We start from the raw sequence: 55,432 nt of genomic DNA, 5'->3' as shown, positions 1-55,432 counted from the left end.
TACTCACCGGGGCAGCCCCCGCCGGCGCCCCGTTCCCCAGAGGGTGGACGACGGGTACACGGAGGGCTTGAGGAGGCGCAGCGACCCGCTCATGCCGTGCAACATGCGTGCAACTAGCCACGGCCAACCGGGGCCAAAGACGGGCAACAGCGGTCAACCGCCGGACCCGGGAAACAAAAATCCCCGACCGCGTTTCCGCAGGTCGGGGACTTGTAAGCCCGGCGAAGAGCTTGTGGGCAGGGGCGGGGTCGAACCGCCGACCTTCCGCTTTTCAGGCGGACGCTCGTACCGACTGAGCTACCTGCCCAAGATGGGCCTTGCGGTCCTGACGGGACTTGAACCCGCGACCTCCGCCTTGACAGGGCGGCGAGCACTCCAACTGCTCCACAGGACCTGGTTTCGGGAAACCCGGTCGTGCCCCCAACGGGATTCGAACCCGTGCTACCGCCTTGAAAGGGCGGCGTCCTGGGCCGCTAGACGATGAGGGCGGCCCCGCAATCATCGCATACGTTGCGATGTCCGCGGTGTTGCTCCCATCCGGCCCCGCCGGAGGCATTCAGAGCATACGTGACCCCCACCGCATGCGCCAAATGGGTATCCCCCGCGGGCGGGGCGGCGCGTAATCGCAGTTCACAGGGGGAGGGCTTCGAGGGTGAACTTGGCCTTCAGCTCTGGGAGCAGGGTCTTGTAGGCCGCGATCGTGGCCGAACGGTCGCCCCCGCCATCGTGGGAAAGGATGATCGCGCCCGGCTTCGTGTTGTTCCTCACGGTCGCGATGATGTGGTTGGTCATCTGCTGGCCCTTCCACTTCTGGAGGTTCCAGTCGAACGGGTCGACCGTCCAGCCGACCGAGACCATCCCCAGTTCGGACGCCACCCTGACGGCCGTGGGGGTGAAGTTGCCGCCCGGGTGGCGGAAGTACTTGATCGGGACGTCCGGGACGGCCTTGTGGATCTCGTCGTTGGTGCGCTGGAGGTCGGCGCGGATGGTGTCGGCGGACTTCTTGCCGAGCGAGGTGTCGTGCTTCCAGGTGTGGTTGCACAGCGTGTGGCCGTCGCGGACGATGTCCTGCACGTACTGCGGGTACTCCTGCACGTTGACCCCGATCACGCAGAACGTGGCCTTGATGCCCTGCTCCCGCAGCATCGCGAGCAGGCGGGGCGTCTCCGGGCCGGGGCCGTCGTCGAAGGTCAGCGCGACCGCGGCCGTGCCGGTCTGGCGCATGATGCCGTCGGCGGGCGGCGGCGGCGATGACGAGGCCGACGCGGAGGCCGACGCCGATGACGAGGGCGACGCGGACGCCGAGGCGGACGGCTTGGGCGACGAGGCCGACGACGGGTTCTCGCCGATCGGGTGCGCGACCGGCGCCCCGCCGCCCTGGCCGGACGCGGCCGCCGAGGCGACCCCGCCGTCGGCGGCGTGCCACTGCGCCGACGGGGCGCTGCTGGCGCAGCCGGCGAGAGCCAGCGCAGCGGCGGTGATCAGCGCTCCTAGAACTCGACGCATGGCGAGGCTCCGATATCGACGGGACGGCGAGTGACGATGGCACACGCTAACGAGTCCGGAGCCCAAGGGACCTCCCGCGTTCGAGCCGTGGCACGAACCCGGGAGTACCGAGTGACGGGACTTTTACGCAGAGGAAGGGTTCGATATGGAGGTGAGTATCACCAACGCGTCTGTCAAGCTACCCGGTCGTAGGACACCTTCCGGCAGTGTGGACTCATCCCATCCGGTGCCGCCGGCGGCCAGGACGACGGGCCGTACGCGCTCGGCCAGTATGGCGGACAGTTGGGCGGGATCGGCGGTCGACGGCTGGTGCGACCACACGAGCACGGCGGCCGGCCCGGTGCGGCGCACGGCGGCGATGAGGGCGGCCGGCGGCACCCGGGCACCCAGCACCCGGGCGGGAACCCCGCGGGACGCGAGCGCCGCCGCCAGCGCCTCGATCGGCAGGCTGTGCTGCTCCTCGTCGGCGCAGGTCAGCAGCGTCTGCACCGGGACGTCGGCCGCGGGGCGGGGCACCGTGCCGAGGGCGGCCGAGACGCAGCCCGACAGCAGGTGCTCGACCTCGACGTAGGCGCCGGTGGCCGAGTACCGCTCGCCGATCGCCGTCAGCACCGGCACCAGCACGGCGTCCCACGCGGTCACGACGCCGAGGTCCTGCACCGCGCGCGTGACCCGCTGGCGCACGGCCGGCGCGTCGAGCCGCATGGCGGCCCGGATCAGGCCGCGGACCAGCAAACCGGCGTCAACCCGCGCAAATCCGGCCGAATCAGGGGAAGTCGACGACAGCGGGAGCCGGTTGGCCCAGCGCGCGGCCTCGCTCGGGGCGACGCCCTCGAAGATCAGCCGCTGCATGACCTGGAGCCGCTCGACGTCCTGCTCGGTGTACCGCCGATGATGCCCCGGCTCGTGCAGCGACGGCCCCATCCCGTACCGCTGATGCCAGGTCCGCAGTGTGGTCACCGCGACGCCGAGCCGCCGGGCCACCGCCCCGGCCGAGTAGGCGGCGGCTGTGCTCATCGCTCCGACGACCGCCAGGCGTCGACGACGCCGGCCAGCCAAGGCGCATAGAACTCCGGGGACCGCGCCATCCGCGCGACCAGCTCGTCGGGCGCGACCCAATCGACCGCGGCCACCTCGGCGGGGTCGACGGCCTCCGGGGTGCCCGCGAACGAGCCGACGAGCACGTGGTCGTACTCGAACTCGACGCGGCCGGAGTCCGGGTCGTCGGCCTGGTAGAGGTACACGCCGACCTCGCGCAACGGCACGGTCGCGACGCCGAGCTCCTCCACGAGCCGGCGGCCGGCCGCGTCGGTGACCGCCTCGCCGGGGCCGGGGTGGCCGCAGCAGGCGTTGGCCCAGCGGAGCGCGAACCGGGTCTTGACCGCGGCCCGCTGCTGCAGCAGCAGCCGCCCGTCGGGGTCGACGAGCAGCACCGAGAAGGCCCGGTGCAGCCGGCCCGGCGCGCGGTGCGCCTCGTCGACGGTGGTCTCCCCGATCGCCGTGCCGTCGGTGCCGACCAGCTCGACCAGGTGTTGCTCCCGAGTGTTCACGACGCTCCCGTAATGCGCTGTGCGGCGAGGCGGCCGGAGATGAGGACCATCGGCACGCCGACCCCGGGCTGGGTGCCCGAGCCGGCGAAGACCACGTTGGACAGTGTGGGGTGGACGTTGCCCGGCCGGAAGGGGCCCGTCTGCCGGAGGGTGTGCGCCGCCGCGAACGGGGTGCCCGCGGCCATGCCCTGGTCGGCCCAGTCCGCCGGGGTCACGAACCGGGAGGCCTCGATGGCGTCGCCGAACCCGCGGTACCCCCGCTGCTCAAGGGTGGCGATGAGCTCGCTCCGATAGGTGCCGGCCAGCGAGCCGCGCCAGTCGAGCAGCGGTGCGGTCAGGTTGGGCGTCGGCGCGAGCACGTAGTAGGTGTGCCGGCCCTCCGGCGCGAGCGACGGATCGCTGCGGGTCGGGTTGGTGACCAGCAGCGACGGGTCACTCATCAGCCGGCCCCGGTCGATCACCTCGTCGAACGTCTCCCGCCACGACCGGCCGAAGTGGATGTTGTGATGGGCGATCCCACCGTACCCCTGGCGCGACCCGACGTGCAGCACGACGCAGGACGGCGAGTATCGCAGCCGGCGCCGCAGCGGCCCGGTCGGCAGCAGGTCGTAGGCGACGGGCAGGTCCGGGTTGAGCACGACGGCGTCGGCCGGAAAGCGCCGGCCGTCGGTGGTGACGACGCCGGACGCGCGGCCGTGGGTGACCTCGACCCGCTCGGCGGCGGCGCCGTAGTGGATCGAGACGCCGTGCTTCGTGGCGACGTCGGCCAGGGCCCGCGAGACGGCGTGGATGCCGCCACGGGGGAAGTAGACGCCGGCGACCGAGTCGAGGTACGCGATCACCGCGTAGAGGGCGAGGGCCTGGTGCGGCGCGACCCCGGCGTACATGGCCTGGAACGAGAAGATCCGGCGGGTCCGGGGGTCGCGGAAGAACGAGTCGACCTTGGCCTGCAGCCGGCCGAACCCGCCGAGCCGGAGCAGCCGCCAGAGGTTGGCCGTCACCAGGTCGCGCGGCGAGTCGAGGTTGCGGTCGATGAAGTCGGCCCGCTCCAGGGCCCACAGCTCCCGCGCGTACTCGACGAACCGCAGGTAGCCGTCGGCCTCGCGGGACCCGCAGACGCGCGCCACCTCGCCGGCCATGCGCGCCGTGTCGGCGATGACGTCGAGGGTCGAGCCGTCGGGGAAGTGCGCGCGGTAGGCCGGGTCGAGGCGGCTCAGCGTCACCCAGGCGCCCAGGTCCTCGCCGACCGTGCCGAGCAGCTCCTCCAACAGCGACGGCATGGTCAGCACGGTCGGCCCGGTGTCGAACTCGTAGCCGTCCACGGAGAGTTTTCCGGCTCGCCCGCCGGGGTAGTCGAGGCGCTCCAGCAGCGTGACCTCGCGGCCGGCGGCCGCCAGCCGGATTGCCGCGGCCAGGCCGCCCAGCCCGGCGCCGACCACGACGACGCGATCCGTCGGTCCGGGCACGGTTCGCATGGCGGCCTCCTGGGTGTTTCGCCTCGCTCAGATCGGAAGCGTAGCGTAGGCTCGAAGTTGCGTCGATTAGTGCGTCGATTCTGGAGGCCCCGATGGAGCCAGCGTCACTGACCGCCTCATACGAGCGGTGCCGCGCGCTCCACCGATACCACGGTCGCACGTACTACCTGGCCACCAAGCTCCTGCCCACCTGGAAGCGGCGGCACGTGCACGCCCTCTACGGTTTCACGCGCTACGCGGACGAGATCGTCGACCGCACCGCCGCACTGACCCCGCAGCAGCGCGCGGCCGAGCTCACCGCCTGGTCGGCCGCGTTCGTCGCCGGCCTGCGCGGCAAGCCCACCGGCGACCCGCTGCTGCCCGCGGTGCTGCACACCATCCAGGTCTTCGACATCGACCTGGAGGACTTCCGCAAGTTCCTCGACAGCATGGCGATGGACCTGACCGTCACCTCGTACGCGACCTATGACGACCTGCTCGGCTACATGGAGGGCTCGGCCGCGGTCATCGGCACGATGATGCTGCCGATCCTGGAGTCCGCCGACCGCGCGGCCGCCCGGGAGCCCGCCCGCCAGCTGGGCCTCGCCTTCCAGCTGACGAACTTCATCCGCGACGTCGCCGAGGACCTTGAGCGCGGCCGGGTCTACCTGCCCCAGGAGGACCTCGACCGGTTCGGGGTCACGCACGCGGACCTGCGTGCGGCGCTGACGGCGCGGCGGAGCTCCTCCGCGATCAGGGAGCTCATCCGGTACCAGACGATCCGCGCACGGCAGCACTACGCGGCGGCGGCGCCGGGGATCCCGATGCTCGCGCCGTCGTCGCAGTCCTGCATGTGGGCGGCCTTCCGGCTGTACGGCGGGATTCTCGACGAGGTCGAGGCGCAGGACTGCGACGTGTTCGCCAAGCGGGCCACGGTGCCGCGCCTTCGCCGGCTGACCGTCGCGCTGTCCTGCCTGCTGGCCCGCCCGGCCGCGCCGGCGCCCGCCGTGGAGATCCCCCACCCGCGGGAGGGCGTGCTGGACCTGCGGAGCACGGCGGTATGAGGGTCGCCGTCGTCCTGTTCACCCGGGACCTGCGGATCCACGACAACCCGGCGCTGGCGGCCGCGGCCCGGGCTGCTGAGCGGGTCGTGCCGCTCTTCGTCCACGACCCGGCCCTGCCCGCGCCCCGGTTCCTGGCGTCCGCGCTCGCCGACCTGCAGTCCTCCCTGCGCCGCCTGGGCGCCGACCTGGTCGAGCGGCGCGGCGACCCGGCCTCGGAGGCGGTCAAGGTCGCCCGCGCGGTCGGCGCCGAGGGCCTCGGACTGGCCGAGGACGTGAGCCGGTACGCAAAACACCGGCTGGCCCGGCTGACCGACGCCTGCGCCGCCGAGCGGATCGCCCTGAGGACCTTCCCGGGCGTGACGATCGTGCCGCCCGGCTCGCTGCGCCCGGCCGGCGGCGACCACTACAAGGTTTTCACGCCCTACTGGCGCGCCTGGCAGGCGGTCAAGCTCCGCGACGTCGAGCGCGCACCGCGGAGCCTGCGCCTGCCCGACGACCTGCCGGCGTCGTGGACCCGCGACCGCGCGCTGTCCGGCCCGGCCGGCGAGACGGCGGCCCGCCGGCAGCTGACCTCCTGGCTCCGCCACGCCTCGGACTACGAGGAGATCCACGACAACCTGGCCGCCGACCGCACCTCCCGGCTGAGCCCCTACCTGCACTACGGCTGCCTGTCGCCCCGCGAGCTGGTGTCGCGCACCGAGTCGGTCGAGCCCTTCGTGCGGCAGCTCTGCTGGCGCGACTTCTACCACCAGGTGCTGGACGCGTTCCCGGACCTGCGCCGCAAGCCGTACCGCCCGGGCGCCACCGACGCGTGGAAGGACGACCGCACCGCCTTCGAGGCCTGGAAGGCGGGCCAGACGGGCATCCCGATCGTGGACGCGGGCATGCGACAGTTGCTCGCGGAGGGCTGGATGCACAACCGGGCCCGGCTCATCACGGCATCGTTCCTGACCAAGCACCTGGGCGTGGACTGGCGGCTGGGCGCCGACCACTTCTACGACCTGCTGCTGGACGGCGACGTGGCGAACAACTACGGGAACTGGCAGTGGGTGGCGGGCACGGGCAACGACACGAAGCCCTACCGGCGCTTCAACCCGATCCGCCAGGCGGAGCGCTTCGACCCCACGGGCGACTATGTCCGCCGCTACATGCCCGAGCTGGCCGACCTGCCGGGCAAGGCGATCCACCAGCCCTGGCTCGTGCCGGGCAGCCGCGGGTACCCGGCTCCGCTCACCCTTCCCGAAGACGTCGGTCGATCTACCCAGGGGTGATCGACCAACGTCTCCGCGTTGGCACCCCGGACCGAGCCGCTCCAGGCGCCGCGGACCGCCGCCGCGCAGAAACCGCAGCAGGTCGGCAAGGAGCGGCGAGTGAGGCGCGGACCTGGCGCCTCCGCCTCCGCCCGGAGACCGAGCCGCTCCAGGCGCCTCCGCCCGGAGACCGAGCGGCTCCAGGCGCCGCGGGTCGCTGCCGCGCGGGGACCACTGCAGCCGAGATGCGACAGGAAGAGCCGGCCTGGCGCCCGGACCGAGCCGCTCCATGATCATGGGAAACATCTGGTCGCTCCGACAGCCAGAAGTTTCCCTCGATCATGAGCCGGCAACCGCAAAATCATGAGCTGGCAACCGCCGATCATGGGCCGGCGACCGCAGCCGGCGAGCGGCGCGGGCGGAAAGCCGGGCCCGGCGCCCGCGTTTCGGAGACGTTGGTCGATCCTTCCCGGGTAGATCGACCAACGTCTCAGCGGGACCCGGCGCGTCGGCGCGCACAAGAGTGCGGGCCCGCCGGAACGAAGCCGGCGGGCCCGCGGAAGTTCGGCGCGAGGGTTACTTGGGCGTGACGACCTGGCCGCGGAGGGAGATCGCCTGCAGGAAGATGTCGCCGATCTTGGCCGGGTCCGGGGCCACGAAGGTGCCACCGCCGATCGCGTCCGTGATCTGGCGCATCTGGGCCTCGCCCACCTTGTCGCCGATGCCGATCAGGATCACCTGCACCGGCCGGGCCGGGTCGGCGGTCTTCTTCAGCTCGGCGATCAGCTGCTCCAGGGACAGGCCGCCGGCCGGGTCGTCGTTCTCGCCGTCGGTCATGACGATCAAGGAGTTGATGCGGCCACTGTCCCAGCCCTGCTGGACGGCCTTGTAGCCGGCCAGGATCGTGTCATACAGGGCCGTGTCGCCGTTCTTCTTCGGGGTGATCGACTGGAGGGCCTGGAGGCAGGCGGCGCGCTGGCTGACCAGCGGGCCGATCGGGACCAGCTGCTTGTAGTCCTTCGCGCCGTCGAGCTGGGTCGAGAAGGTCCAGACGCCCAGGGCCCAGGAGTCGTCGAAGAGGTTCATGCCCTTGCGGGCCGCCTCCAGCGTGACCTGCATGCGGGTCGCGTTGCCGGCCGTGGGGACGGTCTCCAGCATCGAGCCGGACACGTCGATGACCGCGAGCATGCGGGCGGGCAGGGTGATCGCCTGCCACTTCTGCTGCAGGCTCTCCACCGCCGCGGCGTCCGGGAGCTGGGCGGCGGCCAGGGTGCCGGGGGCGTTGGTCGGGGTCTGGAAGCCCTTGCCGGGGGCGCCGTCGGCGCCGCGCAGGCCGATCGCCCCGAGCTTGTCGCGGAACGACTGGGACTCCAGGGACTTCAGCAGCTCGTTGGCGACCGAGGCGCGGTCGTTGTTGAGCACCACATACGGGTAGTCGAGCGCACCCGCGGAGGGCTCGGCGTAGACGGCGGCCAGGCGGACCGGGGGCTGCACGGCGTTGTACTGGATGATGGCCTGCTCGGACAGCGGCGCGACCGACAGGCCGCTGCTCAGCGCCGTGGGGTCGCTGCCGCGCGGGAACTTCTGCAGCAGGTCGGCCTTGAGCGAGGAGCGGCCGGCGGCGAGGCCGCGCAGCGCGGCGGTCGCGATCTGGGTGGCCTGGGTGGCGTTGCCGCCGCCGGCGGCCTGCGCGGCCGCGGCCATCGTGAGCAGGGCCGCGAGGCCGGTCGAGTCGCGGCTCGGGTCGACGATGCCGACCTTGACCTTCTGGTCGGTGGAGACCTTCTTGATCAGGTCGACGTAGCTGAGCTTCCCCTGCGGCCAGCCGAACGTGGTCGCGATCGGCTCGGGCATGGCGAGCACGACCGGGCTGCTGGCGATCGACTTCGCGGTGTCCGCGCCCACGGCCTGCGGGTTGGCGGTCTTGAGCCGCAGCAGCCACAGCGACGAGTCGGGCACCCAGACGTCCGGGATGCGGGTCTTGCCGTTGGCCTGGCCGACGCCCGTGAGCGTCTTCTGCGACTTCGCGGCGATGGCGGCCGCGATGTCCGCCGGGTCGGCCTCGAAGACGTCGACGTCGACGCAGTTCTCGTCGAGCTTGGCCTGGGCCGACCAGTCGGCCGCCTGCGCCTTCAGGGCCGGCACGATGTCGGCCGGCGCGCCAATGCTGAGCTTGGCGGTGTTGCCGCAGGACGGCTCCGAGTACTTCTGGAATGCGTACCAACTGCCGGCGAGGACGACGAGCACGGCTACGGCGGCGGCGCCCATCTTGAGCGCTCCGCCCGACGACCCCGCTGAGCGGTGGCGACCTTTCACGGCTCTAATCCTCCGGACCGGCGGCCCCAGGGGCCTTGTACCTTCGGTTGAAAATCACTGACGGTACGCATCCCAACAAACGAACGCCCAATCTACAAGGCGCCGAAGAATCGTAGTTAACTGAACACGCCTCGCAATCGGGGCCGGACAATCCGCCGCAAGCAGGCATTCCAGTCGGACTTAAATCTGCCCTAATCGATCTTCAGGGTACCGGAGTGATCACCCATCGTGACGACCAGCGGCCGGTGGTCGGAGACGGGCACGTGCGGGCTGACGACGCCGACCACCCGCGGCAGGCGCTCAAACCCGCGGCGGTCGGCCAGAACGTGGTCGAACTGCACGCGTGGAGCCGGTGCCGGGTAGGTCGGCACCCGGGCCAGCCGGCGCCAGCCGGAGAACAGCCGAGGCAGGCCGCCGGGGAGGTTCAGGTCGGCGAGCAGCACCCGCGGCGCCGGCATCCGGCGCAGCGCCCGGCGCACCAGCCACAGCTGCCACACGTTCCAGCCGGGCACGAACGAGAGGTGCGTAGTGGCGATTGTCACGCGCCCGACCGGCGTCTCGACCACGGCGGCGAGGAGGACCCGCGGCTCGTCGTCGAGCAGCATCATGCGCGCCTTCGGCCCCGGGATCAGGATCGGCGCGCGCAGCGGCGACGCGGGCAGCCGGGTGATCCGCCACTCGGCCACCGGGAAGCGGCTCACCAGCGCGACGCCGTAGTGCGGCTCGCCGCCGTGCTGGTCGTCGTCGGTCGCGACCCGGAAGCCCTCGCCGGGCGTGCCGACCACGGCCGGCACGAAGAGCACCTCGGCGGCATCCATCGCTTCGGCGGCGATCCGGGCCAGGTCGGCGTTGCCGCTGCGCTGCTGCCCGCGGTCGACCTCCTGCAGGCCGAGCACGTCGGCGTCGAGCTCCTCGATCGCCGCGCGCACCCGGCCGGTGTCGACCAGGCCGTCGGTGAGGGAGCGTCCGTTCATGAGGTTGAACGTGCCGAGCCGCATACCTCATTGTCGGCGCCGCAGCTTGCCCACCGCCGACCTGGCGATCGCCTCGGTCTCGGCCCGGTCGACCCCGGGCTGGCCGAAGTGCACGAGCGTGCAGGTCGTGGCGCCCTGGCGGGCCACCACCAGATAGCCGCTCAGGGCATAGGAGTCGTCGCCGGTACCGCCACCGGCCGAGACCCGGAAGGCGGCCGACTCGTCGCCGAGGGCGGGGAAGTCCGCGACGGGGGCGACGGTGACCGTCGTCGTCGCGCCGTCGGCGTCCGTCTCCGTGAAGCTTCCACAGCGCCGGGCCAGATCGCGCTGCCCGTCGAGCGCCGCGGCGCCGGTCGAGAGCCGCTCGGCGAGGAACGGCCCGGTGCTGCCGCCCTCGAAGCGCGCCGTCGGGCCGGCGTCGCCGAAGCCGGCGCGGAAGGCGTCGAGGAGCGGTTCGCAGCCGGCGACGCTCACGCTGCTCGCGGCGCTCACCTCGGCGCTCGGCTGGGGCGGGCTGGTCTGGTAGCCGCCGGGGAGGTCGGCCACCTCCAGCAGCGGGCCGCCCTCCGGCGACGCGGACGGCGCAACGGCCGGGTCGCCGGAGCAGCCGGCCAGGGCCAGCGCGCATCCGGCGACGATCGGCAGCAGCCTCATCCGGTTACCGAAGGACCGTCGGCTGCGAGCCGCGGACCAGCGGGGTCCGCTTGCCGGTGGCCAGGTCGACCTTGGTGACCCAGGAGTGGCCCTGGTGCGCGGCGGTCAGCAGGCCGGTGCGGGCGCCGGCGTAGACCATCTCGCGATCGTCGGCCGCGCCGACCCGGTGCCGGTTGGCGCCGGTGGCGTCGGCCTCGGTCACGCCGACGGCCGTGCCGTCGGTGGTGTACGTGGTCCAGGCGACCTTCTTGCCGTCGGCGCGCCACGCCGGCACGACGCCGAAGCCGCTGGTGCCGTTGCCGCCGCCGCCGTAGACGTCGATCGCGCGCTCGCGGCCGGTCGCCACGGTGCCGATGCTCAGGCAGTTGTCCGCGATGCTCTCGCACTCGCCGCCCCGGAACGCGATCTGCGTGCCGTCGGGCGACCAGGCCACGGCGTCGTCGGTGCGCAGCCGGTCGGCCAGGGTCGGCGCCGGGTCCTCGACCGCTGTATCCGTGATGTAGGCGACCTCGGGCAGGGCCTGGTCGCGGCAGGAGGCGGGGAAGAGGACCGCGGACTCGCCGCCCTCGGCGCTCACGCGGTACACGCCCGGGCCGCCGGTGCAGGAGAGCGCCGCGTAGGCGATCCACCGGCCGTCGGGCGACCAGGAGGGACCACCGGCGGTCCGGTCGCTGACCTGCCGCTTGCCGGAGCCGTCGGCGTGCATGACCCAGACGGTGTCGTTGTGGAGGTACGCCAGGCGCCTGCCGTCCGGCGAGAACCGCGGGCGGGCGTTGACCTCGTCCTCGGTGAGCCGCACCTCGCGGGTGCCGTCGTGGCTGTAGATGACGCCGTCGCGGACGTAGGCGACGGTCGGCGCTTCCGAAACGGCGGCGGCCGCGGCCGACGCGCCGATCAGGCCGCCGAAGCCCGCCAGCGCCACCGTCAGTGCCTTGGTGATCGTCGTGCCGTTCATCCGTGCCCCCCGCTGGTGCCGTCTCGTCCGTGTGACGCCGAGACCATCGGCGCAACCTTGTCGCACCTGAACGGTTCCCGGCCGGGAACTTCGAGATCTCACCGGAACAACAATTTGCACTCGTAGTGCCTTTTTCTGGGCGTGTGCTCTTTCCGGGACCCCGTCTCACGAGCGAGTATCGGAGCCATGACGAACACAGGGATGAGCCGGGTCGCGATCGTCACCGGCGCCGCCCGCGGCATCGGTGCCGGCACCGCCGTCCGACTCGCCGCCGACGGTCACGCCGTCGCCGTGCTGGACCTCGACGAGAACGCCTGCAAGGACACGGTCGAGCGGATCACCGCCGCCGGCGGGCGGGCGCTCGCCGTCGGCGCCGACGTGTCGGACGCCGACCAGGTCGCGCGGGCGGTCGACCGCGTCGCCGACGAGCTCGGCCCGCCGCTCGTGCTGGTCAACAACGCCGGGGTCATCCGCGACAACCTGCTGTTCAAGATGACCGACGCCGACTGGGACACGGTCATCGGCGTGCACCTGCGCGGGGCGTTCCTGATGAGCCGGGCCGCCCAGGCCCACATGACGGCGGCGAAGTTCGGCCGCATCGTCAACCTCTCGTCGTCCTCGGCGCTCGGCAACCGCGGCCAGGCGAACTACTCCGCCGCCAAGGCCGGCCTGCAGGGCTTCACCAAGACCCTCGCGATCGAGCTGGGGCCGTTCGGCGTCACCGCCAACGCCGTCGCGCCCGGCTTCATCGCCACCGACATGACCGCCGCGACCGCCGCCCGTATGAAGGTCGACTTCGAGACGTTCCAGAAGGGCGCCGCCGAGCACATCCCGGTCCGCCGCGTCGGCACCCCGGAGGACATCGCCCACACGATCTCCTTCCTCGTCAGCGAGGGCGCCGGGTTCGTGTCCGGCCAGGTGATCTACGTGGCCGGCGGGCCACTCGACTGAATCGGGGAGACGTTGCATCCAACAGCACTCGCGCGGGACTTCCTCCGCTCGCACGATCCCGCCACGACCGACCACCTCGAGTTCCTGCGGGCCCGCTTCGACGCCGGCCTGGCCTGGGTGCAGTTCCCGCCCGGCCTCGGCGGCCTGGGCCTGCCCCGCGAGCGGCAGACCGAGGTCGACGCGGTCCTCGCCGAGGCCGGCGCGCCGGACAACAACCCGCGGCGGATCGGCATCGGGCTCGGCATGGCCGCGCCGACCATCCTGCGCCACGGCACCGACGAGCAGCACCGGCGGTGGCTGCGGCCGCTGTGGACCGGCGAGGAGGTGTGGTGCCAGCTGTTCAGCGAGCCGGGCGCCGGCTCCGACCTGGCCGGGCTGGCCACCCGCGCCGTCCGCGACGGTGACGACTGGGTGGTGACCGGCCAGAAGGTCTGGACCTCGATGGCGCACGAGGCCCGCTGGGCCATCCTCATCGCCCGCACGGATCCGGCGGTACCGAAGCATCAGGGCATCACCTACTTCGTCCTCGACATGACCGCGCCCGGCGTCGAGGTGCGGCCGCTGCGGCAGATCACCGGCGAGGCCGAGTTCAACGAGGTGTTCCTCACCGACGTGCGGATCCCCGACGCCGACCGGCTCGGCGCCGTCGGCGAGGGCTGGCTGATCGCGCAGACCACGCTCATGAACGAGCGGGTCGCGATCGGCGGCGCGGCCACGCCCCGCGAGGGCGGCGTCATCGGGGTCGTCGCCGACCTGTGGCGGCAGCGCCCCGACCTGCGCTCGCCCGGCCTGCACGACCAGCTCATGCGGCTGTGGGTCGACGCCGAGGCGGCCCGGCTCACCGGCACCCGGCTGCGCCAGCAGCTCGCCGCCGGCCAGCCCGGACCGGAGGGCTCGGCCGCGAAGCTGCTGTTCGCCCGGCTCAACCAGGAGATCTCGCTGCTCGAGATGGAGATGCTGGGCGAGGAGGGCCTGCGCCACGACGAGTGGACGATGCGCCGGCCGACCGTCGTGGACTTCGCCGGGCGGACCGCGGGGTACCGGTACCTGCGCGCCAAGGGCAACTCGATCGAGGGCGGCACCTCGGAGATCCTGCGCAACATCGTCGCCGAGCGGGTGCTCGGCCTGCCGGCCGAGCCGCGGGCCGACAAGGACGTGGCCTGGAAGGACGTGCCGAAGTGACCGACCTGCTCTACACCGACGTCGAGGACGAGCTGCGCTCCTCGGTCCGTTCCCTGCTCGCCGACCGCGTCTCCCAGCCTGACGTCGTCGACCTGAAGCTGTGGCGGACCCTCGCGGTCGACCTCGGCTTCGCCGGGCTGCCGGTGCCGGAGTCGGCCGGCGGCGCCGGGGCGAGCTGGCGGGAGACCGCGGTCGTCCTGGAGGAGCTCGGGCGGACGGTCGCCCCGGTGCCGTTCCTGGGCAGCGCGGTGCTGGCCACCGCGGCCCTGCTCGGCACCGGCGACCCGCTCCTGGACGCGCTGGCCGCCGGCAGCCGCACCGCGACGCTCGCCGTGCCGGTGTCCGCGTCCGGCCTGTTGCCTTCCGTGGCTCTCGTCGACGGCGCCCTGACCGGCACCGTCACCAGCGTGGTCGACGCGGCCGCCGCCGACGTGCTGCTCGTGCCCACGGCCGACGGGCTGTACGCGGTCGAGGCCGCCGACGTGACCCGGACGCCGGTCGTATCGTTCGACCTGACCCGCCCGCTGTCCGACATCGTCCTCGACGGGGCGCCGGGCCGGCGGGTCGGCGACGCCTCGCTGGTCGCCGACGCGCTGACCGCCGCGGCCGCCCTGCTGGCGTCGGAGCAGCTCGGCGTGGCCGAATGGTGCCTGACCACCACCGTCGAGTACGTGAAGACGCGCCGGCAGTTCGCCCGCTCGATCGGCTCGTACCAGGCGGTCAAGCACCGGCTCGCCGACCTCTGGGTGCAGGTGACGCAGGCGCGCGCGGTGGCCCGCTACGCGGCGGACTGCCTGGCGACCGGCAACCCGGACCTTCCGGTGGCGGCGTCGCTGGCCCAGGCGTTCTGCTCGCCGGTCGCGGTCAAGGCGGCGGAGGAGTGCGTCCAGCTGCACGGCGGCATCGGGTTCACGTGGGAGCATCCGGCGCATTGGTACCTCAAGCGCGCCCGCGCCAACGCCTCGTCCTTCGGCACGGCCACGCAGCACCGCGCCCGCTTGGCGACGTTGGTCGCCCTCCCCACCCCGTAACCGCGTCGATCTTGCAGTTGTGGTGCCGCGACACTCCGACGATGTCCGGGTTTGTCAGGCACCACAACTGCAAGATCGACGCTAGAGGAGGAGGCGGACCAGGGACTCCGCTACGCAGACCGGCTTGTCTGCGCCCTCGCGCTCGATCGTCACGCGGTTCTTCAGCTGGAGCCAGCCCTCGCCCAGGTCGTCGGCGACCAGGATCTCGACGCCGGCCCGGATGCGCGAACCGACCGGGACCGGGGCCGGGAACCGTACCTTGTCCAGGCCGTAGTTGATGCCCATTCGCACGCCCTCGACCTTGTATACCTCGCTGACCAGGCCGGGTAGCAGCGACAGGGTCAGGTAGCCGTGGGCGATCGTCGTGCCGAACGGGCCGGCGGCGGCGCGCTCGGGGTCGACGTGGATCCACTGGTGGTCGTCGGTGGCGTCGGCGAAGAGGTTGACCCGCTCCTGGGCGACCTCGCGCCAGTCGCTGTAGCCGAGGTGTTCACCGACCGCGGCCAGCAGTTCGCCGGCGCTCGCAAACGTCCGCATGACGTCGATCCTGCACACCGGGTGCAATATCCGTCAACGGATTCCAGCTGTTTGCGGGTGTGGAGAAGGCAACGGCCGGCTCCCCGCGTGGGGAGCCGGCCGCCGTGCTCCTATGAGCGGTTGAACCAGCTGTTGACCTTCACGTCCGACTTCACGATGGTCGTTCCGGGAACGGCCGGTGTGACGACCGAGGTCGTCACCGTGCCGGTGCCGGGCAGGAGGCCCTTCACCGTCACCGTGTAGGAGGTCGTGGCGCCGGGCACCGGGTCGGTGCTGACGATGCGCAGGTCCTCGGTGGGCAGCGTGTTGAGGGGCAGGCCCTGACCGCCGGTGCCGCTGACGTTCTCGGCGCCGACGACCATGTCCTGGCCAGCCGGAAGGTTGTTGAGGGCGGACGTGTCGTAGGCGAACACGATGTCCTGGACGCCGTTGACGCCGATCCAGACCTGGAACGCCCGCTGGCGGGTCGTGCCGAAGTCGTTGACCCGCCACTCGACGACGATCCAGTCGCTCACGCCGTCCGTGAGCACACCCACGAACAGGCCGGGCGCGCCCGTGCCGTCGAGGTCGGTCCAGAACGGTGCGAGGACGTTGTTCGGCTTCGCCGGGTCCGGGATCGCGGTGATGTTGCAGCAGTTGTTGTTCTCGTTGCTGTCGTCATCGCCCGGGATGATGTACCCGTTGGAGTCGATCGTCAGAGCGCCGTAGTCGATGCCGTTGTACTTGTAGCTCGGCACGTTGAAGGTGACGAGCTGCTCGTCGCCGACGGCCGTCGGCGCGATGCCGAAGATGTCCAGCGGAATGTAGCCGGCGATCGTGCCCGGCTGCAGCGACGGCGTGCCCGGGACGGCGCCGGCGAGCGACGCGCCCTTCTTCTCGGCCTTCAACGGGTTGACGACCGTGGCGCCGTTGGCACCGACGATCGGCAGGTTCAGCGTCGACGTGGTGGTGAAGTCGGCGGTGGTGTCGTTGAAGGTCTCGTTGGTCGCCGTGACGGTGCACACGCTGTTGTGCAGCAGGTTCACCGACGCGGGCGTGCAGGACTGCGTCACCTTGATGTCGCCCTGCTTAGGCACGAAGGCCACCGGCAGGTGCAGCGTGGGCAGACCGTTGCCGGTCGGCTTGAGGCGGACCTCACCGAAGTACTGGCCCTCGGTCGCGCTGGACTTGATGGTGATCGAGATCTGCTGGGTCTTGCCGGGCGCGATGGAGAAGACGCTCGGCGAGGCCGTGATGCTGGAGCCGGCGGGCGACGTCGTCTCGACGCGGTACACCTGCGTCTTGTTGGTGACGTTCTTCGCCGTGCGCACGGCGGTGAGCTTGCCCGGCATGACCGGGGCGTTCACCGACGGCAGGTTGATCTGCACCGCGTTGACCGGGTCGTTGCCCAGCGTGAACATCCGGTCGGCCGACTCGTCGAAGGTCAGACCGGGGTTCGCGGCGAGGTTGACCTGGACGCGACCGGCGCCCATGTCGAACGGGTCGGCCGGGGTCGAGCCGTTCTGCTTGACGACCTTGGTGGTCGCGGTCGTCATCAGCGCCGACTTGATCTGACCCGGGGTGAAGCTCGGGTGCAGCGCCTTCTCCAGGATCGCGGAGCCGGCGATGTGCGGCGAGGACATCGACGTGCCGGCGATGGCCATGAAGTACTCGCCGGCGGGCCCGAGGCTCGGGTCGTCCGGCGTCGGCGTGTTGCCGGCCAGGATCTGCGCGCCGGGCGCGGTGATGTCCGGCTTGATGAAGTTGCCGCCGGGGCCGCGCGACGAGAACGTCGTGATCGCGTCACCGGTGCCGATGACCTTCTCGCCCTGCGTGAACTTCGCCTTGATGCCCGGGTGGGCCGCGACGTAGTTCAGGAACGCGGTGCCGTCGGCGAGGTGCACCGTCGGCAGCCAGTGGTTGTCGCTCAGCGCGTCAGCCGCCGGGTTGTTGTACAGGATCATGCCGGCCGCGCCGCCCTGCTTGACGTTGAAGCCCTTCAGGATGCGGCCCGGGCTGCGCTGGCAGGCCACGATCTTGCCGACGAACAGGCCGGGCGGAGCCGGGGCCTCGCAGGTGGGGTTGCTGTACGGCGCCGCCGACGCCAGCACGACCGGAAGCGGGCTGCTGATGCCGGTGGTGATCGAGACGCCCGTGAGGTTCACCTGCGTGCCGTCGCTGGAGCTGACGGTCAGGGTCGACTGGAACGAGCGCTTCTGGGTGGAGGCGGCCACGGTGGTGACCCACGGCGAGAGGTGGTCTGCCGTGGAGGCACCGGGGCCCGCGTTGCCGGCCGAGGCCGCGACGAAGACGCCGGCCTTGTAGGCGTCGAAGAACGCCAGCTCGACGACGTCGGTGTACGGGCTCGCGCCACCCGAGATCGAGAAGTTGATGACGTTGACGCCGTCCTTGATCGCCTGGGCGACCGCGGCGGCCGAGTCGGTGCTGTAGCAGCCGGTGGCGCCACAGACCTTGTACACCGAGACCCACGCGCCGGGGGCGACACCGTTGATCGGGCCGCGCTCGACGTTGAAGACCTTCGCCGAGGCGACCGGGTTGCCGGCGGCCGTCGACGCGGTGTGGGTGCCGTGGCCGTCGGAGTCGCGGGCGGTGTACCCGTAGACCTCCATCGGCTGCTGGGCGTTGTAGGTGTTGAGGAAGCCCTTGCCGCCGATCAGCTTGTTGTTGCAGACGAACGGGTCGCTGGCCGGGGTCAGGGGGTTGTCGCCGAAGTCGCAGGCACGCGGCGTGCCGTCGGCCTTGGCGGGCGGGGCACCGAGGTTGCCGTTGTCGGCGAACGACGGGTGCTCCGGCCAGACGCCGCTGTCGAGCGAACCGAAGATGACGCCCTTGCCGGCGTTCGGCTTGCCGCCGAGCTGGGGGTACGTCTGGTCCGCGCCGATGAAGGCGGTGCTGGAGTCGGTCTGCGGCGCGCGCGCCACGTCGGACTGGACCGCGACGACGTTGTCGATCGTCAGGATCGCGCCGATCTTGTTGGCCGGCACCGACATCGCGATGCCGCCGTAGACGGTGCGCAGCCGCTGGCCGACCTTGGCGTCCGGAACCTGCTTGCGCAGGTCGGCGAGGAATTTGTCCTCGATTCCGGCGATCCGGCTTTCGTACCGCTGCTCCGCCACGCTTCCGGAAAGGGCCTTTCCGGTGACGGACGGGCTGGTCGCCTCATATCCGGCGATTTCGCCGGAGTATGTGGCGGTCGAGTCGTAGTCGAGCTTTACCGCAATGGCCACCTGGGTGGTGTCGGTGCGGTTCAGCAGGGCGGGGTCGGTTTTGGCCATTCGACTGGTCGGCGACTTGGACGCCGTCGTCTGCTTGGCCGCCTTGAGGCTCTGGACCAGTGACAGGCTGCTCGCCGGGATCGGTGCTGCCTGGCTCGGACTGGTCGAGACGATCACGAGTAGTGGCGGAACGAGTGCGGACGCCACAGCGGCGCGCACCCATCTCCGTCGACTCATCCATGCCCCCTCTCGTGGACGGGATGTTGGGCGGCATATCTCAGACCCTCAATGCGCCCGGGAACAAGGCATCAACATGCCAGCTTTTTGACCCTTCGGAAAGGGGGCATCACTCTCCGAAAACGGGTCCGCAGCGCGGTGTAGGGGAATGTCGAGGGTAACGGCACGCAACTATCTGTGACATCAACAAATAGTGATGTCCAAGTCGTCCGGTGTTCCATGAAAAACACCCCTGCGCGGTACGCAGGGGTGTTTTGGGAGGGTCAATCTACTTGTCGTCGCGCGGTGGCGGGTTGATGACGACGGTCTGGTCGGCGTCGGCCGGCGGCTCGGAGACGGGGCGCTGGGTCGGGAGCTGGAGCCGGGCGTCGCGCTCGGTCTCCGCGGGCGACGTCGAGGCCGTCGAGCCCGCCGGGCCAGTCGGGGCCGCCGGGCCAGTCGGGGCCGCCGGCGGCGAGGAGATCGTGGGGACGACCATCGTCGGGGCGTCGGTGACGCCCGGGATCGGGCCGGGGGTCGGCGGCGTCGCCGGCATCTCGGCCGCGCGACGGGCGGCCTCCTGGCGGGCGGCCTCCGCCCGGGCCTGGCGGGCCGCCTCCGCCTCTTCCGCGCGGCGAGCGGCCTCCGCCTCGGCGGCGCGGCGGGCCTCCGCCTCCGCGCGGCGGGTGTCGGCGGCCGCGCGGACGTGCTCGGAGACGGCCGGGGCCTCCTGCTCCATGCGGCCGAGCCAGCCCTCCCAGCGCTGCTGCATCGGCCGGACCAGGCCGCCGCCCACGCCGACGATCAGGATCCCGGCGACGGTGGCCAGGACCGCGATCAGGACCGGGGTCGTGACGGTGGTGGCGATGCCGATCTGGTTGAGGGCGGCGATCACGCCGAGGCCCAGGATGAACCAGTAGGCCAGGTTCGCGAGCAGGCGGCCGTACGGGAGGCCGCCGAGCGTGGACAGGGTCAGTTCGCGCACGGCCGCCGCGATGGCCGCGGCCACGACGACGATCACGATGGCGACGACGGCGAGCGGGAGCCAGGCGACGATGCGCTCGATCAGGCTCGAGACCGGGTTCGGTCCCCAGACCCCGAACGCGATCTGGAGCGTGAAGAGCAGGATCGCGTAGTACACCAGCTTGGCCAGCAGGTCGCTGGCGTCGAGCGGCGTGCGGGCGAGCGCCCGGCCCACGCCGCCGCGCTCGACCAGCCGGTCGAAGCCGACGCGGGCCAGCAGCTTGTGCACCGCGGTGCGGACGGCGACGGCCACCAGCCAGCCGACCACCAGGATGACGACGAACAGCAGGAACGACGGCACGAACCGCACGATGTCGCCCAGCGCGTCGCGGACAGCACCCATCGAGGGCCTCCTCCCGAGGTTGGTACTCGGGAACTTGCCCTTATCGACGACGCGCTAATCGGGGTGATCGAAACCCGTCATTCGTCCATGCCGGCCAGGCCGCGTGGGCTCTCCGGCTCGCGGGCGTGCTCGGGTCCGCCGGCCAGCTGCTCGGCCAGGGTGACGCTGCGGTGCTCCTCGGCGAAGTCGCCGAGGTCGTCGACGTCGAAGCCCGGGAACGGGTCGGCCATGCGGAGGTCGGGCTCGGTCATGCATCCGGTGATACCCCTTCAGCCCTGGGTATCACCCCAAACATGACCAAACCAGTGAGTGGTGTGCTGTTCGACGTCGACGGGACGCTCGTCGACAGCGTGTACCTGCACGTGGTGTCCTGGTGGCAGGCGTTTCGGCAGTACGGCCACGACGTCGAGGCCGCGCGCATCCATCGGGCCATCGGCATGGGGTCGGACAAGATCCTCGGGCACCTGCTGGGGGACGGGCGCTCAACAGAGGACGACGCCGGGCTCCGGGCGGCGCACGGCAGTCTCTACGCGGCGTACTGGGCGCGGTTGCGGCCGCTGCCGGGGGCGCGGCGGGTGCTGGAGGGCTGCCGCTCGCGCGGGCTGCGAAACGTGCTGTGCACCTCGGCCTCCAGGCCCGAGCTGGAGGCGCTGCTCGCGTGCCTGGGCGCGGACTCCCTGATCGACACCGTGACCAGCGCGGACGACGCCGGGGAGAGCAAGCCGTCGCCGGACATCGTCGAGGTCGCGCTGCGCCGGTCCGGGCTGCCGGCCGATGCGGTGGTGTTCGTCGGGGACTCGGTGTGGGACGTGCAGGCGGCCGGGCACGTGGGGATTCCGTGCATCGGGTTGGCCAGCGGCGGGGTCAGCGCCGCGGAGCTGCTCGACCACGGGGCGGCGGCGGTCTACGAGCACCCGCTCGACCTCTGCGAGCACCTCGACGAGGCGCTCACCACGGCCTTCCGGGTCGCGCTCAGCCACCCCTGAACATGAGTGCGTCGATCTTGGAGTTGTGGTGGTCGCAAAAGCCCACGAAGGCGGGCGGATCGGGCACCACAACTCCAAGATCGACGCACTGAGGGCGCGGCGGCGCCGCCCGTGAGCGGCGCCGCGCTTGGCGCGGCCGGAGGCCGCGGGTTCTTGGCACGACGGCGATGGCAGGGAGGGCCGTCACGGCCCGACCGGTGTCTGGCGGGAGCGACGGTCGCGCCTTGCACGGACCCGAGCCATGAAAATTCCCGAGAATCAGCCGCCGAGCACGTTGCCGAGGAGGCCGCCGCCGCTGCTCGCCTGCTGGGGGGCCGGGTGACCCTCGCTGGGCTGGACGATCACGAAGCCCTGGCCGGACAGCGCGAGCTGGAAGAGCTCGCCCGAGCCGCCGCGGAGCATCGACTTGAGGCTCTGGTTCTTCTGGATCGTCGTCTGCAGGCTGCTCGACCAGCCCACGACGGCGTCCGTGTCGACGAGGACCGGCAGCTGCGGGGTCACCGGGATGACGATCGGGGCGCCCTCGGAGACGATCGCGAGACGGCCCTGGCCGGTGAAGACGCAGTTGAAGAGGCCGCCGCCGAACATGCCGGCCCCGCGGACCATCTGGATGTCGTAGCGGAGGCTCGGGTCGAAGCAGAGCACGTTGCGCCCGTTGATCGAGAGGGCGTCGTTGGGCTCGATGTCGAGGATGAAGCAGTCGGAGGCGCCCGAGGCGAACCACACCTCGCCCTGCCCGCGGACGGCCATGAGGGACACGCCCTCGCCGGTCACCGCGCGCTTGAGGAAGTTGCCGACGCCCTGGCTCTTCACCTCGAACTGCAGGTTGCCCCGGAACGCGATCATCGCGCCCTGGCGGGCGTGCACCTCGCCGTTGACGGCGTACTTGACGCACTTCGAGTGCTGCAGGCTCATGCCTGCCTGGGTCGGGGGCTGGGCCATATTCTCGGCCTTGAAAATGTCACCACGCACGATCCGCAGCGTAGCGAACGGCGAAGGGCCGCCCACGCCCGCGCGGACGGCCCTGTTACCAAACTATGATCAGCTGCCGAGCAGACCGCCCAGGACGCCGCCCTGCTGCTGCTGACCGCCGCTGGCGGCCCCCGGCGCGGGCTCCTCGGAGGGCTGCACGACGACGAAGCCCTGGCCGGCGAAGCTCATCGTGAACGCCTCACCGGTGCTGCGGCCGAGGAGCGTGCCGAGGCCGAGCTGGTCGGCGCGGTGATAGCCGGTCTGCAGGTTGGCCGACCAGCAGATCGCGGCCTGCGGGTCGACGTAGGTCGGCTGGTCGACGTTGAGGACCACCGGGGAGCCCTTGGTGGTGATCGCGAGGCGGCCGTGGCCCGTGAACACGCAGTTGAAGAGGCCGGCCGAGGACATCATGCCCATGCCCTGGACCATCTTGATGTCGTACTGCAGCGTCGAGTCGAACGCGAGCACGTTCGCGCCGTTGATGGAGATCGCGTCGCCTGGCTCCAGGTCGATGAGGTGCACGTCGGCGGCGCGGTCGGCGAAGAACACGTCGCCCCGGCCGGAGCACTTCATCAGCGGGACGCCCTCGCCGGTCAGCTTCGACTTGAGCCACTTGCCCATGCCGCCCGAGCCGAGCGCCTGGAACTGAACCTGGCCCTGGTAGGCCACCATGGTGCCGGTGCGGGCCATGATCTCACCGTTGAGCTCGGCCTTGAGCATCTTGGAGTTCTGCAACCGCAGCCCCGGCTGTTGCGACTCCTTCTCCATGTTTTCCGCGGCAAACAGCGCACTGCGCATTGGGAAGTCCCTTCGAAGACGTTCGTGACCGCACCGCGCACGGTAGTTGTTCGGCGCAACCCCGGCCATCCATCGGTCGGCTTTCAGCCCCAGCCCAGGGCATGGAGGCGGGCGTCGTCGATCCCGAAGTGGTGCGCGATCTCGTGCACGACCGTGATCGCCACCTCGTCGACGACGTCATCCTCATCGTCACAGATAGCGAGGATCGGATTACGGTAAATCGAGATCCGGTCGGGCAGCACGCCCCCGTAGTCCCAGCCGCGCTCGGTCAGCGCGTAGCCCTCGTAGAGTCCCAGCAGGTCGGGGTCGTCGGACGGCGGGTCGTCGACCACCAGGATGACCACGTTGTCCATGAGATCGAGCAGCTCCGGCGGCACCTCGTCGAGCGCCTCCCCGACGAGTTCCTCGAACCGCTCCTTGCTCATCGTCACCGGCATGCGAAGAGGGTCCCCTACCGCGGGGACCCTCTCAACTTGGCCCGGGTGACCGAGCGCGGTGGCCATCTAGGACGGTGGCCTGAAGGCGTTGAGCTCAGACCAGCTGCGCGTCGAGGGTGATCTCGACGGCGGCGAGGGCCTTGGAGATGGGGCAGCCGGCCTTGGCGTCCTGGGCCTGCTTCTCGAACTCCGCGGCGTCGATGCCCGGCACGTCACCGCGGGTGGTCAGGTCGATGCGGGTGATGGCGAAGCCGCCCTCCACCGGGCCGAAGTGCACGGCCGCGGAGGTCTCCACCGAGGTCGGCGTGAAGCCGGCCTTGGCCAGGCCGTTCGACAGCGCCATCGAGTAGCAGGCCGCGTGCGCCGCCGCCACCAACTCCTCGGGGTTGGTGCCCTGGCCGTCCTCGAAACGGGACGGGAACGAGTAGGAGCCCTGGAACGTGCCCGAACCGGTGGCGACCGTGCCGGAGCCGGACCGGAGGTCGCCCTCCCAGCGGGCGGATGAAGTGCGAGTTGGCATGAACCAGACGCTAGCCCATCCCGTGTTCCCGGTGGGACGAGCCGGTCACTTCGGTGAGGAGCAAGTTGATGCCGCGCAAACTGGCACACATCGGCGGGCTGCCGGGCGCTTGCGGGCTGTTCGCACTGGTCGCGCCGCTCGGCGCGGCGGCGCTCGGGACAGGGTTCAGCGGGCCGATCATGTCGCTCGCGACCGCGGCGCTCGTAGTGGGGCTCATCACCACCGTGGGAAGCGTCGCGGCCGGGGGGTGGCTGGCCCCTCGCGTCGATGCCGTTGCCGGATTCGCGTGTGGCCTGGTCGCCATCGGACGCGTCCAGGCCCTGTTGCACAACTGGGCCTAGTATTCGCGGTATGACTGAGGCTTCCCCGCCGCGGCCCGGGCCGGTCGCGCTCTCGCTGCTCGCGGTCGGGTTCGGGCTGGCCCTCGCCGCCCAGTACCTTCCGTGGAGCTCGGTCAAGACCGGCGTGACCTCCGACGACGAGGACGTCGTGCCGACGGGTGCCCGCGCACGCGTGCCGGCGACCCTGGACATCGCGCTGGCCAGCCTCAACACCGCCCACGTCGTGGCCTACCTGGCGACGCTCGTGCTCGCGCTCGGCGCGATCGCGGTCGTGCTCACCACCACCGACGTCGTGCGGCGGGTGGCGACCGCCTCGGCGGCCGGCCTGCTCGCCGGCAACGTGCTGGTGCTCGGCGGGGTCAAGGCGGCGATCGACGCGCTCGGCCAGAGCTCGTTCACGATGTACACGCTGCCCGAGGACGCGGTCAGCGTCGGCATGGGCTATCCGCTGGCGATCGCGGCGACGCTGCTGCTCCTGGCCGGCCTCGTGGTCGCGGTGCGCGGCCGGCTCCTGCGCGACCGGCTCGGGCGCCGCAGCGAGATCGACGAGTCGGACGGCGGCGAGCCCCTGGACCTGACCGTCACCGCCGCGCCGCCAAGCCACTTCCCGTGAGCCAAGGGCTGTTGCACGACTGGGGCCGGGCTGCGGCGGGCCCAGTCGTGCAACAGCCCTTAGACGTCGTACGTTCGGTCGGGATTTACTCGCAGGCTGTGACCCGGGGGGTCCTGAGAGGTACGGTTGCTGCCCCGCGCAGGCGGAAGGAGCACCACATGCGCAGCTCAGGGCTACCAAAACTGATCGCGACCGACCTCGACGGCACGCTGGTCCGCAGCGACGAGACCGTCAGCGAGTTCACGCGCGCCGTCCTGGAACGCGTCAAGGCGGCCGGCATCCACGTCGTCGGCGCCACCGGCCGCGGGCCGCGGCTGACCGAGCTGGTGCGGTTCGACATCCCGTCGGCCGACTTCCTGGTCATGGGCGGCGGCAGCCGGGTGCTCGACGTGCGCGTGCCCGACCACCCGGCCGTCCTGCGCGACGAGCGGCTCGACGGCGCCGTGCTCGCCGACGTGCTGGCCCGGCTGGAGCGCGAGCTCGGCACGCTCTCGGTGCTCATCGAGGCCGGCGACCACCACGAGGCGCCGCTGTGGGGCGACGCCGACCCCAACTGGCGGTACGACGCGGTCGAGGCCCGCGTGCGCGCGGAGTGCCTGACCGGGCCGGTGATCAAGGGGTTTGCCCGCCACCCGTCGTGCGACGTCGACGACGTGCTCGCGACCGCGCAGCGGATCATCCCGCCCGACCTGGCGACGGTCACGCAGGCCGGGCTCGGCTACATCGAGATCTGCCCGCCGGGCGTCGACAAGGCGAGCGGGCTGGCGTTCGTCGCGACGGCCCTCGGCGTCGACCCGGGCGACGTGCTGGTCTTCGGCGACATGCCCAACGACCTGCCGATGTTCCGCTGGGCCGGGTTCGGCCGGGTGGCGGTGGCCAACGCGCACCCGCAGCTGCGGGCGATCGCGGACGAGATCACGCTCACCAACGACGAGGACGGTGTGGCGGTGTACCTCGACGCTATGTTGAAGCTGTGAGCGGTTCGGAGCGAAGCGGAGAGGCCGCTCACCGTAGGCTCAGTTTGGTAGGGGTAGTGGCGCCGGAGCGAAGCGGAGGTGCCGCGGCCCCGAAACTCGTAGCCACGGATCTGGATGGGACCCTGGTTCGTGGCGACCGGTCCGTGAGCCCGCGGACCGCCGAGGTGTTCCGGCGGTTGGACAAATCGGGCATCGTCATCGTCCTGGTGACGGGTCGCCCGATTCGATGGCTTTTCGGGGTGTACGAGCAGCTGGGGCTTCGACCACTGGCGATCTGCGCCAACGGGGCGGCGACGTACGACCCGGTCACGGACTCGATCGTCCACAGCGTGCCGCTTTCCGCCGAGGCCCTCGCCGAGGCGTGCGCCCGGCTGCGGGCCAGCGTCCCCGGCGTGGTGTTCGCGGTGGAGCGCGACGGCGGCCGGCAGATGCGTCACGAGCCGGAGTTCCCGGTCGGGCCGTGGGAGGTCAACCACGAGTCGGTCGCCCCGGCCAGCTTCGCCGAGCTGCTCACGCGGCCCGCGCACAAGCTGCTGGTGCGGGCCGGCGCGCAGTCGCCCGACGAGTTCACCGCTCGCGTCGGGGCCTGCCTGGCCGGCGTGGCCGAGGCGACGAACTCGTCGTCGAGCGGGATGGTCGAGGTGTCGGCGGTCGGCGTCACCAAGGCGTCGGCCCTGGCACGGGTCGCCCGCGGCCACGCGGTGGAGGCGCGGGACGTCGTCGCCTTCGGCGACATGCCCAACGACCTGCCGATGCTGACCTGGGCCGGGCGCGGGGTGGCGATGGTCAACGGTCATCCGGCGGTGCGGGCGGCGGCCCACGACGTGACCGCCGCCACCAATGAGGAAGACGGCGTGGCCGCCTACCTGGAAGCGCTCTACAGATACTGACCGGTGCTCGGCGAGTGCTGGCCGGGCAGGCCGCCGGGCTGCTGACCGGCGGTGATCGCCGGGCGGCCGCGCATCTGCTCCAGCTGCACCCGCGCCGCCATCTGCTGGGCGACGAGCGCGGCCTGGATGCCGTGGAACAGGCCCTCGAGCCAGCCGACGAGCTGGGCCTGCGCGATGCGCAGCTCGGCCTCGCTGGGCGTCGACCCGTCGTCGAACGGCAGGGACAGCCGCTCCAGCTCCTCGCGGAGCTCCGGGGCGAGGCCGTCCTCCAGCTCGGTGATCGACCGGCGGTGGATCTCCTTGAGCCGGTGCCGGCCGGCCTCGTCGAGCGGCGCGGCACGGACCTCTTCGAGCAGCTGCTTGATCATGCTGCCGATCCGCATGACCTTGGCCGGCTGCTCGATCAGCTTGCTCGGATCCTCGGCCGTGTCGTCCTCACCGGTGGACATGGTGCCCAGCGGCCGCCCATCGGGACCGACGACCAGCACGGTGCGGGACTCGTCCTGCGCCTCTTCTGCCATGGCTCCTAGTCTTGCGTACCGCTGGGTGACGCGACCACAAAGGCCCCCTGTTGCCACGCTTGGTGACGCGATAACGTCTCCCGGTGACCGATCCTCGGGATGTGCTGAGTCGTCCGGCCCGTCCGGCCGACTTCACGCTGCGGTACGGCGAACACCCCGACCAGGTCGCCGACGTGCGGCTGCCGGCCGTGGCCGGGGCGCCGCTCGTGCTCTTCATCCACGGCGGGTTCTGGCGCAGCGAGTGGGACCGTGCGCACGTCGGCCCGCTCGCCGCCGACCTGGCCGCCCGCGGATATGCGGTCGCGACGATCGAGTACCGCCGGACCGGCCAGCCGGGCGGCGGCTGGCCCGGCACGTTCTCCGACGTGGCCTCGGCCGCAGTCGCGGTGCCGGACCTGCTGGCCAAGGAGGTCGCCCACCGCGGGTTGCTGCCGGTGTCGGTCGACCGGCCGATTCTTGCCGGACACTCGGCCGGTGGGCACCTCGCGCTGTGGTACGCGTCGGTGGCCCCGGACGCGATCGGCGGGGTCGTGGCGCTCGCCCCGGTCGCCGACCTGGTGCGCGCGTACGAGCTCGATCTCGACGACGGCGCGGTCGCGGCGCTGCTCGGCGGGGCGCCGGACGCGGTGCCGACCGCCTACGCCTCGGCCGACCCGATGGTCAACCTGCCGTCCACCGTGCGGACGGTCGTGATCCACGGCGCCGAGGACCCGTTCGTGCCGGTGGCGATCTCCCGCGCGTACTGCCAGCGGGCCCGGCGGGCAGGGGACGACACCACGCTGGTCGAGTTGGCCGGTGTGGAACACTTCGCTGTGATTGACCCGGAGTCGGCGGCCTGGCCCGCCGTGCTGGCCGCATTCGGCACGGTGACCAGGGGTGAGGCCGTCCCCGGCGATTGACTCTCCGCCACGATGGCGGTAGAACGCAGCGTGGGTGTCGAGGTCCTCGGCGCCGCATGGTGTTGGGGAGGAAGCGCACGTGTCCCACCTGAACCGCCGCCAGGCGCTCCGGCTGTTCGCGGCTGCTGGTGCGGCGGGCCTGACCGCGCCGATCCTGTCCGCGTGCAGCTCGGGCTCGGGCTCCACGGCGAACAACCCCGCGCTGCCCGGCGGGCCCCCGGTGAAGATCGGCATGATCGTGCCGCTGACCGGGATGTACAAGGACTTCGGCAACGACATGGACAACGGCTTCAACCTCTACCTGCAACTGCACGACAACAAGCTCGGCAACCGTGACGTCCAGCTCATCAAGGTCGACGAGGGCGAGACGGCCGAGTCCGGCAAGGCGGCGGCGGAGAAGCTGATCAAGGAGAGCAACGTCCTCGCGCTGACCGGCGTGGTCAACCCGCTGACGATGCTCGCCGTCCGGGACACCATCGAGACCGCCCAGAAGCCGCTGATCGGGTCGAATGCCTCACCGGCGTCGCTGCAGGGTGTGAAGTACATCTGGCGCACCTCGTTCGTCGCGACCGAGCCGGGCCAGGCGCTCGCGAAGTGGGCCGCGGCCAACGCCGGCGGGTCGCTCGCGGTCGTCGCGGCCGACAACCCGGGCGGCGACGAGGAAGAGGTCCGCGCGTTCACCGACGCGTTCAAGAGCGCCGGCGGCCAGCTCAACGGCTCGCCCCGCATGACGCCGTTCGGCGGCAAGGACTTCGGTCAGGTCCTCGGACAGGTCCGCAACTCGGGCGCCACCTCGCTGTTCGCGTTCTACTCGGGCGCCTCGGCGATCGAGTTCGTCAAGCAGTTCAAGGCGGCGCGGTTCCCGGCGGGCTTCCGGGTGTTCGCGCCGGGCAGCCTCACCGAGGGGTATGTGCTGAAGCAGCAGGGCGACGCCGCGCAGAACATCTACACGGCCATGAACTACTCGCCCGACCTGGACAACGCCACCAACCGCCGGTTCATCGCCGACTACCAGAAGGCGTTCGGCACCATCCCGTCGAGCTACGCGATGGCCTCCTACGACGCCGCCGCGGTGCTCGACAAGGCCATCGGCGACGCCACCCGCAACCTCGACTCGTTCACGCTCAACGCCGCGATCGGCCGGCTCGGCCAGATCGACAGCCCGCGGGGCGGCTGGCAGTTCAGCCAGAGCCGCACGCCGCTGCAGCGGTGGTATCTGCGGCAGGTGCGGGCGGACGGCGCGGTTCTGTCCAATGTGCTGACCGCGGAGCTGACGACGCTCGGGTAGGCTCTGGGCCTCCCGACGTTCGGCAGGAACCGTGACGATCCCCGAGCCAACCGCGCCGCCTTCGGTTGCTCATATTCCGCAGCAGCGGATGCCGGCGGGGCCGTGGTATCCACCGCCGCCGCTGCCTCCTCCCCTGCCGCCGCCACCGCGCCGGAGCTACCTCTGGCCGGTCCTCACCATCCTGCTGGTCCTCAGCATGCTGGTGGCGCTCGTGGGGGCCACCGCGGCCGCCTGGGCGCTGCGGGGGAACGAGGATCCGCCCATCGCGGCCTCGTGGGTCGACATGCGGCCCGAGGTCGGTGGCAAGGCGATCCAGGCGGTGCTGCAGCGGCACGCCGACGCCGTGAAGAACAAGGATCTCGCCGCCTGGATGGCCGACGTCGACGACACCGACGCGGCCTTCGCGCGGCGGCACAAGCAGCTGTTCGAGAACCTCACGAAGATGCCGTTCGCGGAGCTGCGGTTCGAGCGGGCCGCGAAGCTGCCGCGGAAGCTCGACGAGCACCTGCCGAGCCAGTTGTTCGCGCGGTATCACGCGGCCGTCCACGTCGAGGCGGTCAGCGTCGTCCACCGCATCCAGGGCGTCGACAGCAAGCCCGTCGCGACGCCGTGGCTGCCCGTGTTCGGCTACGCCGACGGCAAGTGGATGATCGCCGGCGAGGCGACCGGCGACGACCTGCCGACCGGGGCCAACGGCCAGCCGTGGGACGCGGCCGGGCCGGTCGTCGTGAAGCGCAGCGACCACGTCGTGGCGGTGGTGTCGGCCGACGACGCCGACCGGGCCCAGACGCTGCTGCACCTGGCCGAGGAGGGGCTGAAGCAGGTCGCGACGGTCCGGCCGGCCGGCTGGGACGGCAAGGTGTTCCTGACCGTGATCCAGGACAAGCGAATCTTCGACACGTACTTCGCGGAGTCGCAGGACCGGGTGGCCCAGGTGGCCGCGATCGCGGTGCCGTACTACGACCGCATCCCCGAGTGGACCAACTCGCCCACCTACGCCAGCACGCGCGTGGTGTTCAACCCGACGGAGCTCTCGGCCCAGACCGAGGAGCTCGCCCACGACCTGGCGCACGAGTTCGCCCACGCGGCGATGGGGCCGGTCACCGGCGCGCACACGCCGCGCTGGGTGGTCGAGGGGTTCGCGGAGTACGTCGCCTTCAAGGGCGCCACGATCAGCGCGGCCGGGATCCGGCAGGCGCTGGGCAACCTCGTCATCGGGCCGTTCCCGACCGACCAGCAGTTCTACGACGAGCCACGCAACTACGTCAGCGGATGGCTCGCCTGCCGCATGATCGCCGAGAAGTACGGGCAGGGGAAGCTGATCGCCTTCTACGAGGCGTTCCAGCGGCTGTCCGAAGTGGACTCGGTGTCGCGGGAGGTGCTGGGGGTCGCGGCCACGGACCTCGAGGCGCAGTGGCGGGACTACGTGGCGAAGCAGCGCGGCTGATCGGTCTCGTCCGCGCTGCTTCGCTTGTTTGCGGCTCTTGTCAGGCCTTTGTTTGCGGCTCTTGTCAGGCCGGGGGCAGGCCGCCGTCGCCGTCCACGACCTCTTCCGGCGTGCCGTCCTGGTCGAGGTCGCTCATCGTGATGTCGACCTTGCCGTCGCCGTTGGTGTCGAACTGGAACAGGTCAGCCTTGCCGTCCCCGTCGGTGTCGACCGCCCAGAGGTCGGGCTGGCCGTCGTTGTTGGTGTCGCCGACGAGCAGCTCGACGCGGTCTTCGCCGCGCGTCTCGACGGTCTCGTTCTCGCTCATGCGGTGGTTCCTCTCACCTCACTGGGGGGCAATCTGGTTCACCGTAGGCCCACGGTCGGCTCCGCGCGAGTCTTGGGCCGTCACCCTGTCGGCTCTCGGACCTTCGCCGTTTCGGTTGTCAGGCCCTCGCCCGCTTCGTTCCGCGGCCGTCGCCCTGGGCGGTCAGGCCTTCACCTTCTCCGCGATGAGGGCCTTGATCGCGAGCGCCGACTCGTCGAAGCCGACCAGCAGGATGCCGGTGGCGCCGAACGTCTTGGTCTGCGCGGCGAGCGGGCCGAACAGCTTCGCGTCGGCCTTCGGGTCGTACGTGTCCTTGGCCTCGTACTTCATGACCAAGAGGTTGTTGGGCTTGATCCCGGCGGCGGCCAGGTCGGCGCGGACGCCCTCGGCGAGGCCGCTGCCGTAGGTGTCGTCGCGGGCGATGATGGCGACCTTGGTGTGGCCGTCGCGCATGATGATGTCGGCGATCGCCTTGGCCTGCAGCACGTCCGGCGGGGAGGTCCGGAAGAACATGCCCTTGTCGTCGACCTTGCTGAGCTCGTCCGACGTCGCCGACGGCGAGATCATCACCTTGCCGGCCGCCGCGATCCGCGGGATGACCGCCTTGCTGACGCCGGACGCGCCGGCGCCGATGATGACGTGCACCCCGGCGTTGATGAACTGCTCGGCGGTCGCCTTGGCCACGTCGGGGTTGGTGCCGTCGTCGCCCTCGACGAACTGGACCTGCTGGCCGAGCACGCCGCCGGCCTCGTTGATCTCCTTGATCGCGAGCTTGGCGGCGGCGAACATCGGCGGGCCCTGGAAGGCGAGCGCGCCGGTCTTCGGCAGCAGCAGCCCGTACTTCAGCGTCGGCTTCGTGTTGCCCTTCGGGGCGTTGCCGGCGGGCGGCGCCGGGGTCTTCTGCTCGGTCTTCTCGTCGCCGGCGCCGACGAACTCGGTCTTGGCGTCGTCGATGGTGTTGTTCCGGCCGAAGTTGAGCACGCCGTACATCGCCGAGCTGGGCTCGCCGACCTCGGTGAACCCGCTGCGGCGCAGCGAGACGCCGCGATACTTGAAGTCGCGTCCCTGCTTGGCGGCGGCGAGGCAGGCGGCAATCGTCTCGCACACGTTGTCACCGGTCGTGACGCCGACGATCTGCTTGGCGATCTGGGCCGGCTCGACGCTGCGGGCGGCCTCGGCGGCGAGCGCGGCGACCACGACGGCGTCATACGACTCGCCGGAGTAGTTGAAGTCGGTGAGGGTCGCGTCGATGCTCTTGACCCGCCGCTTGAAGTCGTCACTGAGCGGGGTCAGCGGCGTCGTGCCCTTCATGCCGTTGAGCACTGCCGGCGAGTCCTTGAGGGCCTCGCCAAAGGAGTTGGCCATGTTGCCGTCGCTGCCGTACAGCCGGACGTCCTGTGGGTTCGTCGCGGTGTCGCCGTCACTCTGCGCAGTGTCACTGCAGGCCGTGGCTGCACCCAGCAGGGCAATCGCCGTGATCACTCCTACGATGGCTTTGGCGTGCCGTGCGCGCATGAGTGTTTCTCCTCCCCAAAGGTGCCGTGCGCACCTTAGCGCGGCCGGGCGCAGGACTTAAGCGGGGAGGTACCGGGCCGTTTCCGTACCACCCGGTAACGTTGCTCCGCATGACGGAGGCTGAGATCACGGTCGGTGACTTGTCGATGGAGGGCACCCTCCCGGAGCGGATGGGCATCACGCTCGTGGAGGCGTCGCCCGAGCGCGTGGTCGGGACGATGCCGGTCGCCGGCAACACCCAGCCGTATGGTCTCCTGCACGGCGGCGCGTCGGTGGTCCTGGCCGAGACGCTGGGCTCGATCGGCGCGGCCCTGCACGCGGCCCGCCTCTTCAACGGGATCGCGGTCGGCATCGAGGTCAATGCGACCCACCACAAGTCCGCCCGCACCGGCACCGTGACGGGCGTCGCCACCCCCCTGCGCCTGGGCGGGCTGATCGCCTCGTACGAGATCGTCATCACGGACGACTCGGGCGAGCGGGTGTGCACGGCTCGCCTGACCTGCGCCCTGCGCCGCTCGTAGCGCCCGGCCCCGCTCGGCGGTTCGGCTTGTCCGTACCGGCCGGGCGCACGATTCGTCATGGTTCGGCGCAGAGTTTCAGCGGACGATGCTTGACGCCGCGACATACGGTTGCGGCGTGGCTGACCCGGGAGACGAGACGTATCAGGACGCTGCACTGGTCCTGGAGTCGGCGCTCGCGGGCGACGGCGACGCCGTCGCCCACACCTTCGACTCGGTGGTGGACCGCCGCGGGATGGGCGCCGCATACGATGTGGCGTGGCGCCTGGCGGGCGAGATGGTGGGCGAGAACCTCCCCCGCGGCCCCTGGCGCCTGGACTTCCCCGACATCGACGACGCCAACTACGACAAGCGCTGGGTGGCCCGCTTCGTCAGCGCGTACATCAACGACGACGTCCCGAGCGGCACGGCCCTCTTCACGGTCGCGCTGGTGGACGGCAAACTCCCGGAGTGTCTGTTGACGCTGGCGGGCTCGGCGGTGGCCACCCTGCGCCGCCGCGGCGCGGCCTGACCGGACGAGGGTTGAGCCGGCGCGGCGAGTCGGCGCCGGAAGGGGCCCGAGCCGACGCCACGGCAGGCACAGCGGCCGCCAACAGATAGGCGCGGCCGGGTGCGCGGCGAAGTCGGCGGGGCGAGTAGACGGGCTCCCAAATGGGCGGGGCGAAGTCGGCGGGCCGCGCAGTGGCACCAAGCGGGGCCGGCGGGGAGCGCATCGGGACCTGGCGTCAGGAACGCGGCCTCGGCTGCGGTCGGAGTGTCCTGCGCCGGAGCGCGCGGCGTCGGACCGGCGGTGCTGTGCGGTGCTCGGGCGTCCCGGCGCGACAAGCCCGCCAGCTCTCACGCGCGTCACGCCCGGCCACGGCTCTCCGCACCGCTGCTGCACGCGGCGCGGAGAGCGATGCGCCCTGAGCTTGGGCGGGCCGTCTCCACGCCGCCGCGGCACACAGCGGACAGCCGGTCCATACCCGCTAGCTGCACTTGCAAAATGGCCGTGCGGACTGGAAGGATCGTGCGTACTTCGTTACCGAGCGTCGCAGCGCCCGAGCCCCTGACCGTGCGTCGAACAGAGGGGTCCGCGCGGTCGGGTGAACGGGCGGGCGCTCGCCGCGCCTAGCTGGCCTTGGTCGCTGCCGGGCGCCCGCCCCCTTCCCACAAGCGCACGAGGGGGCGCCCAAGCATGACGCAGCACGGTGAGCCGGCGGCGATGGACATGGCGGAGTACTCGGCGCAGGCCGCCGAGCGCGTCGCCGCCGCCAACCGCGCCATCGCCACCCACGTCGAGGTCGCCGCCAGCCAGCGATGCGCCGCGTGCGACCAGCCCGCGCCGTGCGCGTTTCGGCGGGCGGCAGAGGGCACCCTCCGCGCGTACGGCCGGCTGCCCACGCGCGTGCCAGGCGCCACCCTGCGCGCCGCACTACCCGGCAACGCTCTCACGGCCCGGGCGCCGCTTCCCCACGGTGGACCGCGCCGGATCAGCCCGCCATCGGCATCGGCCCTTCCACCTCGGGCGTCGCCGGAACTGCCGGGTCGCCTCCCGGTGGGCCTGCGCCGCCTGGAGGCTCCCCCAAACCGCCCGGACGCCCCTCCGGGCCACCCGGCGCCTCCTCCGAGCCACCCGGCGGCTCCGAGCCACCCGGCGACTCCGAGCCCGCCGACGGCTCGGAACGACTCAGCCCCAGCAGCTGAAGCCGCGACCGGACGCCACCCTCCGTCCGCCCCAACTCCTCCGTCATCGCCTTGACGCTCGCCCCCGCGTTGAACCGCGCCACCAGCAGGTCGAGATCCTGCGGGGCCCACGGGCGGCCGGCATTGGGCGCGGCCGCCCGGTGCACCGCCCACCAGTCGTGCTCCGAGGTCCCGGCCGAGGGCGCGGAAGGAGGCGCGGAAGGAGGCCCGGACGGCGGCGGGTCGGGTGGCTGGGCGCGACACCCGGCCAGCACCGCGGCGAGCAGCCCGGTCACCTCGGGCACGTCGGCCAGCGGCAGCTCGCCCCCGATGTCGGCCAACCGGCCGCCACCCTCCCAGCCGACCACCCGCAGCCCCACGAAGTCGTCACCCGCGTCGAAGACGACCAGGTGATACTCGCGGTCGTCGATGGTCAGCCGCCGGTGCACCTCGCCGGCGGAAAGCATGAAATCGCCCATGCCCCGCACCATACGAGCGCCCACCGACAACTTCCCGAGCGCCGTGATCAACCGATCACGAACAGTGACTCAGGACAGGTCGCCCGCCCGCACCCTCGAGAGCCACGTCGCCGCGGCGGCGAAGTCGACGTCGGCCAGGCCCGGCGCCGGGCGCGGCGGGGCGTCGCCGTGGGCGGCCCGCGGATACGATCCGAGGAAGCGCACGTCGGCGCAGATGCGGCGCAGGCCCTGCAGCGCCTCGCCCATCTGGGCATCGGCGACGTGGCCGCCGCAGTCGAGGAAGAACACGTAGCGGCCGAGCTTCTCGCCCGTCGGCCGCGACTCGATCCGGGTCAGGTTGATGCCCCGCACCGACAGTTCGGTCAGCACCGCCAGCAGCGCGCCGACCCGGTCGTGGGAGATGTACACCGCGAGCGTCGTCAGGTCGTCGCCCGTCGGAGGGGGCGGCGGGCCGGGCCGGGCCACGAGCGCGAACCGGGTCATCGCGTCCGGGTTGTCGGCGATGTCCTTGGCCAGCACGTGCAGCTTGTAGCGACTGGCGCCGATCTCCGCACACACGGCCGCGTCGAACTCGCCCGAGGACGCGCCGAGCGCCGCGGTCGCGTTCGACAGCACGTCGACCACCGTGGCCTGCGGGGCGTGTGCGCGCAGCCACTTGCGGCACTGCGCGCCGGCCTGCGGGTGGGCGGCGACCGACCGCACCGACTCCAGCGACCGGTCGTCGCGCGCCGCCAGGACGAACTGGACGGGTAGCACGACCTCGCGGGTGATGACCAGCGGCTCCCCGCTGGCGAGCTCGTCGAGCGTGACGCCGACCTGTCCGCCGATCGAATTCTCCAGCGGTACCAGAGCGGCATCCGCGTCACCGGAGCGCAATGCGTCGAGGGCCTCGGGCACGCTGCGCGCCGGGGTCAGGATGCCGCGGTCGGCGGCGGGGACGGTCTTGAGCGCCTGCTCGGAGAAGGTGCCTTCCGGCCCCAGGTAGACGAACCGCGTCGGTGGCACACCAGGCATGAACTCAGCGTAGTTCAGCAGGAGGCCACGTTGAGCAGCGCGGGTGGTGCGGTCGCCCGCACCTCGACCGTGCAGGGGTCGGTGCCTGCGGTGACGACGGTCAGGGCCGACGGGGAGCCCTTGGTGATCACCTGCAGGGGTTCACTGTTGGTGACGGTGAGCACCGTGTACTGCCAGATGCCCGCGCACAGCGGCTGGTTCTTCACGGTCATGCCCGACCCGGTCGGCAGCTCGGGACGCGCCCGCCGTACCGCCGCGAGGACCTGTTCGCCGGACGGCCGGCCGTTGCACTGCACGACGTAGGCCTCCGAGAAGCCGCTGGGGCTGGGCGAGGCCGAGGAGGGGCGGTGCGACGGCACGAGGGGCGTGCTCGGTGGTGTGGGGGATCTGGTGGTGCCGGAGGTCGGCGCGACGGACGCCGGAGGGATGATCGGATCGTCGTCCTGCCGGGTGCAACCGGCCATCAGGCATCCAAGAGCGGCGATGGACAGCACGGCGGCTGCGGGGCGCATCCGCTCATCGTAGGAGCGCCCGAACGGCTCCGACAGTCAGGTCGTGACCCGGTGTCCGGCGGCCGTCAGGGCGGCCAGCGCCTCGCTCAGCCGCACCGCGGGAACGACCACGTAGTCGGTGTCGAACGTCGAGAACGCGAAGATGTTCACCCGAGCGTCGGCCAGCGGGCTGACGATCGACGCGAGGATGCCGGTGAGCGCCAACTGCACCGGGCCGGCGACGCGCAGGCAGCGCCACGGCGCCTCGACGGAGGCGCCGTCAGGGGCCAGGTCGGCCGGGCAGAGGATGGAGACCTCGTCCGGCGTCCAGGTCACGGAGATGACGTCCGGCAGGCCCATCGCCGCCTCGATGAAGCCGGCCGGCAGCGGCGATGCGGCCGGCAGCCGGCAGATCGCGTAGTCACCCGGCAACAGTGCGAGGTCCAACATGACAAGGAGCGTACGGTGCGAACGCGCACCGCGGTGGCAGCGGTGAGCGACGACACGGCTTCAGACTGCGCTGAAGAAGGTGATCGATCCGACGACCTGCCCGTCCTGGAGCAGCGGCGCCGCGATGGCGTCGAACATGCGCGGCCCGCCGGCGCACTGGAGCCGCACGAGACCGCGGGCGAGCCGCCCGGACGACAAGGCGAGCAGCGGCGGCATCTTGGCGACCTCAGCCGGGTCGAGCGCGCCGCCGTCGGCGAAGTCGAGCAGCCGTAGCACACCGTCGAGCAGCGGGCGGTCGACGGCGGACTCGGTCAGGCCGAGCAGGTCCTCGAACGACGCGGACACCGCGACCACGACGGCTTGCTCGTCGATGACGAGGCTCGGCTCGGCGGCCTCGCTGACCGTGTCGCCCCAGCGGTCGAGGCTGGACTCGGCCGTGACGGCGCGGACCTGGTGCGGATCTGAGATGGACAGCTCGACGTGCGGCACAGCGCCTCCTCAGGCACCGGTGCTGCGGGCGCGCAGCGCATTCATCATCGCATCAGTCCGGGTGAGATCAGTCCGGGTGAAATCGTTCCGGGTGAAATTCGGCACGCGCGGCTTCACCCCGCAGAGGCTACTCCGCGTAACCCCGCTTGTCAGTGCCCACGTGCTCGCCGTCCGGGTACCAGCGGTAGTCCTCGGCCAACCCACCATAGTCCGCCGTGAACCAGGTCGCCGGGTGCGCGGCGAGCGCGAAGACCTTGTCGACGGTCTCGACGGCCAGCCGGGTGCCGCGCGCGTTGAGGATGCGGGGCAGCTCGTGGTAGGCCGTGACGAGGCAGCCCTTCGGCACGCCATAGAAGCTGATCTTCCCGCTGCCGGCGAACGCGAGCACCGGCATCACCGGGATCGACACGCCGGCGCTGCGGGAGAGCGCCTCGGCGGCGGCGCGCGCCTCGCGGCGGGCCTCCTCGACGTACTTCGGTCGCTTCCCGTCGATCTGGACGACGTCACCCGCGAAGGACACCCGGCTGCGGCCGTGGTCCTTCACCGTCACGGCGAACACCCCGCCCGGCCCCACGGCCAGGAAGCTGTCGTGCTCCTCGCCGCTCAGCTCGCGCAGGTCCAGCACGTGCCACTCGTCGCCGAGATGTCCGATGAGGTTGCCGATCCGTCGGTAGAGTCGGCTGTGCGCCGCCTCCTCGCGCCGGAGCCCGCGCTCCGCCCGCCGGGACCGTACCCACTCGATCGGGGAACTGCGTCCCGCATCGACCGTGATGCGTTCGTCAAAGTCCCCCGGCTGCGAATCCTGACCGCCCCGGTACAGCAGCTCGGTCATCTCGCACACCTCCGATGTCGCCGCTCGGTTGCGTGTGTGTCCAGATACCGTACGTGTTCGGACGGGCACGCGGCAGCACAGGAAGACGGAATGACTGGGAATGACTGGGATGAATCAGACATTCACGCACGCTCATGAATTTGCGCATGGCGCGCAACCGGATCATATCGGGCGAGCCGATAGGCTTGGCTCGTGAACCACTACGTCGACAGCGAGGTCGGCCGGCTCGGCACCGTGCTGTTGCACCGGCCCGGGGCGGAGCTCGCCCGGCTGACTCCGCGCAACAACGACTCGCTGCTCTTCGACGGCATTCCGTGGGTCGGTCGCGCTCAGGAAGAGCATGACATGTTCGCGGACGCGTTGCGGGCACATGGCGTCGAGGTGCTCTACGTCGGCGAACTGCTGGCCGAGGCGCTCATCGACACCGAGGCGCGTGACGAGGTGACCGGGACGGTGCTGGCCGACGTCCGGCTCGGCGACTCGCTGCGCCGCCACGTCGCCGCGCACCTGGCCGCGCTCGATCCGGCCGCGCTCGCCACCACCCTGATCGCCGGGCTGTCGCGGGCGGAGCTGCGCACCGGTACCGGACTGGTGCACGCCCTCATGGACCGGTCGGACTTCGTCATCGACCCGCTGCCCAACCTGCTGTTCACGCGCGACTCATCCGTGTGGATCGGTGACCAGGTCGCGGTCACCAGCCTGGCCATGCACGCACGGCGCCGGGAGACCACGCTGACACATGCGATTTATCGGTACCATCCGCGCTTCGCGGGCACCGAGCTGCTCTACGAGCCGACGATCGAGCATCTGGAGGGCGGCGACGTGCTGCTGCTCGCGCCCGGCGTGCTCGCGGTCGGGGTGGGCGAGCGGACCCGCCCGGCCGGCGCGGAGCGGCTCGCCCGGCGCTGCTTCGAGCGCGGGCTGGCCCACACGGTCCTCGTCGTGCCGATCGCCCAGGAGCGGGCGACGATGCACCTCGACACGGTGTGCACGATGGTCGACACCGATGCGGTGCTCATGTACCCCAACGTGGCCGGCAGTCTGCAGGCGTGGACCGTCACGGCCGGCGAGGAGCTGCCGGTGAGCGGCCCCGAGCCGTTCGTCGTGGCGGCGGCGAAGGCGATGCGCATCGACACCCTCCGGCTCATCGACACCGGCCTCGACCCGGTGACCGCCGAGCGCGAGCAGTGGGACGACGGCAACAACACGCTCGCGATCGCGCCGCGCCTCTGCGTTGCCTACGAGCGCAACGTCGAGACCAACGCACAGCTGGAGCGGCAGGGCATCCAGGTCATCCGGATCCCCGGCTCCGAGCTGGGCTCGGGCCGGGGCGGTCCGCGATGCATGTCCGCGCCGATCGCGCGGCGGCCGCTCAGCGCAGCGGCTGGAGGCGGCCGATGAGGCCCTGCTTGCTGCGCCGCTCGGCGGGCGTCAGCGGCTCGATGACCGCGAGCGCCTCCGCGTAGCGCTTGGCGAACTCGGCGACCGGCGCCTCCCACTCCTCGGCCTCGACGTCGACGGGCAGGTCCCAGACCGGCGCGAGCAGCCCGTGCGCCCGGAACATGCCGGCGAACTTGGTGCTGTCGCCGAGCAGCAGCCCACCCGCGGCCGACAGCCGCGACAGCGCGTCGAGGGCGTTGTCCTCGTCGTCGCCGAGCACCAGGCGCACGTGGGAACGGTCGGTGACCCGGCACCAGTACGTGGCCGGGGCGGCGGCCAGCTTCACGGTCGGGAAGATGCTGGCGTTGGCCCGCTCCAGCGACGCGCGCACGTTGGGGTCGTCGGCGGCGTTGTCGTCGAGCCAGAACTCGAAGCCGGTGTGGACGGTGATGTCGAGCGGGGCGTTGACAATGACGTCCTGGAGGCGCTCACCGACACCGGGCAGGGCGGGCACGGCGACGGTCTTGCCGGGCGGGGTCTCCAGGGCGCACAGCAGCGCGACGGCGAGGTCGCGGGAGACGTCGCCGGACTGCACGTGGCGCTGCAGGCCGATGAACACGCGCCCGTCGGGCTTGGTCATGGCGGGCCAGGCCATCGGCAGCACGGTGGCGAGGATGACCTCCCGGTCGCCGTACTTCTCGGCCAGGGCGGGCGCCAGCTTCAGGGGTGCCGCGGCGGCCGGCACGAGCTCCCGCAGGGCGATCCACTCGGGCTCGTCGGCCAGCCCTTGGAACGGCCGCCCGACGTACACGTCGCGGATCTTCTCGCGCTTCTCGCCGCTGCTGCCACGGCCACGGGGGGTTTTCGCACGCTTGCTCACGGCGAACCAGCCTAGGCGCTCCCGCCCGGCGCGGGGTGCACAAGGCCCCCATCCGGCGCGTCTCTCACCCCCGGGCGCACCGCGGACGGCCGACGGCCTGCTCACCGTCCGGTGGCGAGCTGCCTAGACGTTGGTCGATCTACCCTCAAGTTGATCTCGAAATACGAGGGTAGATCGACCAACGTCGCTTCAAAGGGCCGCGCGCGACGTGGCGTCAGGGCAGGGCGCGGGCGGGCACGAGCGAGCGCGGCCGTAGGCGAGCGAAGGGCTGGCGCAGACGAGGGTGGCGGCGGGTGAAGACGCCTGCGGGGCGAAGCGCGGAGGCGGAGCGGGCCGGCTGGGCAAGCGCGCGGGCGGAGCGCGGGGGGCGAAGCGAAGGTGTGTGCGGAGGCGGGCGTTACAGGGTGGCCCAGACGCATTGGCCGAGGCCGTCGCGTTCCACGCCCCAGCCCGTCGCCAGCGCCGCCACGATCGTCAGGCCGCGGCCGTCGACCGAGTCCGGGCTCGCTACCCGCATCTGGGGGCCGGACGGGGAGCCGCCGTCCGTCACGCGGATCTCCAGGGTGTCGTCCGTCAGCAGGCGCCACGCCACGCGGATCACGTCGCCCGGGAGGGGGGCGCCGTGGCGGACCGCGTTGCCGACCAGCTCGGCGGCGATGGCGATCGCGTCGTCCAGGCGGTCGGGGGCGATCAGGGCGTCGAGTTCGTCGGCCAAGCGGTGGCGGGCCAGGTGGGCGCCGCGGGCGTGGTGGGGCACGACCACGCACCAGGCGCGCTCCGCAACGGTTGTGGACACGCTCTCAAGCCTCCCCGTGGCCCTCGGCGTCGGCTCGGGGCAGTCGCACCTCGGCGACGGTCCCTCCCCCTCGGCGTGGTCGCAATGACACCCATCCATGTTGACGCTCGACGATCCTACGCACCAGGTACAAACCGAGGCCGACCCCACCGCTCTTGCGCTGGTCGCCGGTCTCGAGCTGCCAGAACCGCTCGAAGGCCCGCTCGACGTGCTCCGGCCGGATGCCGATGCCGCGGTCGGACACCCGGAACCAGACAGACTGCGGGTCCGCTCCGGCAGTCAACTCGACTTCTACCCAATTTGGCGAGTATTTACCCGCATTGGTCACCAATTCGGCCAGTACCGTGGCGAGACTCGCCCGATCGCCGTACGTCTTCGGGAGCGTGGCAGGCAGATCGACCTTGAGCAGCCGGCGCTGCACCGGGTTGAGCTCGTCGACCGCCGTCGTGAGCGACTCGATCAGGTCGAACGGCAGCAGCGTGGACAGGTCGACGTCGCCGATCGCGTTCAGCAGTCGGTCGACCAGCCGGCTGAGGTCGCGGGCCCGCTGGCCGACGACGAAGATCGCCTCGCGCCGCGCCCCCTCGTCGAGGGACTCCCAGTGATCGACGAGCGTGTCGGCGTACCCCCGGATCACCGTGATCGGCGTGCGCAGCTCGTGGCCGGTCAGCGCGATGAACAGGTCGCGGCCGTCCGGCGGCTCCTCCGGCCGGGCGCGAAACGACACCGCCAGGTCGGTCGAGCCGGGCACGGGCTGGGCGCGGATCTCGATCCACGTGCCGCAGGCCATCTGGTGCTCGACCGTCTCGTCGGCGTCGGGCAGCGGGAACGGCCACGGCTTGCCGAGCGCCGTCTCCGGCGGGCGGGCGGTCAGCCGGGCGGCCGCCGGGTTCCAGGCGATCACCCGGTGGCCGGGGTCGAGCAGCGCGAACGGGCCGTTGATCGGGTCGACGGCGGGGCCGTCGCGGTACACCGGCAGGCCGCGCCCCAGCCCGTACTGCAGCGCGATGAACGAGGCGAGGAAGCTCAGCGCCGACCGCTGCTCGGGCTCGGCCGAGCCGTCGGCGTCGGGGTAGCTGACGGCCAGGATGCCGACGCTCGCGCCGGCCGCGTTGACCTCGGCCGTCATGACGCGGTGCAGGCCGCGGCTGTCGAGCTGGACGCCACCCGGGGTGCCGATGAGGCTGCTCGGGAACTCCCGGACGCGGGATCCGTACTGCAGGAGGCCGCGCAGCGACGGGTGAATGAGATCGACCGGCCGGCCAAGCGCCCACTCCAGCTTGCCGGCGGCCGCGACGACGCGGCCGGTGTCGTGCGCATATTCGATGAAGACCGCGCCGATCGCCCCGGTGGCGGCCGACGCCACCTCGACCGACTGCTGCAGCAGGGTCACGCCACCCTCGCCGGCGTTGAGCGCCTCGGCGACCCCGGCCAGCCCGGCAAAGACGGCGGCGGGGGGAGCATCGACCATGATTGGAGTCTGCCTCGCCGCGGGCGGCTTTGAAAGGTTGTCGACGAAAGATGTTGAGACGTGAATCAGTCGGGCCGCGCCGCGGGCGCTACGGATTCCGAAGGCCCAGCTCGCGCAGCCGGTCGATGACGAACGCCGGGCGGTCCGAAATGATGCCGTCGACCTTCAGCTTGACCACCAGGTCGACCTCGTCGGGCTCGTTGACCGTCCAGACGTACACCTGGAAGCCCCGCCGGTGCAGGCGCTCCACGAGGTCGGGTGAGGTGCGCAGCAGTTGCACGCCCGGGCCGGCGATGGTGCTGCCGGGCGGCATGTAGCCGATCCGGGTGGGCACCGACCAGACGTCGATGAGCATCACCGTCGGCAGCGACGGCGCGCGCTGGCGGACGCGGCGGATCGCCGTCGATGAAAACGACATCACCGTCACCTGGAGAGCGCGGTCCGGGTCGGGGCGCTCCAGCCCGTACCGCCGCAGCAATTGCAGCAGGGAGAGCTCGACCGCGCTCCCGTACCGGGTCGGGTGCTTGGTCTCGATGAGCAGGCGCATCGGGCGACCGGCGTCGGTGGCCAGGCCGAGCAGGCGGTCGAGGGTGAGCACCCGGCCCCGCCAGCCGTCGTCGACCAGCCGGCGCTCGATGATCAGCTCGTCGGGCGAGTCGGGCAGCTGCGGCTTCCACGAGCTGAAGTCGAACCGGTCGAGCTCGGCGAGCGTCTGCACGCTGACCCGGCCGCGGCCGTCGCTGGTGCGGTCGATGCGGGAGTCGTGCAGGCACACCAGGTGGCCGTCGCGAGTGAGCCGGACATCGCACTCGAGGCCGTCGGCGCCCTCCTCGATGGCCAGGAGGTAGGCGTCGAGGGTGTGCTCGGCGAATCGCTGCGAAGAGCCGCGGTGTGCGAACACGAGCGGCCGCTCAGGCGACTCTTGGAGCACCGCCGTCCTCGCTCACCATCGCCCGCCCGGCGGCGGCCCAGTGCTGCATGCCGCCGTCGAGGTTGATCGTGCGCTCCAGCCCGTTGTGCTGGAGGAACGCGACCACCTGGGCGGAGCGCCCGCCCACCCGGCAGACGACGATCACGTCGCGGTCGGCCGGGATCTCGGCGATCCGGGCCGGGATCTGCATCATCGGCATGTGCACCGCGCCCGGCGCGTGGCCGGCGACCCACTCGTCGTCCTCGCGCACGTCGAGGAGGTAGGCGCCGTCCTTGACGTCGGCGACGGAGATGGCTGGAACTGATGGTCCCCTGAACACTTCGCCAGGCTACATGTGGTTGACCCAGGTCGGGTTCTCGACCGCCCACGAGTCGAGCCTGTCCTCACGCATCGCCCCGTAGAGGGCCTCCGCCTCCGGCAGTCCGACCACATACGAGATCCCGCCGATGTCCTGCGGCTCCGAGGGCACCTGCAGGCCGACCAGGTTGTTGGGGCTCACCTTGCGCAGCCCGAACATCAGGTCGGCGAGCGACACCCCGTTGGTGTCCACGGTGAGCGCCTGGCCGATGACCCGGATGAACTTGTCGAGGGCGATCGGGTTGGTCGTGAGATCCTTCTGCTGGGCCTTGTCGAGCAGCGCCCGGATGAACTTCTGCTGGTTCTTCTGGCGGTCGTAGTCGCCGTTGGCCAGGCTCTTGCGCTGCCGGACCAGGTCGAGGGCCTGCCAGGACTCCAGGTGGTGGCAACCTGGCTCGTAGACGGCCGGCCGGCCGCCCTTGGTCGGGTCCTTGTAGTTGCCGTTCTCGTCGTAGCCCAGGTGGATCGACGTCACCTTCTGGTCGATGCACATGTCGACGCCGCCGAGCAGGTCGACGGCGGCCTTGAAGCCGTCGAAGTTGACGATCGCGGCGCCGTCGAACCGGATGCCGAGCAGGTTGGTGAGCGTCTCCGCGAGCAGCTGGACGCCGCCCTTGCCGCCGCCGCCGTGCTGGAAGGCGCCGTTGATCTTCTCGTGCGACGAGCCGTCGAAGCCGGTCGCCGGGAACGGTGGGATCGCCACCCGCAGGTCGCGGGGGATCGACAGCAGGTAGGCCCGGTCGAGGCTGGCCGGGATGTGCACGATGATGATCGAGTCGGACCGCTGCCCGTCCTCGGGGTCGAGCGCCCGCGCGTCGGAGCCGAGGAGCAGGAAGTTGAGCGGGCCCTTGACGTCGCTGCGCCGCTCCTCCGCCTGGTTTGCGCCGCCGACGCGGGAGTTGTCGCCGAGCAGGGTCTCCTGGTTGACGCTGCCGCTGTAGCGCCGCTCGAGGAACTTGGTGCCGGCCAGCGCTGTGCCGGCGATCAGGACGACGACGGCGCCGAAGACGATGAGCGCCTTGGCCCATGCCGGGTCGCGACCAGGGAGCTTCTGCTTGTTGGCCTTCTTCGGCCGGGGCGGCTTGACGTCGTCACCGAGGTCGATGACGGGCTGTTCCGGCGCAGCATCATCCGCGATTTCGGTCGTTTCCGCCGTTTCGGACGTTTCGACCTTGTCCACGTCCTTCGCTTCTTCCGCTTCGACGCCGGCCACGTCAGGCGCTCTGTCCTCCATCTACCGCCCCCGAGAAGCCGCCCTGACACAGCGGGCGGGAATCCATCCGAGTCTACGTTCGAGGCGCGAAGAATGCGCACCCGCGGAAACCGGCAAACAGCGGATTTCTACTCGGTCGGCGCAGGTAACGCAATGAGATCTATACGACAGCCCGGGCATGCAACCCTCCCGAGGGAGCGACATGCCCGGGAATGCCGGAAATATCACTTGGATTTGGTGGTCGCCTTGGTCGAGGGCTGGGCGGATCCGCTCGGCTTCGGCTGCGTCGCCGCAGCCCAGTCGGCCATCTTGTCGGTGCGCATCGCGGTGTAGAGCGCGTCCGCCTTCTCCTTGTTGGGCACGACGACGTCCTCGCCGTTGATCTTCTTGCTGCCGTCGTGCGGGCTGACCAGGAAGGTGAGGTCGTCGCTGCGCAGGTTGCGGAACTGCAGCGCCATGTCGGCGATCGAGAAGTCCTTGTCGACGGTGATCGCCTTGGTGACCGCCTTGATGAACGCGTTGAGCTTGCCGGGGTTGGTCACCGTGCCGGAGCTGACGGCCTTGTCCAGGATGGCCTTCATCATCTCCTGCTGGTGACGCATGCGGGCGAAGTCGCCGTCGGCGAACTGGTAGCGCTGCCGCGCGTAGTCGAGCGCCTCGTCACCGTTGAAGTGGTTCATGCCCTTCTTGAACTGGCGCTTCGGCGGGTGGATCGAGGTGATGTCCTTCTCGACGTTCATGTCGATGCCGCCGAGCGCGTCGATCACCTGCTTGAAGCCGGCGAAGTCGATCAGCACGACGTGGTCCATGCGGACCTTGGTGTACTCCTCGATCGTCTGCACGGTGAGCGGCGTGCCGCCCCACGAGAACGAGGCGTTGAGCTTGGCCATCGTGTTGCCGTACTGCGGGTTGGCCTTGCTCTTCGGGATGTGCACGTAGAGGTCGCGCGGCATGGACACCAGGTAGGCCTTGTCGTGGCTGGCCGGGATGTGCAGGACGATCATGGTGTCGGTGCGCCACTCGCCCGCCTTGCCCTTGTTGTCGGGGTCGCGGGAGTCGCTGCCGAGCAGCAGGATGTTCAGCGCGCCGTCGGCCTCCTTCGGCGGGCGGCCGCCGGTGATGTCGGCGAACGGGTCCTCGCGCTGCAGGCCGGCGTCGACGTGCTTGTAGTAGATGAAGCCGCCCAGGCCGGCCAGCAGGGCCAGGACGAGGATGCCGCCCCCGGCGACCAGGGCGATGCGGCCCCAGCGCGGGCGGATCTTCTTCTTCCCGGAGTACTGGTTGCCGGTGCGCGGCGGCGGCGGAACGCTCCCGCCTCCGGTCGGCCGGCCGTAGACCCCGGCGCCGGCCGGGCCGGTCGGGGCGCCGGCACCGGATACTCGGGCACGGGCGCCCGAGGTGGGTGCGAGCGCGCCGGGCACCGAGGCGCGGCCCGAGGAGGAGCCGTTGGAGGCAGGCGTGTTGGGCATGAAACCCACGATACGAATCCCACGGCGCCACGCCACGTAACCGCGACGGGCGCGGCACGATCCAGGGAGAGTTACCGGCCGCGGAAGTAGGCGACCGTGCGGGCGAGACCCTCCTCCGGGCCGACGACCGGCTCGTATCCGAGCAGCTCACGGGCCTTGGTCAGATCGGGCCGGCGGCGCTCCGGGTCGTCGGCCGTGCGGGCGATGAGCGCCACCCGGGAGGTGCTGTCAGATAGCCGCACGATCGAGTCGGCGAGCTCGAGCATGGTCATCTCGTGCTCGGTGCCGCAGTTGATCGGGCCGGTCTCGGTGGAGTCGAGCAGCATCAGGATGCCGCGCACGAGGTCGGACACGTAGCAGATCGACCGGGTCTGGGTGCCGGAGCCGTGCACGGTGATCGGCTCGTTGCGCAGGGCCTGCGAGATGAAGGTCGGGATCGCCCGCCCGTCGTCGGGCCGCATGCGCTCGCCGTAGGTGTTGAAGATCCGCACGATGCCGACGTCGGCGCCGTGGCGGCGCTGGTAGCCCATCGTCGCCGCCTCGGCGAAGCGCTTGGCCTCGTCGTAGACGCTGCGGATGCCGATCGGGTTGACGTTGCCCCAGTAGGTCTCCGGCTGCGGGTGGACCAGCGGGTCGCCGTAGGCCTCGGAGGTCGACGCCAGGATGAACCGGGCACCGTCGGCCACCGCACGGTCGAGCAGGTGCAGCGTGGCGACCGAGCCGACCCGCAGGATCTCCACCGGCAGGTGGGCGAAGTCGGTCGGGCTGGCCGGCGAGGCGAAGTGCATGATCGCGTCGAACCGGCCGGCGAGCGCGTCGGCGGCCGGCAGCGGCTCGCTGACATCGGCCTCGACGAGCGTGAATCGAGGGTGGTCGACGAGATGCGCGACGTTGTCCTTACTGCCGGTGAGGAAGTTGTCCACCACGACAACCTGCGCACCCCGGGCGATCAGGGCATCGGCGAGGTGAGACCCGACAAAACCGGCTCCTCCGGTGAGGAGGATGCGGTGACCCTCGCCGTAACGCTGCGCAACGACCATGAACAACAGCCTAGCGAAGGTGCGCCGGGACCGGGGATCGGCGGTGCCCCCGGTCCCGGCGCACTGTTTCTTAGTGGGCTCCCGCGCCCGTGAGCGAGCGGGCCTCCAGCTCGGCGTACTTGTCGGGGTCGCGCTCCTTGCTGGTGAGCGCGCCCAGTGCGGCGAAGATGAACCCGATCGGGATCGAGATCAGGCCCGGGTTCTCCAGCGGGATCGGCGCGGCCGTGGTGCAGCTGAACAGCGCCGTCGGGTTCGAGACCGCCTTCGAGTCCTGCGCCACGCCGCAGGTCTTCGCCTGCGCCGCGTTGAGCGTCGCCGGGGTGCGGGCGTCGCTCACGCCGCCCCAGGCGATCGGGCTGAGCAGCACCACGCCGACCGCCGACAGCAGACCGGCGTAGATGCCCCAGGTCGCCCCGCGGGTGTTGAACTTCCTCCAGAAGAGCGAGAAGAGGATGGCCGGCAGGTTCGCCGACGCGGCGATCGCGAACGCCAGCGCCACCAGGAAGGCGACGTTGAGGTTGCGGGCGAAGATGCCGAGGACGATGGCCACGGCGCCGATGACGAAGGCGGAGTACCGCGCGACGACGACCTCCTGCCGCTCTGTCGTCTGCCCGCGCTTGATCACGTTGGCGTAGAGGTCGTGGGCGAGGGAGGACGACGAGGCGAGGGTGAGGCCGGCGACGACCGCCAGGATGGTGGCGAACGCGACGGCCGCGATCACCGCCAGGAGCAGCGATCCGCCGAAGTCGCCGCCGAGGTACCGCTTGCCGAGCGCTTCGGCGAGCTGTGGCGCGGCGGTGTTGCCGCCCGGGTCCTGAGCGAGGATGGCCTGCCGGCCGACCAGCGCCGCGGCGCCGAAGCCGAGGGCCAGCGTCATCAGGTAGAAGACGCCGATGATGCCGATCGCCCAGACGACGCTCTTGCGGGCCGCCTTGGCGTTCGGGACGGTGTAGAACCGGATCAGGATGTGCGGCAGGCCGGCGGTGCCGAGGACCAGGGCCAGGCCGAGCGAGATCAGGTCCAGCTTGCTCGCCAGCGTCGCCGCGGCGTTGCCGGCGAACTCCCGGCCGTAGCGCAGGCCGGGCTGCAGGAACGACTCCGGCGGGGTGCGCCCGGACTTCGCGGCGGCCTCGCCGAGCAGGCTCGACAGGTTGAACTTGAACGCCGCGAACACGAGCAGGGTCAGCAGCAGCGCGCCGATCATCAGCATGAACGCCTTGACGATCTGCACGTACGTCGTGCCCTTCATGCCGCCGACCGTCACGTAGACGATCATCAGCACGCCGATGAGCGCGATGGTGACGATCTTCGCGGTCTCGGCGCTCATGCCGAGGAACGTGTCGCCCGCCTTGATGCCGAGCAGCAGCGCCACCAGGGCGCCCGCGCCGACCATCTGGGCGAGCAGGTAGAAGATCGAGACCACGATGGTGGAGATGGATCCGGCGGTACGGACGGGTGCCTGCCGCATGCGGAAGGCGAGCACGTCGGCCATGGTGTAGCGGCCGGAGTTGCGCATCAGCTCGGCGACGAGCAGCAGGGCGACCAGCCAGGCGACCAGGAAGCCGATGGAGTACAGGAAGCCGTCGTAGCCGTTGAGCGCGATGATGCCGGCGATGCCCAGGAAGCTCGCCGCCGACATGTAGTCGCCGCCGATGGCCATGCCGTTCTGGAAGCCGGTGAACGAGCGGCCGCCGGCGTAGAAGTCCGCGGCGCTGCGGGTCTGCCGGCTGGCCCAGATGGTGATGGCCAGCGTGACCGCCACCAGCACCACGAACAGCGTGAGCGTGAGCGTGCGCGTCGTGGTCGCGGAGACGGCGAGGTAGGTCTCGTTCACTCCGGGCTCCCCTCGATCTTGGCGCGCAGCTCGTCGGCGAGCGGGTCGATCCTGCGATCGGCGTACCGCGCGTACAGCCAGGCGATGAGGAACGTCGACACGAACTGGAGCAGGCCGAAGATCAGCGCGACGTTGACGTGGCCGACGACCTTGGTGCTCATGAAGTCGCGGGCGTAGGCGGACAGGAGGACGTACAGCGCGTACCAGACGAGGAACGCGGCGGATACCGGGAAGACGAAGCGGCGCAGGGTGCGCCGCAGGGTGTCGAACTCCGGGCTGCGGGCGACCTCGACGTATCGGTTCTCGTCGGTGCCCGCGGGCACCGGTGTCTCGGTGCTCATGGAGGATCACCACCTGCCGTTGGGGGTGTGGGTACCGGAACGGTAGGAACCCGGCAGGCATCGGTGAAGATCTCAGTGTGGGAACGTGCCCAGCGGTGCGCCCAGCGGCAGGATCGGTGCGCCCGGTGACACCCGTCACACCGTTTACCGGCGGCGGTACCGCCCCCGCTCGTGCACCAGCGGCTCGCCCGCCTCGGTGAGCCCGATGTGCTCGATCGTCGCCTCGACCAGCAGCGACCAGCCATACGGCCGCGAGTCGTCCAGGCGGCAGCCGGCCCAGGTCTGGCCGGGCTTGACCGGCCCCCAGTCGGTCGGCTCCCAGTCACCCGTGGCGAACAGGCCGCCCGGCGCGGGCATCAGCCCGGCGAAGCGGTCGGCCAGCTGCCGGTCGTGCTCGCCGAGCAGGGTCACGGCGAACCGCCCGCTCGCCTCCAGCGCCGCCCAGAGGTCGCTCTCCTCGTCGACCAGGCCGAGCACCCGGCCGGGGTCGCCGTCGGCGACGATCATGGACGACACCGTCAGGCCGACCCGCGGGTTCGCCGTCCACAGGGTGACGGCGGCCGGCAGGCGACCGCGGAGGCGGCGCACCGGTGACCGCTGCTCCTCCGGCGTGGCGAACGGGTCCGACGGGTGGATGCTCACCGCACCATCAGGCCTTCTTCGGGGTGACCGCGGCCAGCACCTCCGGGGCGCGCCGCTCCAGGAGCGAGCCGGCGACGCGGGTGCCGACCCAGCCCAGCGCCAGGCCCCAGGCCACGCCGAGCGGCAGGACCAGCCAGGTCAGCCGGTCGGGCAGGAACGTGAAGGCGACCAGCAGCGGCGCCGTGAGCAGCCACGTGACGAACATGCTCACGAACGAGAGCAGGCTCTTCACGCTGCCGCGGCCGGAGTTCATGGTGAACGGGTTGGTGGTGTCCGGCATCGGGTAGGGCGCCAGGACCGACGTGATGCCCGCCGCGCCGACCGAGACGCCGAACGCGCACAGGCCCACGCCGAGCGCGGCCGGGAGCTGCGCCGCGTGGCCGCTCACGATCGAGACCACGATCGTTCCCACGGCGAGCAGGGGAAACGTCAGGATGCCCACGCCCAGCGCGCGGGCGGCCAGCTCGACCTGGCCGGGGACGCTGGTGAGCATGTGCAGCGCGTAGGCGGTGCCGTCGTTGCCGAACTGGTTGACGAGCGCCAGGCCGACGAAGGCCCCCGCGAACAGCAGCGAGTAGACGAGCGCGCCGCCGCTGAGACCCTGGCTGCCCGGCCCGCCGGCGCCGAAGGTGAACGCGAACGGGATCACGATCGAGGCGGCCAGCAGCGAGATCAGGCTGGCCCGGCGACGGGGGTCGCGCAGCCAGTACCGCACCTCGCGGGCCAGCAGCCCGGCGAAGCGGCCGGTCGGCACGAACCGCAGCGACCGCGGGACGAAGGCGCGGACGGGCGGGTCGGTGACCGCCCCCTTGCGCGCGCCCGGGCCGTCGGAGACGCCGAGCATCGCCGACTCGATGGTCCGCAGCCACCACCAGAGCAGCACGACCACGCCGGCCACGCCGATCAGCAGCCGGGCGGCGACCAGCCCCCAATTGCCGTCGATCGCGTCGAGGTAGGCGACGTACGGCGCGGCGAGCGGGGTCCAGGACAGCACCTCGCCGACCGCCGACGACTGCTTCGACTCGCCGTGCTGCACGACGGTGAAGACCAACTGGAAGATCGGGTTGCAGGAGATGCCGAGCAGCGCGATGAGCAGCGCGGCGAGGTCGCGGACCCGGCGCGAGCGCAGCATGCGGGCGAAGGCGCTGGTCACCGCGCGGCTCGCGGCGACGCACAGGGCGATGCCGACGAGCGCGCCGAGGACCGCCACGAGGCCGGCGGCCAGACCGCCGTCGAGCACCGCGCCGACCGTCGAGCCGAGGGTCGCCAGCAGCGTGACGAGCGGCGGGATGCCGACGAACGCGGCCGCCAGCATGCCGAGCACGAGGGTGCGGCGCGGCACCGGCAGCAGCGCGAAGCGGGCCGGGTCAAGCGTCTCGTCGACGCCGAAGAACAGCAACGGGACGAACACCCAGGCGAGCACGACGGCGGTGCCGGCGAACGTGGCCAGCGGGGCGCGGAGCTCCGGGTCGGCCAGGCTGCTGCCGGCGAACGCCGCGAACCCGAGCACGGCCGCCCACAGGCCGGCGAGCAGGCCGAAGATGAAGAGCAGGAGGCGACCGTACCGGCTGAAGAAGCGCACCTTCCGGTCGTCGCGGTGCCGGCGGCCGGGACGCAGGCTGTTGCGCATGATGCGGAGCTTGAGCCGGACGAAGTAGCTGACCTTGGGCACGCCGACCGGGACCGGTTGATGCAGCTCGGGGCGGGGCGCGTCGGCCGGTGCCGGACGCTGCGCGGGAACCTGCGGGCCCCCGGGTTCTCCCGGGACCGGCGGCTCGGCCGGCTGACGCGGGCCGGGCGGGTTCACAACCACGACAGTTCCGCGCCCGTCGCGACCCGGCCGCCGACGACCTCGACGAACACGTCCTCGAGCTCCCGGCCGGCGCGAACCTCGTCGATCGTGCCGATCCGCTTGATCCGGCCGTCGGCCAGGATCGCGATGTGCGTGCAGAGGCGCTCGACGACCTCCATCACGTGGCTGGAGAAGATCACCGTGCCGCCGTTGCGGACATAGCGGATGAGGATGTCGCGGATCAGCGCGCCCGAGACCGGGTCGACCGCCTCGAACGGTTCGTCGAGGACGAGCAGGCGCGGGGCGTGCAGCATCGCGCAGGCGAGGCCGATCTTCTTCTTCATGCCGGCCGAGTAGTCGACGACGAGCGTCCGGCCGGCGTCGGCCAGGCCGAGCACGTCGAGCAGCTCGCTCGCCCGGGCGTCGATGACGTCCTGCGGGAGCCCGCGGAGCAGGCCGTTGTAGGCGAGCAGCTCGCTGCCGGACAGCCGGTCGAACATCCGGGCGGAGTCGGGCAGTGCGCCGAGGCGCCGCTTGGCCTCGACCGGGTCCGACCAGACGTCGTGCCCGAGCACGTACGCGTGGCCGGCGTCCGGCCGCAGCAGCCCGACCGCCATCGACAGCGACGTGGTCTTGCCCGCACCGTTCGGCCCGAGCAGGCCGAAGAACGACCCGCTGGGCACGTCGAGGTCGACCCCGGCGACCGCGACCTTGTCCTCAAAACGCTTCGTCAGCCCCCGCAACGCGAGAGCGGCACCACCCGGCACGCTCACGTTGCCTCCGCTTCGCTCCGGCAACGCTCGTGCTCCCTGTGCCTCTGGTTCGCGGCCTCTCCGCTCCGCTCCGAACCGCTCACGTCTCGACCGTAGGTCAACCTCGCCACCCCCGCTACATGCGCAACGCGTCCGGCGCATGCAGGCGAAGCATGATCGCTCCGACGCCGGACGGCAAGCGGTGCCGGGTGAGGAGCGAGACGAAGATCATGACCAGGAAGGCCAGGGGCACCGACCAGGCCGCGGGCTGGGTGGTGAGCACGCCGGCCCAGCCCTCCAGCGGGCCGCCGAGCACGGTCAGCAGGACCGCCGACGCCGCGGTGCCGCCGCCGATCACGATCCCGGCCGCGGCGCCGATCGCGGTCAGGCCGCGCCACCAGATGCCGAGCACCAGCAGCGGGCAGAAGCTCGACGCGGCGACGGCGAACGCCAGGCCGACGACCTGGGACACGTCGAGGCTCGCCACGAACAGTGCGAGCAGCAGCGGTACCACCCCGGCGACCAGGGCCGAGCGGCGGAAGTCGCGGACGGAGCCGTGGCCGAGCACGTCGGTGGAGAGCACGCCGGCGACGCTGGTGAGCAGGCCGGAGGAGGCGGACAGGAAGGCGGCGAAGGCACCGGCCGCGACCAGCGCGCTGAGTAGCTGACCGGTGACGCCGCCGCCGAGCGCGGCCGCCGGGAGCAGCAGGACGACGGCGTCGGTGTTGCCGGTCATGAGCAGTTGCGGTGTGTACACGCGACCGAGCACACCGTACAGGGTCGGGGTCAGGTAGAAGACGCCGACGAGGCCGAGGACGACGAGCGTGGTCCGGCGGGCGGCCGCGCCGTCGGGGTTGGTGTAGAAGCGGACCAGCACGTGCGGCAGGCCCATGGTGCCGAGGAACGTGGCCAGGATGAGCGAGTACGTGGCGAACAGGCCCTGCGAGTGCTCGCCCGGCAGCAGCCAGTCCATGGGGCGCTCGTCGGAGACGGCGGCCACGTGCGGTACCGAGGAATCCGCCGGGAAGACCAGCGTCGTGTTGTCGGTGACGACGTGCTCGCCGACCGTGAGCGTGACGGGACCGTCCACCGCAGCGCCGTCCAACCGGCCGCGCACCGTGACCGCGGTCGGCTCCTGCACGGTCATGCGGGTGCTGTGATCGATGACGACGCTGGTCGATTCCGGGAACCGCGGTCCGTCGGGGGCGGTGAGCGCCGGGCGGCCGTCGGACTGCCACTGCATGAGCAGGAACACGAACGGCACGGCGAGTGCGGTGAGCTTCAGCCAGTACTGGAACGCCTGCACGAAGGTGATGGAGCGCATCCCGCCGAGCGCCACGTTGAGGGTGACGACCACCCCGACGAGCAGCGCGCCGAGCGCGTAGGGGGCGCCGGTGACGGTCTGCAGGGTCAGGCCGGCGCCCTGCAGCTGCGGCACGAGGTACAGCCAGCCGATGAACATGACGAATGCCGTGGCGAGCTTGCGCAGCCGCTTCGAGCGCAGCCGCACCTCGCAGAAGTCGGGGAGCGTGAAGGCGCCCGATCTCCGCAGCGGAGCGGCGACGAACAGCAGCAGGGCGAGATAGCCGGCGGCGAATCCCACCGGATACCAGAGGACATCGACGCCGTGCTTCAGCACCAGGCCGGCGACGCCCAGGAAGCTGGCGGCGGAGAGGTACTCGCCGCTGATCGCCGCCGCGTTCCAGGTCGGGCTGACCATGCGCGACGCGACGAGGAAGTCGGAGGTGGTTCGGGCGAAGCGCAGGCCGTAGATGCCGATGGCGACGGTCACGAGGGTGACGAGGATGACGCCGGCCAGCGCGTACGAGCTCATTGCGGCGGCTGCCCGCCGCGGTCCTCGACC

The 55,432-nt window shown here is 71.4% G+C and carries 55 protein-coding genes, 3 tRNA genes and 1 pseudogene (1 of these 59 only partly in view); 16 read left to right on the top strand and 43 right to left on the bottom strand.

The window, feature by feature from the left end; all coding sequences use genetic code 11:
* Nucleotides 1-233: 233 nt before the first annotated feature.
* The 7 genes from IEZ31_RS05160 to crtI form a co-directional block, all read right to left on the bottom strand.
* A tRNA-Phe gene (locus tag IEZ31_RS05160) sits at nucleotides 234-307 on the bottom strand.
* Between the two features lie 13 nt (nucleotides 308-320).
* A tRNA-Asp gene (locus tag IEZ31_RS05155) sits at nucleotides 321-394 on the bottom strand.
* Between the two features lie 21 nt (nucleotides 395-415).
* Nucleotides 416-488, bottom strand: a tRNA-Glu gene (locus tag IEZ31_RS05150).
* Nucleotides 489-630: 142 nt separating this feature from the next.
* Nucleotides 631-1,506 (bottom strand): polysaccharide deacetylase family protein, encoded by an 876-nt coding sequence (locus tag IEZ31_RS05145; protein WP_190248550.1) that lies wholly within the window; start codon nucleotides 1,504-1,506, stop codon nucleotides 631-633.
* A 123-nt stretch (nucleotides 1,507-1,629) separates the two neighbouring features.
* Complete coding sequence (locus tag IEZ31_RS05140) at nucleotides 1,630-2,523, bottom strand: MerR family transcriptional regulator (RefSeq protein WP_190248549.1); 894 nt, start codon at nucleotides 2,521-2,523, stop codon at nucleotides 1,630-1,632.
* A complete protein-coding gene (gene idi, locus IEZ31_RS05135) occupies nucleotides 2,520-3,056 on the bottom strand; it encodes an isopentenyl-diphosphate Delta-isomerase (RefSeq protein ID WP_190248548.1) in 537 nt (178 codons plus the stop codon). The genes IEZ31_RS05140 and idi overlap by 4 nt, the downstream gene beginning before the upstream one ends.
* Entirely contained in the window at nucleotides 3,053-4,531 is a 1,479-nt protein-coding gene (gene crtI / locus IEZ31_RS05130; RefSeq protein WP_190248547.1) for a phytoene desaturase family protein, read from the bottom strand. The genes idi and crtI overlap by 4 nt, the downstream gene beginning before the upstream one ends.
* Nucleotides 4,532-4,623: 92 nt before the next feature.
* On the opposite strand from crtI, the gene IEZ31_RS05125 reads away from it, so the two are divergent.
* Both IEZ31_RS05125 and IEZ31_RS05120 read left to right on the top strand, forming a co-directional pair.
* The gene (locus IEZ31_RS05125) at nucleotides 4,624-5,574 is read left to right on the top strand and encodes a phytoene/squalene synthase family protein (protein ID WP_190248546.1); all 951 of its coding nucleotides are present in this window, start codon (nucleotides 4,624-4,626) and stop codon (nucleotides 5,572-5,574) included.
* Nucleotides 5,571-6,845 (top strand): cryptochrome/photolyase family protein, encoded by a 1,275-nt coding sequence (locus IEZ31_RS05120; RefSeq protein WP_190248545.1) that lies wholly within the window; start codon nucleotides 5,571-5,573, stop codon nucleotides 6,843-6,845. The genes IEZ31_RS05125 and IEZ31_RS05120 overlap by 4 nt, the downstream gene beginning before the upstream one ends.
* Nucleotides 6,846-7,400: 555 nt before the next feature.
* On the opposite strand, the gene IEZ31_RS05115 is transcribed toward IEZ31_RS05120, so the two are convergent.
* The 4 genes from IEZ31_RS05115 to IEZ31_RS05100 form a co-directional block, all read right to left on the bottom strand.
* Nucleotides 7,401-9,140, bottom strand: a complete 1,740-nt coding sequence (locus IEZ31_RS05115; RefSeq protein ID WP_229834224.1) for a VWA domain-containing protein — start codon at nucleotides 9,138-9,140, stop codon at nucleotides 7,401-7,403.
* A gap of 191 nt (nucleotides 9,141-9,331) precedes the next feature.
* Nucleotides 9,332-10,138: an endonuclease/exonuclease/phosphatase family protein gene (locus tag IEZ31_RS05110; protein WP_190248544.1), complete on the bottom strand. Its 807-nt coding sequence runs from the start codon at nucleotides 10,136-10,138 to the stop codon at nucleotides 9,332-9,334.
* A gap of 3 nt (nucleotides 10,139-10,141) precedes the next feature.
* Entirely contained in the window at nucleotides 10,142-10,768 is a 627-nt protein-coding gene (locus IEZ31_RS05105) for a hypothetical protein (RefSeq protein ID WP_190248543.1), read from the bottom strand.
* 4 nt (nucleotides 10,769-10,772) lie between these two features.
* Entirely contained in the window at nucleotides 10,773-11,723 is a 951-nt protein-coding gene (locus IEZ31_RS05100; RefSeq protein ID WP_190248542.1) for a TolB family protein, read from the bottom strand.
* A gap of 201 nt (nucleotides 11,724-11,924) precedes the next feature.
* Between IEZ31_RS05100 and fabG the strand changes: the two genes are divergently transcribed.
* The 3 genes from fabG to IEZ31_RS05085 are packed head-to-tail and all read left to right on the top strand — an operon-like array spanning nucleotide 11,925 to nucleotide 14,887.
* The gene (gene fabG, locus IEZ31_RS05095) at nucleotides 11,925-12,674 is read left to right on the top strand and encodes a 3-oxoacyl-ACP reductase FabG (protein ID WP_190248664.1); all 750 of its coding nucleotides are present in this window, start codon (nucleotides 11,925-11,927) and stop codon (nucleotides 12,672-12,674) included.
* Nucleotides 12,675-12,686: 12 nt separating this feature from the next.
* Complete coding sequence (locus IEZ31_RS05090; protein WP_229834214.1) at nucleotides 12,687-13,856, top strand: acyl-CoA dehydrogenase family protein; 1,170 nt, start codon at nucleotides 12,687-12,689, stop codon at nucleotides 13,854-13,856.
* Complete coding sequence (locus IEZ31_RS05085) at nucleotides 13,853-14,887, top strand: acyl-CoA dehydrogenase family protein (protein ID WP_190248541.1); 1,035 nt, start codon at nucleotides 13,853-13,855, stop codon at nucleotides 14,885-14,887. The genes IEZ31_RS05090 and IEZ31_RS05085 overlap by 4 nt, the downstream gene beginning before the upstream one ends.
* 81 nt (nucleotides 14,888-14,968) lie before the next feature.
* On the opposite strand, the gene IEZ31_RS05080 is transcribed toward IEZ31_RS05085, so the two are convergent.
* From IEZ31_RS05080 to IEZ31_RS05065, 4 genes and pseudogenes are all read right to left on the bottom strand, one after another.
* Nucleotides 14,969-15,424, bottom strand: coding sequence for a MaoC family dehydratase (locus tag IEZ31_RS05080; protein ID WP_190248540.1), 456 nt, complete (start codon nucleotides 15,422-15,424; stop codon nucleotides 14,969-14,971).
* Between the two features lie 110 nt (nucleotides 15,425-15,534).
* Nucleotides 15,535-18,876 carry a S8 family serine peptidase gene (locus IEZ31_RS05075; RefSeq protein WP_190248539.1) on the bottom strand — a complete coding sequence of 1,114 codons (3,342 nt, stop codon included), beginning with the start codon at nucleotides 18,874-18,876 and terminating at the stop codon, nucleotides 15,535-15,537.
* 551 nt (nucleotides 18,877-19,427) lie between these two features.
* A pseudogene (locus tag IEZ31_RS58815) lies at nucleotides 19,428-20,221 on the bottom strand (mechanosensitive ion channel family protein); the annotation flags it as partial.
* A gap of 77 nt (nucleotides 20,222-20,298) precedes the next feature.
* Nucleotides 20,299-20,472: a hypothetical protein gene (locus tag IEZ31_RS05065; RefSeq protein WP_190248537.1), complete on the bottom strand. Its 174-nt coding sequence runs from the start codon at nucleotides 20,470-20,472 to the stop codon at nucleotides 20,299-20,301.
* 42 nt (nucleotides 20,473-20,514) lie between these two features.
* On the opposite strand from IEZ31_RS05065, the gene IEZ31_RS05060 reads away from it, so the two are divergent.
* On the top strand, nucleotides 20,515-21,207 hold the full coding sequence (locus IEZ31_RS05060) for an HAD family hydrolase (protein ID WP_190248536.1): 693 nt from the start codon (nucleotides 20,515-20,517) through the stop codon (nucleotides 21,205-21,207).
* Nucleotides 21,208-21,465: 258 nt separating this feature from the next.
* Here the strand turns inward: IEZ31_RS05060 and IEZ31_RS05055 are convergent, their stop codons facing one another.
* The 4 genes from IEZ31_RS05055 to IEZ31_RS05040 form a co-directional block, all read right to left on the bottom strand.
* Entirely contained in the window at nucleotides 21,466-22,179 is a 714-nt protein-coding gene (locus IEZ31_RS05055; protein WP_190248535.1) for an AIM24 family protein, read from the bottom strand.
* 69 nt (nucleotides 22,180-22,248) lie between these two features.
* A complete protein-coding gene (locus tag IEZ31_RS05050; protein ID WP_190248534.1) occupies nucleotides 22,249-22,977 on the bottom strand; it encodes an AIM24 family protein in 729 nt (242 codons plus the stop codon).
* An 83-nt stretch (nucleotides 22,978-23,060) separates the two neighbouring features.
* Entirely contained in the window at nucleotides 23,061-23,408 is a 348-nt protein-coding gene (locus IEZ31_RS05045; RefSeq protein ID WP_190248662.1) for a metallopeptidase family protein, read from the bottom strand.
* A 100-nt stretch (nucleotides 23,409-23,508) separates the two neighbouring features.
* Complete coding sequence (locus IEZ31_RS05040) at nucleotides 23,509-23,934, bottom strand: OsmC family protein (protein ID WP_190248533.1); 426 nt, start codon at nucleotides 23,932-23,934, stop codon at nucleotides 23,509-23,511.
* Between the two features lie 68 nt (nucleotides 23,935-24,002).
* Between IEZ31_RS05040 and IEZ31_RS05035 the strand changes: the two genes are divergently transcribed.
* The 4 genes from IEZ31_RS05035 (at nucleotide 24,003) to IEZ31_RS05020 (ending at nucleotide 26,755) form a co-directional block, all read left to right on the top strand.
* Nucleotides 24,003-24,275 carry a hypothetical protein gene (locus IEZ31_RS05035; protein WP_190248532.1) on the top strand — a complete coding sequence of 91 codons (273 nt, stop codon included), beginning with the start codon at nucleotides 24,003-24,005 and terminating at the stop codon, nucleotides 24,273-24,275.
* A gap of 10 nt (nucleotides 24,276-24,285) precedes the next feature.
* A complete protein-coding gene (locus IEZ31_RS05030) occupies nucleotides 24,286-24,888 on the top strand; it encodes a hypothetical protein (RefSeq protein ID WP_190248531.1) in 603 nt (200 codons plus the stop codon).
* 158 nt (nucleotides 24,889-25,046) lie between these two features.
* Nucleotides 25,047-25,865, top strand: a complete 819-nt coding sequence (locus tag IEZ31_RS05025) for an HAD family hydrolase (protein WP_190248530.1) — start codon at nucleotides 25,047-25,049, stop codon at nucleotides 25,863-25,865.
* 56 nt (nucleotides 25,866-25,921) lie between these two features.
* A complete protein-coding gene (locus tag IEZ31_RS05020; RefSeq protein WP_190248529.1) occupies nucleotides 25,922-26,755 on the top strand; it encodes an HAD family hydrolase in 834 nt (277 codons plus the stop codon).
* On the opposite strand, the gene IEZ31_RS05015 is transcribed toward IEZ31_RS05020, so the two are convergent.
* Complete coding sequence (locus IEZ31_RS05015) at nucleotides 26,743-27,276, bottom strand: bacterial proteasome activator family protein (RefSeq protein ID WP_190248528.1); 534 nt, start codon at nucleotides 27,274-27,276, stop codon at nucleotides 26,743-26,745. The genes IEZ31_RS05020 and IEZ31_RS05015 overlap by 13 nt on opposite strands.
* Before the next feature lie 83 nt (nucleotides 27,277-27,359).
* Between IEZ31_RS05015 and IEZ31_RS05010 the strand changes: the two genes are divergently transcribed.
* The 3 genes from IEZ31_RS05010 to IEZ31_RS05000 all read left to right on the top strand — a co-directional run bounded on the left by IEZ31_RS05010 (nucleotide 27,360) and on the right by IEZ31_RS05000 (nucleotide 30,910).
* Entirely contained in the window at nucleotides 27,360-28,175 is an 816-nt protein-coding gene (locus IEZ31_RS05010) for an alpha/beta hydrolase family protein (RefSeq protein WP_229834210.1), read from the top strand.
* A 79-nt stretch (nucleotides 28,176-28,254) separates the two neighbouring features.
* Entirely contained in the window at nucleotides 28,255-29,463 is a 1,209-nt protein-coding gene (locus IEZ31_RS05005; protein ID WP_229834209.1) for an ABC transporter substrate-binding protein, read from the top strand.
* Nucleotides 29,464-29,551: 88 nt separating this feature from the next.
* Nucleotides 29,552-30,910: a hypothetical protein gene (locus IEZ31_RS05000; RefSeq protein WP_190248527.1), complete on the top strand. Its 1,359-nt coding sequence runs from the start codon at nucleotides 29,552-29,554 to the stop codon at nucleotides 30,908-30,910.
* Between the two features lie 64 nt (nucleotides 30,911-30,974).
* Here IEZ31_RS05000 and IEZ31_RS04995 read toward each other — a convergent pair whose 3' ends face one another.
* Both IEZ31_RS04995 and IEZ31_RS04990 read right to left on the bottom strand, forming a co-directional pair.
* On the bottom strand, nucleotides 30,975-31,217 hold the full coding sequence (locus IEZ31_RS04995; RefSeq protein WP_190248526.1) for a hypothetical protein: 243 nt from the start codon (nucleotides 31,215-31,217) through the stop codon (nucleotides 30,975-30,977).
* Nucleotides 31,218-31,379: 162 nt separating this feature from the next.
* On the bottom strand, nucleotides 31,380-32,732 hold the full coding sequence (locus tag IEZ31_RS04990) for an ABC transporter substrate-binding protein (protein ID WP_190248525.1): 1,353 nt from the start codon (nucleotides 32,730-32,732) through the stop codon (nucleotides 31,380-31,382).
* Between the two features lie 110 nt (nucleotides 32,733-32,842).
* On the opposite strand from IEZ31_RS04990, the gene IEZ31_RS04985 reads away from it, so the two are divergent.
* Both IEZ31_RS04985 and IEZ31_RS04980 read left to right on the top strand, forming a co-directional pair.
* The gene (locus IEZ31_RS04985) at nucleotides 32,843-33,253 is read left to right on the top strand and encodes a PaaI family thioesterase (RefSeq protein ID WP_229834207.1); all 411 of its coding nucleotides are present in this window, start codon (nucleotides 32,843-32,845) and stop codon (nucleotides 33,251-33,253) included.
* 115 nt (nucleotides 33,254-33,368) lie between these two features.
* A complete protein-coding gene (locus IEZ31_RS04980; RefSeq protein ID WP_229834201.1) occupies nucleotides 33,369-33,761 on the top strand; it encodes a hypothetical protein in 393 nt (130 codons plus the stop codon).
* Between the two features lie 961 nt (nucleotides 33,762-34,722).
* Here the strand turns inward: IEZ31_RS04980 and IEZ31_RS04975 are convergent.
* The 6 genes from IEZ31_RS04975 to IEZ31_RS04950 all read right to left on the bottom strand — a co-directional run bounded on the left by IEZ31_RS04975 (nucleotide 34,723) and on the right by IEZ31_RS04950 (nucleotide 38,670).
* Nucleotides 34,723-35,394, bottom strand: coding sequence for a hypothetical protein (locus IEZ31_RS04975; RefSeq protein ID WP_190248523.1), 672 nt, complete (start codon nucleotides 35,392-35,394; stop codon nucleotides 34,723-34,725).
* Between the two features lie 69 nt (nucleotides 35,395-35,463).
* Nucleotides 35,464-36,408, bottom strand: coding sequence for a prephenate dehydratase (gene pheA / locus IEZ31_RS04970; RefSeq protein WP_190248522.1), 945 nt, complete (start codon nucleotides 36,406-36,408; stop codon nucleotides 35,464-35,466).
* Between the two features lie 14 nt (nucleotides 36,409-36,422).
* The gene (locus IEZ31_RS04965; protein WP_190248521.1) at nucleotides 36,423-36,920 is read right to left on the bottom strand and encodes a hypothetical protein; all 498 of its coding nucleotides are present in this window, start codon (nucleotides 36,918-36,920) and stop codon (nucleotides 36,423-36,425) included.
* 36 nt (nucleotides 36,921-36,956) lie between these two features.
* The gene (locus tag IEZ31_RS04960) at nucleotides 36,957-37,349 is read right to left on the bottom strand and encodes an ACT domain-containing protein (RefSeq protein ID WP_190248520.1); all 393 of its coding nucleotides are present in this window, start codon (nucleotides 37,347-37,349) and stop codon (nucleotides 36,957-36,959) included.
* Between the two features lie 60 nt (nucleotides 37,350-37,409).
* Nucleotides 37,410-37,838 carry a hypothetical protein gene (locus tag IEZ31_RS04955; RefSeq protein ID WP_190248519.1) on the bottom strand — a complete coding sequence of 143 codons (429 nt, stop codon included), beginning with the start codon at nucleotides 37,836-37,838 and terminating at the stop codon, nucleotides 37,410-37,412.
* A 127-nt stretch (nucleotides 37,839-37,965) separates the two neighbouring features.
* Nucleotides 37,966-38,670, bottom strand: a complete 705-nt coding sequence (locus tag IEZ31_RS04950; protein ID WP_190248518.1) for a hypothetical protein — start codon at nucleotides 38,668-38,670, stop codon at nucleotides 37,966-37,968.
* Between the two features lie 192 nt (nucleotides 38,671-38,862).
* Here IEZ31_RS04950 and IEZ31_RS04945 point away from each other — a divergent pair, with 192 nt between their 5' ends.
* Nucleotides 38,863-40,071: an arginine deiminase gene (locus IEZ31_RS04945; protein ID WP_190248517.1), complete on the top strand. Its 1,209-nt coding sequence runs from the start codon at nucleotides 38,863-38,865 to the stop codon at nucleotides 40,069-40,071.
* On the opposite strand, the gene IEZ31_RS04940 is transcribed toward IEZ31_RS04945, so the two are convergent.
* From IEZ31_RS04940 to IEZ31_RS04870, 15 genes are all read right to left on the bottom strand, one after another.
* On the bottom strand, nucleotides 40,043-40,930 hold the full coding sequence (locus IEZ31_RS04940) for a DUF5926 family protein (protein WP_190248516.1): 888 nt from the start codon (nucleotides 40,928-40,930) through the stop codon (nucleotides 40,043-40,045). The two genes, IEZ31_RS04945 and IEZ31_RS04940, sit on opposite strands and share 29 nt — an antisense overlap.
* 397 nt (nucleotides 40,931-41,327) lie before the next feature.
* Nucleotides 41,328-41,726 (bottom strand): ATP-binding protein, encoded by a 399-nt coding sequence (locus IEZ31_RS04935; protein ID WP_190248515.1) that lies wholly within the window; start codon nucleotides 41,724-41,726, stop codon nucleotides 41,328-41,330.
* Nucleotides 41,727-41,730: 4 nt separating this feature from the next.
* Complete coding sequence (locus IEZ31_RS04930) at nucleotides 41,731-43,197, bottom strand: sensor histidine kinase (RefSeq protein WP_190248514.1); 1,467 nt, start codon at nucleotides 43,195-43,197, stop codon at nucleotides 41,731-41,733.
* An 88-nt stretch (nucleotides 43,198-43,285) separates the two neighbouring features.
* On the bottom strand, nucleotides 43,286-44,128 hold the full coding sequence (locus IEZ31_RS04925; protein WP_190248513.1) for a glycerophosphodiester phosphodiesterase: 843 nt from the start codon (nucleotides 44,126-44,128) through the stop codon (nucleotides 43,286-43,288).
* Complete coding sequence (locus IEZ31_RS04920; protein ID WP_229834200.1) at nucleotides 44,109-44,447, bottom strand: rhodanese-like domain-containing protein; 339 nt, start codon at nucleotides 44,445-44,447, stop codon at nucleotides 44,109-44,111. Before IEZ31_RS04920 ends, IEZ31_RS04925 begins: the two co-directional genes overlap by 20 nt.
* A gap of 9 nt (nucleotides 44,448-44,456) precedes the next feature.
* On the bottom strand, nucleotides 44,457-45,665 hold the full coding sequence (locus IEZ31_RS04915) for an LCP family protein (RefSeq protein WP_229834199.1): 1,209 nt from the start codon (nucleotides 45,663-45,665) through the stop codon (nucleotides 44,457-44,459).
* 257 nt (nucleotides 45,666-45,922) lie between these two features.
* Nucleotides 45,923-47,167, bottom strand: a complete 1,245-nt coding sequence (locus tag IEZ31_RS04910) for an LCP family protein (RefSeq protein ID WP_190248511.1) — start codon at nucleotides 47,165-47,167, stop codon at nucleotides 45,923-45,925.
* A 71-nt stretch (nucleotides 47,168-47,238) separates the two neighbouring features.
* Entirely contained in the window at nucleotides 47,239-48,207 is a 969-nt protein-coding gene (locus IEZ31_RS04905) for a UDP-glucuronic acid decarboxylase family protein (protein WP_190248510.1), read from the bottom strand.
* Nucleotides 48,208-48,277: 70 nt separating this feature from the next.
* Nucleotides 48,278-50,041: a monocarboxylic acid transporter gene (locus IEZ31_RS04900; RefSeq protein ID WP_190248509.1), complete on the bottom strand. Its 1,764-nt coding sequence runs from the start codon at nucleotides 50,039-50,041 to the stop codon at nucleotides 48,278-48,280.
* Nucleotides 50,038-50,382 carry a DUF485 domain-containing protein gene (locus IEZ31_RS04895; protein WP_190248508.1) on the bottom strand — a complete coding sequence of 115 codons (345 nt, stop codon included), beginning with the start codon at nucleotides 50,380-50,382 and terminating at the stop codon, nucleotides 50,038-50,040. Before IEZ31_RS04895 ends, IEZ31_RS04900 begins: the two co-directional genes overlap by 4 nt.
* Before the next feature lie 144 nt (nucleotides 50,383-50,526).
* Nucleotides 50,527-51,024, bottom strand: coding sequence for a flavin reductase family protein (locus tag IEZ31_RS04890; RefSeq protein ID WP_190248507.1), 498 nt, complete (start codon nucleotides 51,022-51,024; stop codon nucleotides 50,527-50,529).
* A 7-nt stretch (nucleotides 51,025-51,031) separates the two neighbouring features.
* On the bottom strand, nucleotides 51,032-52,837 hold the full coding sequence (locus tag IEZ31_RS04885) for an ABC transporter permease (RefSeq protein ID WP_190248506.1): 1,806 nt from the start codon (nucleotides 52,835-52,837) through the stop codon (nucleotides 51,032-51,034).
* Nucleotides 52,828-53,583: an ABC transporter ATP-binding protein gene (locus IEZ31_RS04880; RefSeq protein ID WP_229834276.1), complete on the bottom strand. Its 756-nt coding sequence runs from the start codon at nucleotides 53,581-53,583 to the stop codon at nucleotides 52,828-52,830. The genes IEZ31_RS04885 and IEZ31_RS04880 overlap by 10 nt, the downstream gene beginning before the upstream one ends.
* Nucleotides 53,584-53,704: 121 nt before the next feature.
* The gene (locus IEZ31_RS04875; protein WP_190248504.1) at nucleotides 53,705-55,402 is read right to left on the bottom strand and encodes a sodium/solute symporter; all 1,698 of its coding nucleotides are present in this window, start codon (nucleotides 55,400-55,402) and stop codon (nucleotides 53,705-53,707) included.
* On the bottom strand, nucleotides 55,399-55,432 hold the 3' end of the coding sequence (locus IEZ31_RS04870; protein ID WP_190248503.1) for a hypothetical protein. 356 nt of this gene lie beyond the right edge of the window; only the last 34 of its 390 coding nucleotides appear in the window; the start codon falls outside the window, past its right edge; it ends in the stop codon at nucleotides 55,399-55,401. Before IEZ31_RS04870 ends, IEZ31_RS04875 begins: the two co-directional genes overlap by 4 nt.

It is taken from the genome of Dactylosporangium sucinum (assembly GCF_014647515.1).
Taxonomy (GTDB): Bacteria; Actinomycetota; Actinomycetes; order Mycobacteriales; family Micromonosporaceae; genus Dactylosporangium; species Dactylosporangium sucinum.
This window is presented reverse-complemented; position numbering and strand designations above follow the sequence as displayed.

What these genes read in the sequence shown, in the direction of transcription:
- IEZ31_RS05105 (WP_190248543.1), bottom strand. Translation starts at nt 10,768, where the DNA reads ATGAGGCTGCTGCCGATCGTCGCCGGATGCGCGCTGGCCCTGGCCGGC.
- IEZ31_RS04965 (WP_190248521.1), bottom strand. Translation starts at nt 36,920, where the DNA reads ATGCGCCCCGCAGCCGCCGTGCTGTCCATCGCCGCTCTTGGATGCCTG.
- pheA (WP_190248522.1), bottom strand. Translation starts at nt 36,408, where the DNA reads ATGCCTGGTGTGCCACCGACGCGGTTCGTCTACCTGGGGCCGGAAGGC.
- IEZ31_RS05110 (WP_190248544.1), bottom strand. Translation starts at nt 10,138, where the DNA reads ATGCGGCTCGGCACGTTCAACCTCATGAACGGACGCTCCCTCACCGAC.
- IEZ31_RS04930 (WP_190248514.1), bottom strand. Translation starts at nt 43,197, where the DNA reads ATGGTCGATGCTCCCCCCGCCGCCGTCTTTGCCGGGCTGGCCGGGGTC.
- IEZ31_RS04990 (WP_190248525.1), bottom strand. Translation starts at nt 32,732, where the DNA reads ATGCGCGCACGGCACGCCAAAGCCATCGTAGGAGTGATCACGGCGATT.
- IEZ31_RS04960 (WP_190248520.1), bottom strand. Translation starts at nt 37,349, where the DNA reads ATGTTGGACCTCGCACTGTTGCCGGGTGACTACGCGATCTGCCGGCTG.
- IEZ31_RS05100 (WP_190248542.1), bottom strand. Translation starts at nt 11,723, where the DNA reads ATGAACGGCACGACGATCACCAAGGCACTGACGGTGGCGCTGGCGGGC.
- IEZ31_RS05050 (WP_190248534.1), bottom strand. Translation starts at nt 22,977, where the DNA reads ATGCGCAGTGCGCTGTTTGCCGCGGAAAACATGGAGAAGGAGTCGCAA.
- IEZ31_RS05125 (WP_190248546.1), top strand. Translation starts at nt 4,624, where the DNA reads ATGGAGCCAGCGTCACTGACCGCCTCATACGAGCGGTGCCGCGCGCTC.
- crtI (WP_190248547.1), bottom strand. Translation starts at nt 4,531, where the DNA reads ATGCGAACCGTGCCCGGACCGACGGATCGCGTCGTCGTGGTCGGCGCC.
- IEZ31_RS05015 (WP_190248528.1), bottom strand. Translation starts at nt 27,276, where the DNA reads ATGGCAGAAGAGGCGCAGGACGAGTCCCGCACCGTGCTGGTCGTCGGT.
- IEZ31_RS05075 (WP_190248539.1), bottom strand. Translation starts at nt 18,876, where the DNA reads ATGAGTCGACGGAGATGGGTGCGCGCCGCTGTGGCGTCCGCACTCGTT.
- IEZ31_RS05145 (WP_190248550.1), bottom strand. Translation starts at nt 1,506, where the DNA reads ATGCGTCGAGTTCTAGGAGCGCTGATCACCGCCGCTGCGCTGGCTCTC.
- IEZ31_RS05065 (WP_190248537.1), bottom strand. Translation starts at nt 20,472, where the DNA reads ATGACCGAGCCCGACCTCCGCATGGCCGACCCGTTCCCGGGCTTCGAC.
- IEZ31_RS05140 (WP_190248549.1), bottom strand. Translation starts at nt 2,523, where the DNA reads ATGAGCACAGCCGCCGCCTACTCGGCCGGGGCGGTGGCCCGGCGGCTC.
- IEZ31_RS05025 (WP_190248530.1), top strand. Translation starts at nt 25,047, where the DNA reads ATGCGCAGCTCAGGGCTACCAAAACTGATCGCGACCGACCTCGACGGC.
- IEZ31_RS05080 (WP_190248540.1), bottom strand. Translation starts at nt 15,424, where the DNA reads ATGCGGACGTTTGCGAGCGCCGGCGAACTGCTGGCCGCGGTCGGTGAA.
- IEZ31_RS05035 (WP_190248532.1), top strand. Translation starts at nt 24,003, where the DNA reads ATGCCGCGCAAACTGGCACACATCGGCGGGCTGCCGGGCGCTTGCGGG.
- IEZ31_RS04875 (WP_190248504.1), bottom strand. Translation starts at nt 55,402, where the DNA reads ATGAGCTCGTACGCGCTGGCCGGCGTCATCCTCGTCACCCTCGTGACC.
- fabG (WP_190248664.1), top strand. Translation starts at nt 11,925, where the DNA reads ATGAGCCGGGTCGCGATCGTCACCGGCGCCGCCCGCGGCATCGGTGCC.
- IEZ31_RS05040 (WP_190248533.1), bottom strand. Translation starts at nt 23,934, where the DNA reads ATGCCAACTCGCACTTCATCCGCCCGCTGGGAGGGCGACCTCCGGTCC.
- IEZ31_RS04985 (WP_229834207.1), top strand. Translation starts at nt 32,843, where the DNA reads ATGACGGAGGCTGAGATCACGGTCGGTGACTTGTCGATGGAGGGCACC.
- IEZ31_RS05060 (WP_190248536.1), top strand. Translation starts at nt 20,515, where the DNA reads ATGACCAAACCAGTGAGTGGTGTGCTGTTCGACGTCGACGGGACGCTC.
- IEZ31_RS04895 (WP_190248508.1), bottom strand. Translation starts at nt 50,382, where the DNA reads ATGAGCACCGAGACACCGGTGCCCGCGGGCACCGACGAGAACCGATAC.
- IEZ31_RS05120 (WP_190248545.1), top strand. Translation starts at nt 5,571, where the DNA reads ATGAGGGTCGCCGTCGTCCTGTTCACCCGGGACCTGCGGATCCACGAC.
- IEZ31_RS04905 (WP_190248510.1), bottom strand. Translation starts at nt 48,207, where the DNA reads ATGGTCGTTGCGCAGCGTTACGGCGAGGGTCACCGCATCCTCCTCACC.
- IEZ31_RS05000 (WP_190248527.1), top strand. Translation starts at nt 29,552, where the DNA reads ATGCCGGCGGGGCCGTGGTATCCACCGCCGCCGCTGCCTCCTCCCCTG.
- IEZ31_RS04910 (WP_190248511.1), bottom strand. Translation starts at nt 47,167, where the DNA reads ATGCCCAACACGCCTGCCTCCAACGGCTCCTCCTCGGGCCGCGCCTCG.
- IEZ31_RS04995 (WP_190248526.1), bottom strand. Translation starts at nt 31,217, where the DNA reads ATGAGCGAGAACGAGACCGTCGAGACGCGCGGCGAAGACCGCGTCGAG.
- IEZ31_RS04975 (WP_190248523.1), bottom strand. Translation starts at nt 35,394, where the DNA reads ATGGGCGATTTCATGCTTTCCGCCGGCGAGGTGCACCGGCGGCTGACC.
- IEZ31_RS04950 (WP_190248518.1), bottom strand. Translation starts at nt 38,670, where the DNA reads ATGACCGAGCTGCTGTACCGGGGCGGTCAGGATTCGCAGCCGGGGGAC.
- IEZ31_RS05030 (WP_190248531.1), top strand. Translation starts at nt 24,286, where the DNA reads ATGACTGAGGCTTCCCCGCCGCGGCCCGGGCCGGTCGCGCTCTCGCTG.